This is a genomic window from Rhizobium sp. J15 (assembly GCF_002531825.1).
Taxonomy (GTDB): domain Bacteria; phylum Pseudomonadota; class Alphaproteobacteria; order Rhizobiales; family Rhizobiaceae; genus Rhizobium.
In genome coordinates, this window is sequence record NZ_NWSX01000010.1 from 57,672 (window position 1) to 114,893 (window position 57,222).

At 64.0% G+C, this 57,222-nt stretch carries 52 protein-coding genes (2 of these 52 running past the window's edge); 28 read left to right on the forward strand and 24 right to left on the reverse strand.

Going from position 1 to position 57,222, the window contains the following annotated elements; translation table 11 throughout:
- The 11 genes in view from tssC to CO670_RS11620 are tightly spaced (at most 20 nt apart) and all read left to right on the forward strand, a layout consistent with a single transcriptional unit that may run on beyond the window.
- Positions 1-1,000, forward strand: partial view of a type VI secretion system contractile sheath large subunit gene (gene tssC / locus CO670_RS11570; RefSeq protein ID WP_097590366.1) — the 3' portion only. 389 nt of this gene lie to the left of the window's left edge; only the last 1,000 of its 1,389 coding nucleotides appear in the window; the start codon falls outside the window, past its left edge; it ends in the stop codon at positions 998-1,000.
- A complete protein-coding gene (locus tag CO670_RS11575) occupies positions 997-1,827 on the forward strand; it encodes a type VI secretion system accessory protein TagJ (RefSeq protein WP_097590367.1) in 831 nt (276 codons plus the stop codon). Before tssC ends, CO670_RS11575 begins: the two co-directional genes overlap by 4 nt.
- On the forward strand, positions 1,820-2,329 hold the full coding sequence (tssE, locus tag CO670_RS11580; RefSeq protein ID WP_088675567.1) for a type VI secretion system baseplate subunit TssE: 510 nt from the start codon (positions 1,820-1,822) through the stop codon (positions 2,327-2,329). Before CO670_RS11575 ends, tssE begins: the two co-directional genes overlap by 8 nt.
- Complete coding sequence (gene tssF / locus CO670_RS11585) at positions 2,322-4,103, forward strand: type VI secretion system baseplate subunit TssF (protein ID WP_097590368.1); 1,782 nt, start codon at positions 2,322-2,324, stop codon at positions 4,101-4,103. The genes tssE and tssF overlap by 8 nt, the downstream gene beginning before the upstream one ends.
- A 20-nt stretch (positions 4,104-4,123) precedes the next feature.
- Positions 4,124-5,125, forward strand: a complete 1,002-nt coding sequence (gene tssG / locus CO670_RS11590; RefSeq protein ID WP_097590369.1) for a type VI secretion system baseplate subunit TssG — start codon at positions 4,124-4,126, stop codon at positions 5,123-5,125.
- Positions 5,126-5,136: 11 nt separating this feature from the next.
- On the forward strand, positions 5,137-6,321 hold the full coding sequence (locus tag CO670_RS11595; protein WP_097590370.1) for an FHA domain-containing protein: 1,185 nt from the start codon (positions 5,137-5,139) through the stop codon (positions 6,319-6,321).
- Entirely contained in the window at positions 6,311-7,651 is a 1,341-nt protein-coding gene (gene tssK, locus CO670_RS11600; RefSeq protein WP_097590371.1) for a type VI secretion system baseplate subunit TssK, read from the forward strand. Before CO670_RS11595 ends, tssK begins: the two co-directional genes overlap by 11 nt.
- Positions 7,648-9,183: a type VI secretion system protein TssL, long form gene (gene tssL / locus CO670_RS11605; protein WP_097590372.1), complete on the forward strand. Its 1,536-nt coding sequence runs from the start codon at positions 7,648-7,650 to the stop codon at positions 9,181-9,183. Before tssK ends, tssL begins: the two co-directional genes overlap by 4 nt.
- Entirely contained in the window at positions 9,180-12,656 is a 3,477-nt protein-coding gene (gene tssM, locus CO670_RS11610; protein WP_097590373.1) for a type VI secretion system membrane subunit TssM, read from the forward strand. Before tssL ends, tssM begins: the two co-directional genes overlap by 4 nt.
- 10 nt (positions 12,657-12,666) lie before the next feature.
- Positions 12,667-14,043, forward strand: coding sequence for a type VI secretion system-associated protein TagF (gene tagF / locus CO670_RS11615; protein WP_097590374.1), 1,377 nt, complete (start codon positions 12,667-12,669; stop codon positions 14,041-14,043).
- Positions 14,033-14,944 carry a serine/threonine-protein kinase gene (locus CO670_RS11620; protein ID WP_097590375.1) on the forward strand — a complete coding sequence of 304 codons (912 nt, stop codon included), beginning with the start codon at positions 14,033-14,035 and terminating at the stop codon, positions 14,942-14,944. Before tagF ends, CO670_RS11620 begins: the two co-directional genes overlap by 11 nt.
- Here CO670_RS11620 and CO670_RS11625 read toward each other — a convergent pair.
- Positions 14,941-16,080: a polysaccharide biosynthesis/export family protein gene (locus tag CO670_RS11625; RefSeq protein WP_097590376.1), complete on the reverse strand. Its 1,140-nt coding sequence runs from the start codon at positions 16,078-16,080 to the stop codon at positions 14,941-14,943. The genes CO670_RS11620 and CO670_RS11625 overlap by 4 nt on opposite strands.
- Before the next feature lie 205 nt (positions 16,081-16,285).
- Here CO670_RS11625 and CO670_RS11630 point away from each other — a divergent pair, with 205 nt between their 5' ends.
- The 4 genes from CO670_RS11630 to CO670_RS11645 all read left to right on the forward strand — a co-directional run bounded on the left by CO670_RS11630 (position 16,286) and on the right by CO670_RS11645 (position 18,354).
- Positions 16,286-16,633 (forward strand): DUF488 domain-containing protein, encoded by a 348-nt coding sequence (locus CO670_RS11630; RefSeq protein ID WP_097590377.1) that lies wholly within the window; start codon positions 16,286-16,288, stop codon positions 16,631-16,633.
- A 126-nt stretch (positions 16,634-16,759) separates the two neighbouring features.
- Positions 16,760-17,281, forward strand: coding sequence for a DUF4142 domain-containing protein (locus CO670_RS11635; protein ID WP_097590378.1), 522 nt, complete (start codon positions 16,760-16,762; stop codon positions 17,279-17,281).
- A gap of 7 nt (positions 17,282-17,288) precedes the next feature.
- The gene (locus tag CO670_RS11640; protein ID WP_097590379.1) at positions 17,289-17,603 is read left to right on the forward strand and encodes a cupredoxin family copper-binding protein; all 315 of its coding nucleotides are present in this window, start codon (positions 17,289-17,291) and stop codon (positions 17,601-17,603) included.
- Positions 17,604-17,646: 43 nt separating this feature from the next.
- Positions 17,647-18,354 carry an RNA polymerase sigma factor gene (locus CO670_RS11645; RefSeq protein WP_097590380.1) on the forward strand — a complete coding sequence of 236 codons (708 nt, stop codon included), beginning with the start codon at positions 17,647-17,649 and terminating at the stop codon, positions 18,352-18,354.
- Here CO670_RS11645 and acnA read toward each other — a convergent pair.
- The 6 genes from acnA to CO670_RS11675 all read right to left on the reverse strand — a co-directional run bounded on the left by acnA (position 18,329) and on the right by CO670_RS11675 (position 26,333).
- Positions 18,329-20,935, reverse strand: coding sequence for an aconitate hydratase AcnA (acnA, locus tag CO670_RS11650; protein ID WP_245425802.1), 2,607 nt, complete (start codon positions 20,933-20,935; stop codon positions 18,329-18,331). The genes CO670_RS11645 and acnA overlap by 26 nt on opposite strands.
- Before the next feature lie 113 nt (positions 20,936-21,048).
- Entirely contained in the window at positions 21,049-21,933 is an 885-nt protein-coding gene (locus tag CO670_RS11655; RefSeq protein ID WP_097590381.1) for a GntR family transcriptional regulator, read from the reverse strand.
- A 97-nt stretch (positions 21,934-22,030) separates the two neighbouring features.
- Positions 22,031-23,530: a tripartite tricarboxylate transporter permease gene (locus CO670_RS11660; protein WP_097590382.1), complete on the reverse strand. Its 1,500-nt coding sequence runs from the start codon at positions 23,528-23,530 to the stop codon at positions 22,031-22,033.
- A 10-nt stretch (positions 23,531-23,540) separates the two neighbouring features.
- On the reverse strand, positions 23,541-24,014 hold the full coding sequence (locus CO670_RS11665; RefSeq protein ID WP_097590383.1) for a tripartite tricarboxylate transporter TctB family protein: 474 nt from the start codon (positions 24,012-24,014) through the stop codon (positions 23,541-23,543).
- Positions 24,015-24,066: 52 nt separating this feature from the next.
- Entirely contained in the window at positions 24,067-25,038 is a 972-nt protein-coding gene (locus CO670_RS11670; protein ID WP_097590384.1) for a tripartite tricarboxylate transporter substrate-binding protein, read from the reverse strand.
- Between the two features lie 374 nt (positions 25,039-25,412).
- Positions 25,413-26,333, reverse strand: coding sequence for an iron-siderophore ABC transporter substrate-binding protein (locus CO670_RS11675; RefSeq protein WP_245309888.1), 921 nt, complete (start codon positions 26,331-26,333; stop codon positions 25,413-25,415).
- A 93-nt stretch (positions 26,334-26,426) separates the two neighbouring features.
- On the opposite strand from CO670_RS11675, the gene CO670_RS11680 reads away from it, so the two are divergent.
- The 3 genes from CO670_RS11680 to CO670_RS11690 are packed head-to-tail and all read left to right on the forward strand — an operon-like array spanning position 26,427 to position 29,273.
- The gene (locus CO670_RS11680) at positions 26,427-27,434 is read left to right on the forward strand and encodes an iron ABC transporter permease (protein ID WP_176538924.1); all 1,008 of its coding nucleotides are present in this window, start codon (positions 26,427-26,429) and stop codon (positions 27,432-27,434) included.
- Positions 27,431-28,462 carry an iron ABC transporter permease gene (locus tag CO670_RS11685; RefSeq protein ID WP_097590385.1) on the forward strand — a complete coding sequence of 344 codons (1,032 nt, stop codon included), beginning with the start codon at positions 27,431-27,433 and terminating at the stop codon, positions 28,460-28,462. The genes CO670_RS11680 and CO670_RS11685 overlap by 4 nt, the downstream gene beginning before the upstream one ends.
- A complete protein-coding gene (locus tag CO670_RS11690) occupies positions 28,455-29,273 on the forward strand; it encodes an ABC transporter ATP-binding protein (protein WP_097590386.1) in 819 nt (272 codons plus the stop codon). The genes CO670_RS11685 and CO670_RS11690 overlap by 8 nt, the downstream gene beginning before the upstream one ends.
- A gap of 49 nt (positions 29,274-29,322) precedes the next feature.
- Here CO670_RS11690 and CO670_RS11695 read toward each other — a convergent pair whose 3' ends face one another.
- Complete coding sequence (locus CO670_RS11695) at positions 29,323-29,529, reverse strand: hypothetical protein (protein ID WP_088675548.1); 207 nt, start codon at positions 29,527-29,529, stop codon at positions 29,323-29,325.
- Between the two features lie 309 nt (positions 29,530-29,838).
- The gene (locus CO670_RS11700) at positions 29,839-30,267 is read right to left on the reverse strand and encodes a DoxX family protein (RefSeq protein WP_097590387.1); all 429 of its coding nucleotides are present in this window, start codon (positions 30,265-30,267) and stop codon (positions 29,839-29,841) included.
- A 131-nt stretch (positions 30,268-30,398) separates the two neighbouring features.
- Here CO670_RS11700 and CO670_RS11705 point away from each other — a divergent pair, with 131 nt between their 5' ends.
- Positions 30,399-31,301, forward strand: coding sequence for a LysR family transcriptional regulator (locus tag CO670_RS11705; RefSeq protein WP_097590388.1), 903 nt, complete (start codon positions 30,399-30,401; stop codon positions 31,299-31,301).
- Between the two features lie 13 nt (positions 31,302-31,314).
- Here the strand turns inward: CO670_RS11705 and CO670_RS11710 are convergent, their stop codons facing one another.
- The gene (locus tag CO670_RS11710; protein ID WP_141502265.1) at positions 31,315-33,876 is read right to left on the reverse strand and encodes a bifunctional diguanylate cyclase/phosphodiesterase; all 2,562 of its coding nucleotides are present in this window, start codon (positions 33,874-33,876) and stop codon (positions 31,315-31,317) included.
- A gap of 1,034 nt (positions 33,877-34,910) precedes the next feature.
- Between CO670_RS11710 and CO670_RS11715 the strand changes: the two genes are divergently transcribed.
- The 6 genes from CO670_RS11715 to CO670_RS11740 all read left to right on the forward strand — a co-directional run bounded on the left by CO670_RS11715 (position 34,911) and on the right by CO670_RS11740 (position 41,606).
- Positions 34,911-37,001, forward strand: coding sequence for an EAL domain-containing protein (locus tag CO670_RS11715; RefSeq protein WP_176538927.1), 2,091 nt, complete (start codon positions 34,911-34,913; stop codon positions 36,999-37,001).
- A gap of 42 nt (positions 37,002-37,043) precedes the next feature.
- The gene (locus tag CO670_RS11720; RefSeq protein WP_097590390.1) at positions 37,044-38,294 is read left to right on the forward strand and encodes an ABC transporter substrate-binding protein; all 1,251 of its coding nucleotides are present in this window, start codon (positions 37,044-37,046) and stop codon (positions 38,292-38,294) included.
- 184 nt (positions 38,295-38,478) lie between these two features.
- Entirely contained in the window at positions 38,479-39,843 is a 1,365-nt protein-coding gene (locus tag CO670_RS11725; protein WP_097590391.1) for a TadE/TadG family type IV pilus assembly protein, read from the forward strand.
- Entirely contained in the window at positions 39,840-40,370 is a 531-nt protein-coding gene (locus CO670_RS11730) for a TadE/TadG family type IV pilus assembly protein (RefSeq protein WP_097590392.1), read from the forward strand. The genes CO670_RS11725 and CO670_RS11730 overlap by 4 nt, the downstream gene beginning before the upstream one ends.
- 1 nt (position 40,371) lies before the next feature.
- Positions 40,372-40,956, forward strand: coding sequence for a TadE/TadG family type IV pilus assembly protein (locus tag CO670_RS11735; protein ID WP_097590393.1), 585 nt, complete (start codon positions 40,372-40,374; stop codon positions 40,954-40,956).
- Between the two features lie 125 nt (positions 40,957-41,081).
- On the forward strand, positions 41,082-41,606 hold the full coding sequence (locus CO670_RS11740; protein WP_097590462.1) for a hypothetical protein: 525 nt from the start codon (positions 41,082-41,084) through the stop codon (positions 41,604-41,606).
- A gap of 63 nt (positions 41,607-41,669) precedes the next feature.
- Here the strand turns inward: CO670_RS11740 and CO670_RS11745 are convergent, their stop codons facing one another.
- Positions 41,670-42,521 carry a hypothetical protein gene (locus CO670_RS11745; RefSeq protein ID WP_097590394.1) on the reverse strand — a complete coding sequence of 284 codons (852 nt, stop codon included), beginning with the start codon at positions 42,519-42,521 and terminating at the stop codon, positions 41,670-41,672.
- A gap of 103 nt (positions 42,522-42,624) precedes the next feature.
- Positions 42,625-43,677: a proline racemase family protein gene (locus CO670_RS11750; protein WP_176538925.1), complete on the reverse strand. Its 1,053-nt coding sequence runs from the start codon at positions 43,675-43,677 to the stop codon at positions 42,625-42,627.
- Between the two features lie 203 nt (positions 43,678-43,880).
- On the opposite strand from CO670_RS11750, the gene CO670_RS11755 reads away from it, so the two are divergent.
- A complete protein-coding gene (locus tag CO670_RS11755; protein WP_097590396.1) occupies positions 43,881-44,882 on the forward strand; it encodes an Ldh family oxidoreductase in 1,002 nt (333 codons plus the stop codon).
- A gap of 4 nt (positions 44,883-44,886) precedes the next feature.
- Here the strand turns inward: CO670_RS11755 and CO670_RS11760 are convergent, their stop codons facing one another.
- The 11 genes from CO670_RS11760 to CO670_RS11810 form a co-directional block, all read right to left on the reverse strand.
- Positions 44,887-45,564: a GntR family transcriptional regulator gene (locus tag CO670_RS11760; protein ID WP_097590397.1), complete on the reverse strand. Its 678-nt coding sequence runs from the start codon at positions 45,562-45,564 to the stop codon at positions 44,887-44,889.
- 80 nt (positions 45,565-45,644) lie between these two features.
- Complete coding sequence (locus CO670_RS11765; RefSeq protein ID WP_097590398.1) at positions 45,645-46,400, reverse strand: SDR family NAD(P)-dependent oxidoreductase; 756 nt, start codon at positions 46,398-46,400, stop codon at positions 45,645-45,647.
- A gap of 63 nt (positions 46,401-46,463) precedes the next feature.
- Positions 46,464-47,228 carry an SDR family NAD(P)-dependent oxidoreductase gene (locus CO670_RS11770; protein WP_097590399.1) on the reverse strand — a complete coding sequence of 255 codons (765 nt, stop codon included), beginning with the start codon at positions 47,226-47,228 and terminating at the stop codon, positions 46,464-46,466.
- An 8-nt stretch (positions 47,229-47,236) separates the two neighbouring features.
- Complete coding sequence (locus CO670_RS11775) at positions 47,237-48,271, reverse strand: proline racemase family protein (RefSeq protein ID WP_097590400.1); 1,035 nt, start codon at positions 48,269-48,271, stop codon at positions 47,237-47,239.
- Positions 48,268-49,758 carry an aldehyde dehydrogenase family protein gene (locus CO670_RS11780; protein WP_097590401.1) on the reverse strand — a complete coding sequence of 497 codons (1,491 nt, stop codon included), beginning with the start codon at positions 49,756-49,758 and terminating at the stop codon, positions 48,268-48,270. The genes CO670_RS11775 and CO670_RS11780 overlap by 4 nt, the downstream gene beginning before the upstream one ends.
- 34 nt (positions 49,759-49,792) lie before the next feature.
- The gene (locus CO670_RS11785; RefSeq protein ID WP_097590402.1) at positions 49,793-51,031 is read right to left on the reverse strand and encodes an FAD-dependent oxidoreductase; all 1,239 of its coding nucleotides are present in this window, start codon (positions 51,029-51,031) and stop codon (positions 49,793-49,795) included.
- A 59-nt stretch (positions 51,032-51,090) separates the two neighbouring features.
- A complete protein-coding gene (gene dapA / locus CO670_RS11790) occupies positions 51,091-51,969 on the reverse strand; it encodes a 4-hydroxy-tetrahydrodipicolinate synthase (RefSeq protein WP_097590403.1) in 879 nt (292 codons plus the stop codon).
- A 28-nt stretch (positions 51,970-51,997) separates the two neighbouring features.
- On the reverse strand, positions 51,998-52,666 hold the full coding sequence (locus CO670_RS11795) for an amino acid ABC transporter permease (RefSeq protein ID WP_176538926.1): 669 nt from the start codon (positions 52,664-52,666) through the stop codon (positions 51,998-52,000).
- 9 nt (positions 52,667-52,675) lie between these two features.
- Positions 52,676-53,338, reverse strand: coding sequence for an amino acid ABC transporter permease (locus tag CO670_RS11800; protein ID WP_097590404.1), 663 nt, complete (start codon positions 53,336-53,338; stop codon positions 52,676-52,678).
- Positions 53,339-53,350: 12 nt separating this feature from the next.
- Positions 53,351-54,133, reverse strand: coding sequence for an amino acid ABC transporter ATP-binding protein (locus tag CO670_RS11805; RefSeq protein ID WP_097590405.1), 783 nt, complete (start codon positions 54,131-54,133; stop codon positions 53,351-53,353).
- 63 nt (positions 54,134-54,196) lie between these two features.
- Entirely contained in the window at positions 54,197-55,027 is an 831-nt protein-coding gene (locus tag CO670_RS11810) for a transporter substrate-binding domain-containing protein (RefSeq protein WP_097590406.1), read from the reverse strand.
- Positions 55,028-55,225: 198 nt separating this feature from the next.
- On the opposite strand from CO670_RS11810, the gene CO670_RS11815 reads away from it, so the two are divergent.
- Positions 55,226-55,945 (forward strand): GntR family transcriptional regulator, encoded by a 720-nt coding sequence (locus tag CO670_RS11815; protein ID WP_097590407.1) that lies wholly within the window; start codon positions 55,226-55,228, stop codon positions 55,943-55,945.
- Between the two features lie 4 nt (positions 55,946-55,949).
- A complete protein-coding gene (locus CO670_RS11820) occupies positions 55,950-56,729 on the forward strand; it encodes a pyrroline-5-carboxylate reductase (RefSeq protein WP_097590408.1) in 780 nt (259 codons plus the stop codon).
- A gap of 6 nt (positions 56,730-56,735) precedes the next feature.
- Here the strand turns inward: CO670_RS11820 and CO670_RS11825 are convergent, their stop codons facing one another.
- Positions 56,736-57,222, reverse strand: partial view of a cupin domain-containing protein gene (locus CO670_RS11825; RefSeq protein WP_064696882.1) — the 3' portion only. The gene runs 62 nt beyond the window's last position; 487 of the gene's 549 nt are visible here — the last part of the coding sequence; its start codon lies beyond the right edge, outside the window; its stop codon occupies positions 56,736-56,738.

The window sequence follows — 57,222 nt, forward strand, 5'->3', positions numbered from 1 at the left end:
GGTGGCGGCCGCCGCCTTCTGCCCCTTCGTCGCGGGTGCCGCGCCGCTCGCGGTCGGCCTTGAGGATTTTCACGAGCTGAACCGGGTCAACGACTTTTCCTGGCTTGCCACCGAGACGGCCCGCATCCGCTGGAACAGCCTGCGCGCCAGCGAGGATTCGCGTTTCCTCGGTCTCGCCGCGCCGCGCATTCTGATGCGTTCGCCGTTGACGCCGCATTCACGCCATCGCAATGACGGCTTTCCCTTCCGCGAAAGTATTGCCGCCGACGGCAGTTCGCTGCTCTGGGGCAATGCCGCCTTCGCCTTCGCGACCGTCGTCATCCGGAATTTCATCAATTCCGGCTGGTTCGCCGATATTCGCGGCGTCACCCAGGATGCCGTCGACGGCGGCCTGCTGAGCGGGGCCGAATTGCCGCCCTACGACTTCGGCACCGAAAGCAACGGGCTTTCCGCCCAGGCGCCGGTCGAAATCCACCTGACCAGCAGCCAGGAACAGCAGCTCTGCGAGCTCGGCATCATTCCCGCCGCGACCACCTATCTCTCCTCCTCGGCGATCTTCAATTCCAACCAGTCGCTGCATGCGCCGCCGCATTATTCCAACGAGCATGCGCGCCAGAACGCGCGGCTCGCCGCCATGCTGCAATATGTGCTCTGCGCCTCGCGTTTCTCGCATTATCTCAAGGTCATTATGCGCGACGAGATCGGCCAGCTTTCCGATGCGATCTCGATCGAACGGAAACTCGCGGACTGGCTGACCGCCTATACGCTCGGCAACGACGATGCCGACATTGCGCTGCGCACCCGCTTTCCGCTGCGCTCGGCCGGCATCAGCGTCGCCGAAATTCCGGGCAAGCCCGGCAGCTTCTCCTGCACCGTCCGCCTGCAGCCGCATTTCCAGCTCGATGACGTTGCCACGAGCTTCCACCTGATCGCCGAGACCGCGACCACCGGCCAGATCCTGAGCCGCCCCGTTGCCATGCCCGAGAGGATGTCCGCATGACGCTTTCCGCCAACATCGCCCAGTCGCTCAGCGACAACGCCCTCGACGAGGCGCTCGAAGAGGTCAAGGCGCATCTGAAGACCAGCCCTTCGGATCAGGAGGCGCGGCACCTCTATATCGATCTTCTCGTCCTATCCGGCGAATACGAGCGCGCCGACAATCAGTGCAGCCTCGCCGCCACTCTCTCCCCCGACGCGACAATGGGCTTTGCCCTGCTGCGCAACGAGCTTCGGGCGATGGCGGCACGCGATGCCTGGTTTGCAAGTGGCGCCGTGCCGGAATTTCCGCAGGGACCGAGCGAACTCGACAAGCTGGCGCTGCGCCTCGGCATCGCCCACCGTGAAGGCAATGCGCGTGAGGCGAGGACAACGCTCGAAGCACTCGAAACCTTGAGAGGCGAACGCCCGCTGATCTGGAACGGCAAGGCGATCTCGGATTTCCGCGATCTCGATGACCGCATCCCGCACGCCCTAGAGGTCATCATGACCGGCGGCGGCTATCTCTGGATCGATTTCGCCAAGATCGCTGCGGTCTCGATCGAGCCGATCGCCCGGCCGCGCGATCTCGCCTTCCGCCGCGCCGAACTGTCGCTGATCGATGGCGCGGCCGCATCGGTGCTTCTGCCGGCGGTCTATCACGGCACCGGCAAGGATGCGACGCTCAGGCTCGGCCGCGAAACAGAGTGGATCGAGGAAGCCACGGGCATCACCGCCGGCCGCGGCCAGCGCTGCTTCCTCGCCGGCGACGACCTTGTCTCCTTCCATGACACCCAAAGTCTGGAAATCGTCCCGGCAAGCTCTGCCGGCAGGCAGGCCGCGCATGGCTGATCCGCTCGAACGCTACCGGCAGCGCGACCGCGTCCTCGCCCGCTCGATCCTCGACAGGCTGATCGACGAGGCCCCGGATCGCGCCGCCGATCCGCCGGTGAACTTCGTCGACCAGGTGCGCGAGATGCGCGAGGCGATCCGCCGCGATCTCGAAGCGCTGCTCAACACGCGCCGCTGCCCGACCACGCCGCCGGCCGTTCTTGCCGAACTGAAGGATGCGCTGGTGAGCTACGGCGTCGATGGCGTCGTCTCGGCCAACCTGATGACCGACGAGGCGAAGCTCAGGCTGGCGGCCGCGATCGAGCGGCGGATCGCGCTCTTCGAAACGCGGCTTTCCGATGTCAGGGTGACGATCCTGAAAAGCCGGACGATGACCGAGCGGGCGCTGCGCCTGCGCATCCAGGCGACCTTCCGCCTGCATGAAGGCATGCCGCCGATCAGCTTCGAGTCGACCATCGATCCTTCCACCCAGCGTTTCCTGGTGGAGGCCGCGCATGGCTGAGGGCTTCCTCCACCGCTACAACGAGGAGCTGCTGGCGCTGCGCCGCCGCGCCGCGCGCTTTGCCGACGCTTTCCCGAAGATCGCCGGCCGCCTGCGCATGACCGGCGACGTCGCCGACGATCCGCATGTGGAGCGCCTGATCCAGAGCTTCGCCTATTCGGCGGCGCGCGTTCGCCAGAAGCTCGACGACGAATTTCCTGAGCTGACCGACAGCCTGCTCGAAACCCTCTATCCGCATTATCTCGCGCCCCTGCCATCGATGAGCATCGTGAAGTTCTGCCCGGGCGATACGCTGGCCTCGGTGCAGACCGTGCCGCGCCACACCGAGATCCTGGCCGAGCCGGTGCGCGGCGAAGCCTGCCGCTTCCGCACCACGCAGGACGTGGAGATGGCGCCGATCGAAATTACAGGCGCCACCCTTGCCGGCCAGCCGATCAATGCGCCGCTTTCGGCCTATGCGGGCGTTGCCGGCTGCCTCAGGCTCTCCATCCGTTCCCTCGATGCCCGCAAGCCCTTCGGGAGCCTCGGCGTGAACCGGCTGCGCCTGCACATTCCCTCCCCCTGGCAGCAGGCGGTGGCGATCTACGAGCTGCTGGCCAACCACACGCTCGGCATCGCGCTCGCCCGCCATGCCGACGACCGCTCGCCGGTCTTCCTGCCGGCCCGGAATCTCAAGCCTGTCGGTTTCGAGCCCGAAGAGGCGATGCTGCCCTATCCGGCGCCGAGCTTCACCGGCTACCGGCTGCTGACGGAATTTTTCGCCCTGCCCAGAAAGTTTCTGTTTCTCGACATCGAAGGGCTCGATGCCTGGCAAGGCGAAACGCTGGAGCTGTTCATCTATCTCAAGGAGAGCGACGCCAAGTTGGAGCGGGCGGTGTCGGTCCGCGACTTCGCGCTCAACGCCACGCCCGTCGTCAATCTCTTCCGCCAGGTCTGCGAGCCGATCGCCATCGACGGCACCCGCACCGAATATCGCCTCATGCCCGATGCGCGGCGCCAGAAGACCCGTGAAATCTATTCGATCGACCGCGTGCTGCTGACCGGATCGCGCGGCCAGGAGGAATTCTGCCAGCCCTTCTTCGGCCGGTCACAGCGGGCGGGCACGAGCGCAACCTATTGGCAGGCCTATCGCCGCTTCGACGAGGACGACCGGACCAGCGACATGGACATCGCCTTCGTCGATAGGCAACGCCGCTCCGCCGGTCCCGTCGATGCGGTGGCGAGCGTCGATACGCTCTGCCTCAACCGCGACCTACCGGAGCAGCTTCCCTTCGGCGGCGGCCATCCTTTCCTGCAGCTTGCCTCCGGTCATGAGGCGGTGGCGGGCGTCGAGGCGCTGATCCCGCCGACGCCCTCGGTGCGGATGAACGATCAGGAAGGGCGGAACTGGCGGCTGATCTCGCATCTCGTCCTCAACCATCTATCGCTCTTCGACAATGGCGGCGCGGCGCTGAAGGATATCCTGTCGCTCTACGCTTTCCGCGACAGCCCCGAAACCAAGCAGTTCGTCGATGCGCTGGTGCGGATCAAGGCCGCCAATTCGACCGCCCGCCTCGGTAGCGGCGGCATGGTGCCCGGCACCGAAATCACGCTGGAATTCGATCCGGCCGCCATCGACCGGCCCTCGGCCTTCCTGTTCGGCAGCCTGCTCGACCGCTTCTTCAGCCTCTACACCTCGGTCAACAGCTTCACCCGACTCACCGTCGGCATGAAGGGGCAGTCGAGGCCGATCGCCCAATGGCCGGCGCGCGCCGCCGAACGCCCGCTTCTCTAAGGAAGGATCGCCAGCCAATCATGGACATGCAAGCCGCCAGCAAGCCAGATGCGCTGACCGACCTGCTCGAACGCGACCCCGGCCGCTTCGAGCCGGTGACGGCTTTCCGCGTCGCGCAGGCGTCGGTCGGCGAAGGACGGCTTGACGTCGCCTCTCATGTCGGCGTCTCGCCGGCGCCGCTTGCGGTCAGCGGATACAAGCGCAAGGCCGGCCGAGCCACCGTGCGCAGCGCACTTGCCGGCCTTGTCGGCGCGCTCGGCTCGATGCCTTCGGCCTATAACGAACTCATCATGCGCGAGGAGCGCAACCGGTCGCGGGCGCTGGCGGGCTTCTTCGATCTCTTCGGCGCGCGCATGGCCGAACTCTTCGCCGATGCCAGCGAGAAATACCGCATCGCCCGGCGGCTGCGCTGGGGCGGGGTTTCAGCGAGCAATGCCTTCGTCACCACGCTGCTTTCGCTCACCGGCTTCGGCACCAAGCGGCTCGTCGAAAAGAGCGGTGTCGAGGAAGAGCTGATCCTGCGTTTTTCCGGCTTCTTCGCCGCGCGCAACCGCAATGCCGTCAATCTGCGCGCCATGCTCACCGAATTCAGCGGCCTGCCTATTGAAATCGAATTGTTCCGCGGCCGCTGGCTCACCATTCCGGTGGAGGAGCGCAGCCGCATGGGCCAGCCGCGGGGCGTCCAGCTCGGCGTCAATGCGACGGCGGGGGCTGCCATCCACGATTTCAGCGGCGGCTTCCGCATCGTCATCGGCCCGCTCGGCTACGCCGATTATCTCTCGCTGGCGCCGGGCGGCCGCGCCATCACCGAACTCTTCGCCCTGACGCGGCTTTATGTCGGCGCGGCGCTCGAATTCGACATTCAGGTCATCCTGAAGAAGGAGGACGTTCCCTTCTGCCGGCTCGGACAGGCGGGCGATCCGCCGCGCCTCGGCTGGAACAGCTGGGCGCGGATCGCCCCAGCGGCACAGGACAGCGGCGATGCAGTGATCGTCGAGCGTCTGCCGGCCGAGATGCGGTGAGGGAGGCAAGGATGCGGCTCGAACTGAGAGAGATCACCAGCGACGTGGCCATGCCGGCCGGCCGATCGAAATGGTTCTTCGAACGTGGCCGACGCACGCTCGGCCGGGCGCCCGACTGCGACTGGCGGCTGCCGGAGGACCGGCGTTCGATTTCGAAGCTGCATTGCATCATCGAGCGCGACCGCGACGGCTTCCTGCTGCGCGACCAGAGCGCCAACGGCTCCCGGGTCGATGGCGTCACCGTGCATGAAGGCGAGATCGCCAGGCTCTCCGACCGGTCGCGGCTGGAGATGGGCGGACTTGCCTTCTCGGTCCACATCTCAGGCAGCGGCGACCAGGAAATCGAAGATCCCGACGCGGGTCTCGTGCTCAGCGATGAACCGCTGACCATTTCCGCGATCCTCGCCGACATCGCCCCGGGCGGGCGGACCGCGAGCGGCATTCTCGGCGAGCGCATCGCCGATGACTGGACCCTGCCCGACCAAAGCGGCAGGAAAGGCGCGGCCTCCTCCCGCAATGTCGAGATCGGCTGGAGCGGCCCTCCGGAAACCCGCTCGGTCACTCAGCTTCTGCCGGAGGACTGGAATTCCGACGAGACGGAGTACGGTAGCCACCTCGAACATGGCGCCGCCACCCATGTCTCCGTGCCGATCGCGCAGCGCAGGCCTGCGGCGGTGGAGATCGTCAATGACAACGATCCGCAGCCCGAGGCCGAGGACTTTCCGAGCCTGACGATCGGCCGGCCGGAAACCTTTGCGGATCGTCTGGAGCCGCTGCTTGCCCGGCTCGAACAGGCAGTCGATGGTGCCTATGCCGTCTTCGACATGAACGCGCCGCCCTCCGGGCCGGAACCGGATTTCCTGGCCGGCCGGGAGGAGGCGCTCCTCACACGTATCGAGGCCGTGCTCGGCCAGCAGCTCACGCTCAATTCCGCGCTCGAGGCCCTTGTCCAGGCAGCCGGCCGGCTGGAACCGCGCATTGTCGAGGCGCAGGTCGAGACCGGCGTCTGGGGCCTGCCCTGGCGCCGCGACGGAAACTATTGGCAAGCCTACCGGGCAGAATTCGAAAAGGACGGCAAGAGCCGGTCGATCCAGGATGTTTTCCGCGACGCGATGTCCGATGCGGTGAGCAGCAGAGAGGCAGGGCCTCGTCCGCAAGACGGGCAGGAAGGAAAAGACGCGCATCATGAGGAATGAAAACCGGGTGGCCTGGAGCGAAGGCATGTTCCTTCGCGTGCAGCATTTCCAGCAGGCGGACCGCTGGACCGAGCGACTCGTGCGCACCGCCACGCACGGCCTAGCGCCCTATCCCTGGGGCATAACGGAGATCGGCATCGACCGCGGCGCGCTGGCGATCGGCCAGTTCGCGCTGTCGAACCTGCGCGGCGTATTGCCCGACGGCACGCCCTTCGAAGCCCCCGTCGATGCCGATCTGCCGCCGCCGCTCGATCTCGACGAGAACACCAAGAATTCGGTCGTCTATCTCGCACTTCCCGCCCGCCAGCCCGGCAAGGCTGACGTGGCGCTGAACGGCGGCGCGCAGCGCAACAGCGTCCGTCTCGTGGCCTCGCCCTATGAGGCGCCCGACGCCAATGTCGAGACCGACTTCATGGCGCCGATCGACGTCGGCCGCCTCAGCCTGCGTTATCTCAAGACCGGCGACGAGCTTGCCGGCTACGAGCTGATCGGCCTCGCCCGCATCATCGAGGTGCGCTCCGACAGGGCCGTCATTCTCGATCCCGACTACATCCTGCCAAGCCTCAACTGCACGGCCGCCGGCCGGCTGAACGAATTGATCACCGAGCTTCTCGGCATCGTGCGCCACCGTGCCGAAGCGATCGCCGAACGGATCGGCGATCCCACCATCCGCGGCACGGCGGAGGTCGGCGACTATCTGCTCCTGCAGATCCTCAACCGCGCCGATCCGATGCTGAAACATATTTCGGCCAATGCCACGCGCATCCACCCGATCGTCTTTTACGAGCACTGCATCCAGCTTGCCGGGGAGCTCGCCACCTTCACGACCGACCGCAAGCGCGCCAGCGATTTCGCGCCCTATCGGCATGACGACCTGAAGGCGACCTTCGCCGCCGTCTTCGATGATCTCAGAGCTTCGCTTTCCTCCGTGCTCGAACAGGCGGCGGTGGCGATCGAGCTTGCCGAGCGCCGGCATGGTGTCCGGATCGGCACGATCAACGACCGCACGCTGCTTCGCGATGCCGGTTTCGTGCTGGCGGTCCGCGCCGAAATGCCGGCCGAGGAGGTGCGCCGCAAGCTGCCGGCGCAGATCAAGGTCGGGCCGGTCGAGCGCATCGCCGACCTCGTCAACGTGGCGCTGCCGGGCATTCCCGTGCGGCCGCTGCCGGTGCTGCCGCGCCAGCTGCCCTATCGCTCCGGCACCATCTACTTCGAACTCGACACCAAGAATCCGCTCTGGAAACAACTCGATACCTCCGGCGCCATCGCCGTGCATCTCGCCGGCGATTTCCCCGGGCTCGAAATAGAATTGTGGGCCCTTAGAGAATGAAGAACGAACCCGCTTCCACCTGGCAAAGCCTGCCGACCATCGTCGAACTCACCGAGGATGGCGTGAAGAAAAAGCAATCCGCCCGCAAGATGGCGGAGATGCTGGACGACGTTCTCGATTTTCCCGAAGGCGAGAAGGGACCGGCACCGGCGGGGCCGTCCGCGACCGGCGGTGTCTCGGTCGAAACGCTCGTGCGGGATTTCCGCTTCGGTGCCGAAGACGTGCCGACCCTGGTGCGCTCGGCCGCACCACTGCTCAACCTCGCCCATGGCCTGCGCTACACGGAAGAGCAGCCTGATATCGATGAACTCAGAGCGGTGGCGATCGCAGCGGTCGGCCGCTACGAGCGGGATCTCGCCAGCGCGCGCATCAGCCCCGAACGGGCGCGCGCCGCCCATTATATCGTCTGCGCGACGGTCGACGACGTGGTGCTCAGCAAAGCCTGGGGCGTGCGTGCCGGCTGGGCCCGTTCGGGCCTCGTCTCCACCTTCCACATGGACGTGACCGGCGGCGAACGCGTGTTCGACCTGCTCGACCATTTCCACCAGAGCCCCGGCGCCAACAAGGACCTGCTGCTGCTCATCTATCTCTGCCTGTCGCTCGCCTTCGAGGGCCGCACCCGCGTTTCCGCGCGCGGCGGGCTGGAGCTCGCACGCATCCGCGACAGTCTCTATAAGACGCTGCTCGGCCAATACGGGGTCTTCGAGCGGGAGCTTTCCCCGCATTGGAAGGGCGTTTCCGCCCGGCACCAGCCGCTGCGCACCGCCGCCGCCCTTTGGACGCTTCTTTCCGTCCTGACGCTGATCCTAGCGCTCGGCTATCTCTTCTTCACGCTCTCGCTGAACCGCGCCTCCGACGGCACGTTCGAGCGCCTTGCCAAGCTGCCGCCGCGCGAGACACCCAGCGTGCTGGTCGAGATGCCGGAGCCACCGCGCGAAGTGCCGCCCGTCGTCGTCGCGGAAACGCCGCCGCCACCGCCTCCGCCGCCGCAAATCAAGCCGCCGAGCCGGCTCGACAATCTGCTCGCCTTCCTCCAGCCGGAGGTCGAGAAGAAGCTCGTCACGCTCTCGGATTCGAACGGCAGGCTCCTGGTGCGCATCAGCAACTCCGGCCTGTTTGCCACCGGCAGCGCCGAGGTCAGCGAGAAGTTCCACGATCTCCTGCAGCGGATCGGCGGAGCGCTCGCCGCGGAGAAATTCCGCGCCGTCGTCATGGGCTATACGGACAATGTGCCGATCCGCACCATCCAGTTCCCCTCCAACTGGCACCTGTCGGAAGCCCGCGCCAAGGCGGTCGGCGAAATCCTGGCGTCGTTCACCGGGCCGGGGGCGATCCTGACCGAGGGGCGCGCCGACAGCGATCCGATCGCCGGCAACGACACGCAGGAGGGCCGGGAGATGAACCGCCGCACCGAGATCCTGGTGCTGACCGATCCGAGCGAGCGGCTGAGCGACGCCGGCTTCAAGACGCCGCCGATCGAGGCCGAACGACCGACTGAACCGGCTGCCGCCGCAGGAGGCGCGTCGCGATGAATCCGCTTAGCTATTTCTATACGCTGCGTTCCTATGTGGAGGCCTATGCCGGCCTTCTCGGCCGCCGCTTCATCTCGGTCATCTGGGTGGCGGCGATCTGCATCGTCATCTGGTTCTACGGCTATCTCGCCGCCTATGGCGACTTCAAGCCGCTCGCCAGCGCTTCGGCGCGGCTGACGCTGATCGGCGTCGTCATCGCCGCCTGGCTCGCCTATCTCCTCTTCACCGTGATCCGCGACCGCCGCCGCGACAAGCAGCTGGTCGAAGGGATCGAGCGCGACGCCGAGGCCGAAGCGGCGGCCAGCCAGCAGGCCGAAGTCGGCGAGATCCATAGCCGGCTCAAGGAGGCCCTGCAGCTCCTGCGCCGCATCACCAAGCGACGCTTCGGCTATATTTACGAGCTGCCCTGGTACGTGATCTTCGGCGCGCCCGGCTCCGGCAAGACGACGGCGCTCAGCAATTCCGGCCTCAAATTCCCGCTCGGCGATGCGCTCGGCAGCAATTCGGTGCAGGGCATCGGCGGCACGCGCAACTGCAATTGGTGGTTCACCGACGAGGCGATCCTCATCGATACCGCCGGCCGCTACACCACGCAGGACGATCTGAACGGGACCGCCAAGGCCGGCTGGGAAGGCTTTCTCGGCCTCTTGCGCAAATACCGCCGGTCGCAGCCGATCAACGGCGCGCTGGTGACGCTGTCGATCGGCGATCTCTTGACGCGCGACCCCGAAGCCCAGCGCGAGGAAATCCGGGCGATCCGCCAGCGGCTTTCCGAACTCGACGAACTCCTGCATGCGCGCGTGCCGGTCTATCTGCTGCTGACCAAGGCCGATCTCCTGACCGGCTTCGTCGAATTCTTCGACGGCTTCAACAAGAGCGACCGCGAACAGGTGTGGGGCACGACCTTCGGGCTCGACGAGAGCTACAAGGCGGCAAACCTGCCGGAGCGTTTCGTCGAAGAATTCACCCTGCTGCAGCAGCGCGTCGACGCCATGCTGATCGAGCGCCTGCAGCAGGAGCCCAATCCGGAACTGCGCGGCCGCATCTTCCGCTTCCCGGCCGAGCTCGCCTCCCTGAAGGAGCGCCTGCATGACGTCATGACGGAGCTGTGCTCAGGTTCGAAACTGGTGGAGGCGCCGCTCCTGCGCGGCATCTATTTCGCCTCCGGCACCCAGCGGGAGGAAACGGTCGCCCTTCCCCGCCTGCGGCGCAGCTATTTCCTTTCGCGCCTCTTCAAGGAGGTGATCTTCGGCGAAGCATCGCTGGTTGCTCGCGACAAACGGCTTTCGAGCCGGCAGCTTCTCTTCCGCCGAGCCGCCTATGCGAGCGCGGTGCTCTTGCTTGCCGTAGTGCTGACGAGCTGGACGGCCACCTATTTCCAGAATACGTCAGCGCTCGCCGGCGCGGAAAGGCGCATCGACGCCTATGAGCAGTTGGTGCGCGGCGTGCCTGTTCGAGACGTCTCGGATGCGGATTTCCTGCGCATCCTGCCGGCGCTCGACAATCTCGCGGCCGTCACCACCGATTTCTCCAAGACCCGCGTCTGGCCGGTGAGCCTCGGCCTCGACCAAGAGAGCAAGGTCGCGAGCCGCCAGCGCGAGGCCTATCAGCGGGCGCTGAACACGCTGCTTCTGCCGCGCATGCTGGTGCAGCTTCAGAAGGACATGACCGAAACCACCGACGTCACCCGAACCTTCGACGCGCTGAAGCTCTACGGCATGCTCGGCGGGCTCGGCCCTGTGAATGCGGACTTCGCCTCGCTCGAGGCGGAAGACATGTTCACCAGGCTCTATCCCGACGAAGGCCGGGCCGCAGCCCGGCAGGCGCTGATCGCCCATGCCGAAGCCATGGCGCGCGGCGCGCTGCCGCCGATCGAACTCGACAAGACGCTGATCGCCAAGGCGCGCGAGATCATCCGCTCGCAGAATATCGCCAGCCGCGCCTATGATATCCTGGCGGAATACCGCGCATCCCGCGCCCTCCCCGGCTGGAGTCCGGCCGGCGCACTCGGGCCGCTCGGCGAACAGGCGTTCGAGCGCACCTCCAAAGCGCCGCTCAATGAAGCCATTCCCGGCCTCTTCTCCGCGACCGGCTATCGCACCGTCGTTCTGCCTGAAATCACCGACGCCGCGCGTGAAGCGCTCGACGAACAATGGGTCCGCGGCGATCCCAATCCCGCCGGCGTCACGGTCGACACCGTCGCCCAGGCCACGCTTCAGCTCTATTTCGACAATTTCGATCAGCGCTGGGCCACACTTCTCGCCGATCTCAGGGTCAAGCCCTCGCAGACGATCAGCGATGCGGCAGAAACCACCCGCATCCTGGCCGGCAAGCCCGGTCCGGTGGAGACGATCGCGAAGTCGATCGCCGCCGCAACCGACCTGCGCGCGCCCGGCGCCGAGATCGCCTCGGCCGCCGGCGACAACTTGGCCACATCGACCACGGCGCTCGCCAGCGCCGCGAATGCGCCCGATCCGTTCGGCCGTCTGCGCGACGCGCTGAAGGCGCCCTCCGGCCAGTCTTCGTCAACCGATCAGTCCAAGGATGCGCCGCGATCGGAGATCGGGCAGTTGGAGCCGATCCTGCAAAGAGTGCAGGAACAGCTTTCGCGCGCCACGACATCGACCGCCGAAGTCGCCAAGGTCTTCGACGTCGACAGCCAGCTCACCGACGCCAATCAGGATCTGTTGCAGCAGGCGCGCAAACTGCCCACCCCAGTTGACAGCTGGATGGCGGGGCTTGCCGCGGATGTCGGTTCGCTGGCGGTCAAATCCGCCCGTTCCCGTATCAGCGACGCCTGGGCGGCCGAAGGCTCCGGCTTCTGCTCGAACGTCGTGACCGGCCGTTATCCCTTCGACCGGAAATCCTCCCGCGACGTCGCGATGAGCGACTTCGTCAGGCTGTTCGGGCCGGAAGGCCTGTTCAAGACCTTCTTCAAGGAGAAGCTCGAAGCCTTCGTCGATACCAGCGCTTCGCCCTGGGGCTGGAAGGGCACTTTCGGCGCGGCGAGCATTCCGAGCGCGGCAATCGCCCAATTCGAGAATGCCGACAAGATCAACCGCGCCTTCTTCCCGGCCGGCAGCGAAAACCCGTCGATCACGATCAACGTCAAGCCGGTGTCGCTGAGCGATGCGGCCAGCGCCGTGATGCTGGAGATCGAGGGCGAACGCGTCGTCTATTTCCATGGCCCGATCCAATCGAAATCGATCACCTGGCCGTCGACGGAAGCCAGCAACGCCTCGCGCCTCGCTTTCCAGCCGGGCGGCTGGCAGCAGGCCCTGACGGAGAACGGCGACTGGTCGCCCTTCCGCCTGTTCGACGATGCCAACGTCACCATGCAGGGCGACGACCTTTTCCGGGCGAAATTCCAGCAGGACAACCAGGCGGCGGAGTTCGACGTGCAATTCGGCTCGGTGCTCAATCCCTTCCGGCTGGAGGCGCTCGGCGCCTTCTCGTGCCCGGCGCAATTCTGATCGGCAGATCATGAACGAGCGCGCCACCCTCGAGCGAAACCCGACCGAAGCTGACCGGATCGGCTTCTACGGCAAGCTGCCGAGCCATGGCGATTTCGTTTCGATGGGGCTCGGCCGCGGCCTGCAATCCGCGCTCGACGCCTGGCTGCAGGCCGGGATGCAGGCGGCGCAGCACGATCTCGGCGAGGAGTGGGAACGCCGTTTCCGCACGATGCCGGCATGGCGTTTCATCATCGAACGCGGCCTCTGGGGGCCGGCAACCGTTGCCGGCGTCCTGCTGCCCAGCCTCGACCGCGTCGGCCGCAGCTTTCCCCTCGTCATCGCCGCCCAGCTTCACGGCTTTTCCGAACATCCGCGCCAGCTCTATCTCGACGACGCGTGGTTCACGGCAGTGGAGGCGATCGCCGAAAGCTCAGCCAGGCGCGATTTCGACATCAACCAGTTCACGGCAAGCCTCAAGCGGCTGCGCACCCTGCGGCCGGCCGATCTCGCGGAAAACGAGACGCTGCAGGACCGAGCCTCCAGCCGAGGCACGATCTGGTGGCACATCGACCCGGAGGAACGGCGGGCCAAGGGTTTCGGCGTCAGCGGCGCGCCGGAGCCTGCGCATTTCGCGAAGCTGCTTCGCGAGAGTTCCGGCGCGGTCTCAGCACCGCCGCAGCCTGAGACAGTCGCGACACCGCGCCCTGTCATCGTCGAACCGCATCATCATTCCCCGGTTCTCCGGCACAGCCACGCCACGCATCCCGGCACGCGGCTCAGCGTCAATGCCGATGCGCTGCTCATTTCACAGACGCCCTCGCTGTTTGCCGTCGCCGATGGCGTCGGAGACGGCAATGCCGCTGCCGAAACCGGCAAGATCGCCGTTCATGTGCTGGCTGAAACGGCCCCGCAGCAGACGATCGAAGCTCTGATGCAGGAAATCAAAGGCAAGCTCGGCCGCGCCCACGGCCTGCTTCAGTCGGCCTATCTTTCCGAGGGGCGCGAACCATCGGCCGCCAGCATCGTCGTATTCGCAGCCCTTCAGGAGAGTTGTGCGCTGCTCTGGGTCGGCGATGCCCGCTGCTATCTCCTGCGCGACGGCATGATGCGCTGCCTGACCCGTGACCATGTGGAAGTCGGCCTGCGGCGCACGCTTTCGCGCGCCATCGGCATGCGCGGACATCTCGTTCCCGAAGTTCGCTCCGGCGGATTACAGGCCGGCGACCGGCTCCTGCTCTGCAGCGCGGCCCTTCCGAACGCCGTTCCCGAGCGCGGCATCGCCGAAATCCTGCTTTCGGCAGACATCGAAAAGGCCGCCGATATTCTCGTGCAGGAAGGGCTGATCGCCAATTGCCGCGAGAACCTCAGCGCCATCGTGATCGACGTGAAGACCGATGGCGGATGATCATCCCGCGGATTTCGAGGAAATCGCCCGGCGCTTTTCGCATCTCTGGCAGGCGCTGAACAGCCATGCCCATTCGCCTGATATCAGGAAGATGCTGATAGACAGGGTCCGGGACGCGCTCGACCGGGGCGAGGCTCGCTTCGGCGAGGCCGATCCCGCGATCATCGCCAACAGCTTCGTCTTGGAGGCGATGGTTCATGACGGCGCGGCGACCCAGGTCTATCGCGCCCGCCATCGCGATCTCGGAACGCTTCACGCCATCAAGATGCCGCGCCCCGACCATGCCGACGACCCCGTGCTCAGGAAACTCATCCTGCGCGAGGCCGAGATCGGCACGGCGCTCCGCCATCCCCATATCGCGGGAACGCAGACCGTCCTGCGGCTTGCCGACGGACGCCCTGCGCTCATCATGGAATGGCTCGGAAACCGGCTTGCGGATCTTTTGCAGGAAAGGCCGCTAACCCCGCGCGAAATCACTGATGTGATGACTTCGGTGCTTTCCGGCCTCAAGGCCATCCACGCCGCCGGCCTCGTACATTGCGACCTGTCGCCGCTCAACCTTCTGTTCGATGGCGACCTCCCGCATCTGAAGATCGCCGATTTCGGCATCGCGCTGAAAGCCGGATGCCGGCACGAAGAGTTCGATCTCGCCTTTGCCGGCCAGCCGGATTTCGCATCCCCGGAACAGACGGCCGGCGGCCCGCTCGACGGACGATCCGATCTCTACGCGGCCGGGCGTCTGCTGGCCCTGCTGCTCAGCCATTGCAGCGCGGAGCGCGACGAAAAGTTGGAGGCTTTGGCGATCCGTCTGTCCCAGCCGAACCCGCAAGACAGGCCAGAAAATGCAGAGGCCGCCTTGCATCTGCTCGGCAGCCCCTGGAAATCTGGTGTTGTTTTTTAGTTGCCGCTCGAGCCGGGGATCGGCGCTGCGGCCGTCGGCACGCTCTTCTGGTAGACGTTGAAGAACTTCGCGAAGTCCACCAGGCCGGCATTGCTGGCGTAGATGATATCGCCGTCCATCATCTGGAACCGCTGCATCAGCGCTAGATTGGAAACGTCCTTCATATTGACGCGGTAGATCGCCGGCTTGCTGCTGACCACGACCGGCGCTGCCGTCTTGGCATTCGCCGCCGCGACCTGGGTATAGACCGGCTGGTTGCGCAGCACATAGAAATTGCTCGCATCGGCCCGGTCGTCGAGCAGGCCGCCGGCGCGGCCGAGCGCCTGGGCCAGCGTCAGCCTGCCCGGTTCGAATTCGAACTCGCCGACGCTCTTGAAGGCGCCGAAGGCGGTGAAGGTCGGCGAATCCTTGTCGACGTAGATCTGATCATCCGGCAGCAGGTAGACATTCTGCTTGCTGTCGTCGATGACGCGCTGCAGCGGCACGGTGGCGCGCTGCTTGCCGCGCATCAGCGTAACGGTGGCCGAGCCCGGCGCGGAAGATGCGCCGCCGGCAAGCGCGACCGCATCGAGCACACGCTCCTTGCGGGCGGTGAGCGGGAAACGCCCGGCGGAGCGCACGTCGCCATTGACGGTGACGCCGCTGGAGGGCCTGTCGACCACGGTGACGACGGCCTGCGGATTGACGGCCGAACCCTTGAGGCCGGTGACGATGCGCGTCTGCAGCGCCTCGGTCGAGGAATCCACCACCCGCTGCTTGCCGACGAAGGGAAGCGTCACATTGCCTGTCGAATCGACGGTGAAGCGGCCGAGATTGAGGGTCTTGCTCTCAGTCGAAGAGAAAAGCCCGTCCTCGCCGGGATCGAGGAGCGTCACCTCGATGACGTCGCCGCGCCTGAGGCGCGTATCGGCAAATCCGCTCGAGCGCATGGCGCTGAGCCCGGCATCGGTGGAGGCATAGGCGAGCGGCGTGGCGGAAACCGGGCCCATCGGGGCTTCCGAAAGCCGTACAACCGGAATTCGTTCGTTGGTTTGCGGCGACGTGGCGTTGTAAAAACCACCAGCAGTTGGGCCATCCGATGGCCGGGCGCAGGCACTGAGAACCGCGACAAGGACGAACGGCGCCAACTTTCGCATCACGTATCCTTTTGGCAATGTTGAGAGAATCGGAAAATATCAGCGGTGAATGACCGAGCAATACCAGTTGCACGCGAAAAATCAATTGTGACAGTTCAGAGGCGCACTGCTGTGGCTAATTGGCAACCATTGTCCGGCGGCGGAACCAAATCCTCAGCCGAGCTTTTCGTCGGGAACGAGCTTTCCGAACATGGCGGACGATCGAATGGCCTTGCACATCAAACGGATCTACGAGCCGAAGGACGACAAGGACGGCACGCGCATCCTGATCGACAGGCTTTGGCCGCGCGGGCTGAGCAAGCAAGATGCGGCGGTCGATATCTGGCTGAAGGATATCGCCCCGAGCCCGGCGCTGCGGCGATGGTTCGGCCACGACCCGGCCAAATGGACCGAGTTCCAGCGCCGCTACCGCGACGAACTCGAAAAGAAGTCATCGGCCGTGGAAGACCTTAAACGCCATATCGGGAAATCGACGGCAACGCTTCTCTATGCGGCGAAAGACGCTGACCACAACCACGCGATCGTGCTTCGGCATTTCATCGGCAAGCGCTGACAAGCCATTTTGCCGGGACCAAAAAATCCGGGAACCTTTTGATCCGATCTGCATCCAATGCTCGCTTCCCAAGCGCACCACCGCTGCTGGGAGACGTTCCGTCCTATGACATAAGGGAGACAGATCATGTTGAAACGAATTCTCGGCGCAGCCCTGCTTACGGCCTCGCTCGGCACGGCTTCGCTTGCCGCCGATGCCAAGCCGACCGACCCGCAAATCGCCCATATCGCCTACACGGCCGGCCAGATCGACGTCACCGCCGCGGAACAGGCGTTGAAGAAGAGCAAGAATGCCGACGTCATCGAATTCGCCAAGACCATGGAGCGCGACCACAAGGCGGTCAACGATCAGGCGCTCGCCCTCGTCAAGACGCTGAAGGTAACGCCTGAGGACAATGCCATCAGCCAGTCGCTGTCGACCCAGGCCAGCAAGGAATTGACGAGGCTCGACACGCTCGACGGCGCGGCATTCGACAAGGCCTATGTCGAAAACGAAGTCGCCTATCACAAGTCGGTCAATGATGCGCTTGCCAAGGTGCTGATCCCTTCGGCTCAAAACAAGGAGCTGAAGTCGCTTCTGGAAACGGGCCTGACCCTGTTCAAACAGCACCAGATGCATGCCGAACATCTCGCTTCGACGATAAAGTAGGCCGGCGATGGGCTCGCTGATGAAATCGCTGCCGCTGCTCTCCGCCCTGCTTTGGGCGGGCGCTGCCCCGGCGGCGGACTATCACATCACCATATCAGGCATGAAATTCGGCCCGCCGCCTGCCGGGCTTAAGGTCGGCGATGTGATCGTCTGGCGAAACGATGATATATTCCGGCACACGGCAACGGCCCGCGACAAAAGCTTCGATATCGACCTGCCGCCGAAATCGGAGGGCCGCATGACGGTCAGCCGAGCGGGAGCGGTGGATTTCTATTGCCGCTTTCATCCCGCCATGACGGGCAAGCTGGAGGTCCGGCCATAGGCCGGACTCCGAAGGAACGACACAGCAAGCAGGCGCAGTTTCCATGACAGCCATTCCGGTTCCGGCCCCGCAACACCGGCCTGACATATCGACGCTTTCCGATGTCGATCTCGTCTCGCTTGCAAAGACGGGCGATGAGTCCGCCATCCGCGCCTTGGTCCAGCGCCACAATCGTCGCCTGTTCCGCACCGCGCGCGCCGTCATTCGCAACGATGCGGAGGCGGAGGATGTCGTGCAGGCCGCCTACGTCAAAGCTTTTACCAATCTGGCTGCGTTCCGGGGCGAGGCCGAGCTTTCGACATGGCTGACCCGGATTGCGCTCAACGAGGCGCTCGGCCGGGTGCGAGCGCGGAAAAACACCACCGGGCTTGAGGAAATCGACATGCAGACGACGTCGCCGGGCGGCCAGCTATTGCAGTTTCCATCCTCCCTGCCGGCGGCCGATCCGGAAACCGAGCTGTCGCGAAGCCAGGCGCGGCATCTCCTGGAAAACGCGGTCGACGAACTGCCGGATGATTTCCGCGCTGTCTTCGTGCTGCGGGATGTCGAGGGCATGAGCACCGAAGAGGCCGCATCCTATCTCGGCATAAGGCCCGAAACCGCCAAGACCCGGCTGCACCGGGCGCGCAGGCTGATGCGCCAGTCGATCGAAAAACGTCTCTCGGGCGCATTCTCGGCGCTGTTTCCCTTCGATGGCGCCCGCTGCGCTTTCATGGCCGACCGCGTCATCGCCGCTCTTCGGCAGTCGTGATGATATCCCGTAATATCAGCGGCAGAATTCCTCCGGCTTTGAGCGTTTCGACCTCGGCCATCGTCTCGATGGCGGCCGCCGCCGCAAACGAGATCCGATCGCCGCCGACCCGCCGGATGGTCACGCGGACAGGAGAGCGCGGCGCGACGAGGTGATCTTCCGCCGCGATCTCGATGACGTCGCCGGCCGCGAGCTTCAGGGAAGCGGGCTCATATCCAGACGGCAGCCGCAGCGGCAATATTCCCATGCCGATGAGATTGGAGCGATGAATCCGCTCGAAGCTTTGCGCCAGCACGGCACGCACGCCGAGCAGCGACGCGCCTTTCGCCGCCCAGTCGCGCGACGAGCCCATGCCGTATCTTTCACCGGCGACGATCACCACGGGCTGCTGCTCGGCCGCATATCGCTCCGCCGCCTTCCACAGGGGCAGGATTTCTTGCGACGGCCAATGGATGGTGGAACCGGCGGGGATCTCGCTCCCCAGCATGTTGCGAACCGTCCGGTTGGTGAAGAGGCCGCGAACCATGGCCTCCCAATTGCCGCGCCGGGAGGCATAGACATTCAGATCCATCGGGCTGTCGCCCATGCCGATCAGGTACCGGCCCGTTTCGCTCGCGGCGGGAATGGCGCCGGCCGGCGAAATATGGTCGGTGGTGATGTCGTCGCCGAGCACGAGCAGGGGCCGCGCCGCATAGGTTCCGAGCAGGCTTCCCTTGCCGACACCGGCGAAGGGGGGCCTGCGAATATAGGTCGAAGCCTCGTCCCAAGGAAAGATCGTGGTTTCAGGGGCTTCGAGCTCCCGCCAGATCCGGCTGGCTTCCGCCTCGTCATAGGCCGGCGTGAAGTCATCAGGGTCCGACGCCGAAAGGAGGGCATCGTCGATCTCGGAACTCTCAGGCCAGAGCATCGACAATGTGACCGGCTCGCCGGCCCCGGAATGGCCGATGATATCCTTCATGATGTCGAGTTCGACCGTGCCGGCGAGCGCGAAAGCGATCACCATCGGCGGCGAGGCCAGAAAGCCCGCCTCGAGCTGCGGATGGACCCGGCCGGGGAAATTCCGGTTTCCCGAGAGAACCGCGACCGGCAGGATGCCGCGCTCGGCCATTGCCGTGGAGATCGGCTCGGTCAGCGGCCCCGAATTGCCGATGCATGTCGTGCAGCCATAGCCGACGATCCCGAAACCGACCGCCTCCAGATCGTCGAGCAGCCCCGAGCGCCGGAGATAGCGTTCGGCCGTCGGCGAGCCCGGAGCGAGGGAGGTCTTCACCCAATGCGGCGGGCGCAGCCCGTAGGCCCTCGCCTTGCGGGCAAGCAGGCCGGCGGCGACGACCAGCCTCGGATCGGATGTGTTGGTGCAGCTGGTGATCGCGGCGATGGCGACCGCGCCGTCGTTCGGCCCGCCGGCAGCGGGCGCCGAGGCCTTTTTCATCGGGGCGATCGCCGCTTTGGTCGCGTTCGCGGCCAGCCGGTCCTGCGGCCGGGTCGGGCCCGCGAGGCTGGGCTCGACGAGCGACAGGTCGATCTCGACGATGCTCGTGTAGCGCGGCGCAGTGTCCGGATCGAACCAGAGGCCGGCACGGCGACAGTAGGTCTCGACCAGGCGGATCTGCGCCTCTGTCCGGCCGGTGGCGCGGAGATAGGCGAGCGTGTTGCGGTCGATGGGGAAATAGCCGCTATTGCCGCCGAATTCCGGCGTCATATTCGCGACAACAGCCCGGTCGCCCGCCGTCAGCGCCGACACGCCCGGCCCGAAGAATTCGACATATTTGTCCTGAAGATCGATCTTGCGAAGGATGTTGGTGACGACGAGCGCAAGGTCGGTCGCCAGCACGCCATCCTTCAATGCGCCCGACAGCCGCACGCCGACCACATCGGGCACGCGAAGCGCGACCGGCATGCCGAAGAAAACGCTTTCGGCCTCCAATCCGCCCACGCCCCAGGCCAGCACCCCGATGCCGTTGATCATCGGCGTGTGGCTGTCGGTGCCGATCAGCGTATCCGGCGCAATCCAATTCCTGCCGTCCCGGGACATGACGCTCACCACCGTCGCCAGCCTTTCGAGGTTCAGCGTGTGCATGATGCCGGTGCCGGGCGGATGGACGTGGAAATCCGCGAGCGTATTCGTCGCCCATTTCATGAATCGGTAACGCTCGGCGTTGCGTTCGAATTCGCGCGCCATGTTGCGGGAGAGCGAACCGGCGCCGCCGAAGAAATCGACCGCCACCGAATGGTCGGTGGAGACGTCGACGCGCACGACCGGATTGAGCCGCGCCGGATCGGCGCCGGCTTCGGCCAGGGCCGAACGCATGCCGGCAATATCGACGAGAGCCGGGCCGCAGGTGGTGTCATGCATCAGAACGCGGTTGGGCAGGAACGGGATTTCCAGATCGCTGGTGCCGGTGTCGAGCCACCCGAGGATCGCGGCCCGCGCCCTTTCGGCATCCTGCCCCGCCGCACGCAGCACGTTTTCCAGCAGGATGCGATGGATGTAGGGAAGCCGTTCGAGATCGCCGCCGGCCGCCTTGGGCAGGTCGATGAAATCATATTCCCTCTCGTCGATCGTCATTTTGGAGATCATAGTCACTTCCCGCATCCATCTGCACATGTTTACATTATATGATTATAAAATGCAATTTGATATCACCATCGCCTCACCTCGTTCCGTAATCGAATTACCGAGAACCTCGTGAACTAGACCTTGGGCGCCTTGATCCGCCCGGCGCCCATGATGTGGGTGTAGAGAAATGCCGCCGCTTCGCTGCGCCTATCGCTTTCGAGCAGGTCGAGGATATGCAGATGTTCCGCCGTCTGCCTCGGCAGGCGGCTTCTGTCGATGGTGATGTGGTATTCGACCAGCCGCCGCAGCCTGTTGATGCGCTTCAGGGAATCCAGGAAGAACTCGTTTTTCGAGCAGGCGACGAGCATTTCATGGAAATCGTTGTTGGCTTTGAATATCTCGGCGCGCGACCAGGTTTCGTATCCGCCGTCGCGCAACGCCGTCTGCGTCTCCCGCGCCTTGCGGAAGCCCTCCTCGTCGGGCTCGAATGTCGGCAGCAGCATCGCCTGCTGTTCGATCACCGCACGGAAGACATAGCCTTCCTCGTAACTTTGCCTCGATGTCAGCGTCTGACGGAACGACCATCCGTTGCCGGGAAGGCGTTCTATCCATCCTTCGTCGGCGATGCGATGCAGGACTTTCAAGAGCTTGGTGCGCGGCAGATCGTAGATCCGCATGAGTTCGTTTTCACTGACCCGCTCGGGCAGGGCACCGGAGAGCCGGTCCTCGGCGATTTTGAAATAGACCGCTTCGTCGCCATCCGGCCGCTCGTCGCCATCCGCCTTCGCCACCTCGATCTCGTTGCCATCCATGCCGAGGAAATATCCGCGATTGGGCTCGGCCCGGACGATGCCGCGCTCCTCCAGCTTGCGCAGCGCGCTCATGATCGGCGCACGAGAGACGCGGAACGTATCGGCGAGCATCTGCAGCGGCAGATGTTCACCCTTGCGCATCCCGTTGCTCTTCACGAATTCGATAATGCTCGTGCTGATCTGCGGTGAGAGGCTATTCCTTGCCATGTAAGTCCGGAGCCACTTCTTCTCTTCGACAACAGGAACGAGGCGTCCCGGCTGCCCGACATCATCCACAGCATGTCGCGCAACCGGCGCCACGACGTCAATCCTCATCCTGCCGGAAGCGCGACAAGCCACGGAAGATGAAGGGCGCGATCAGGGCAATCGCCGCAATGGCGATCATGACCGCCGAGCTCGCATGCTGGAGCAATATCATCGGATCGCCGAGGCTCATCTGCAGGGAGCGGCGCAGCGCATTGTCGGCAAGCGGCCCGAGGATCAGCCCGACGACCGCAGGCGCAATGGGATAATCATACCGTCGCATCAGAAACCCGACGATGCCGAAGCCCGTCAACAGCAGCAATTCGACGACCGAGGGATTGGCGGCGATCGTTCCCATCGAGGCGAAGACCAGAATGCCGGCATAGAGCCACGGCAGCGGGATCGCCAGAAGCCGCACCCACATGCCGACCAGGGGAAGGTTGAGCACGAGCAGCATGACATTGGCGATGAACAGGCTTGCCACCAGCCCCCAGACGAGATCGGCATGCTGGGTGAACAGCAATGGGCCGGGCTGGATATTGTACTGCTGGAAGCCCGCGAGCATCACCGCTGCTGTGGCCGAGGTCGGCAGCCCGAGCGTCAGCAGCGGCACGAGCGTGCCTGCGGCCGAGGCATTGTTGGCGGCCTCCGGCCCGGCGACGCCTTCGATCGCGCCCTGGCCGAATTCTTCGGGCTTGCGGCTCAGCTGCCGCTCGATATTGTAGCTGAGGAAGGTCGGAATTTCCGCCCCGCCGGCCGGCAGCGCGCCGATAGGAAAGCCGATGAAGGTTCCGCGCAGCCAGGGTTTCCAGGAGCGTTTCCAGTCCTCCCTCGTCATCCAGATCGATCCCTTCACGGGGATAGGTTTCTCCGGCTTGTGGAGATGGCGCGAAGCGACGAAAAACGCCTCGCCGATCGCAAACAGGCCGACGGCGAGCGTCGTCACTTCCACACCGTCGAGCAGTTCGGGAACGCCGAAGGTCAGCCGGGCCTGGCCGGTGAGCTGATCTATTCCCATCAGGCCGAGCCAGAGACCGAAGGCGAGGCTGGTCAGGCCCCGCATCGGCGAGGAGCCGAATGTGGCCGAGACCGTGACGAAAGCAATCAGCATCAGACCGAAATAGTCCCAGGGACCGAACTTCACGGCGATCTTGACCAGCAGCGGCGCCAGAAAGGCGAGCCCGAGCGTGGCGATCAGCGCCGCGACGAAGGAGCCTATGGCGGCGGTCGCCAGCGCCGGGCCGCCCCGGCCCGAGCGGGCCATCTTGTTGCCTTCGAGCGCGGTCACGACGGACGCGCTTTCGCCCGGCGTATTCAGCAGGATCGCCGTGGTCGAGCCGCCATACATGCCGCCATAATAAATGCCGGCGAACATGATGATCGAGCCGCCGGGATCGAGCTTGAAGGTCACAGGCAAGAGCAGTGCGACCGTCAACGCCGGGCCGATGCCGGGCAACACGCCGACGGCGGTGCCGATCATCACGCCGATCGCGGCATAGATCAGGTTTGCAGGCTGGATCGCGAGCGCGAAGCCGTCGATGAGAAAGGAAATGGATTCCATCGGGCGTCCCTCAGAAAAGCCGCTCGAGCGGGCCTTGCGGCAAGGCGAGTGTCAGAAGCTTGTTGAACAGCAGGAAGACGACGAGCCCGATTCCAGCCCCGAGACAGAGATCCGCCAGAAAGGCCCTGCGGCCGAAGGCACGGGCGGTCAGGGCAAAAAGCAAGGTCGAACCGATGATGAAACCTGCCCCGAGCCAAATGGAACCGATCAGGCCGCAGAGCGCCAGGCCGACCCAGGCGACAGCCTTCCAGTCGGCGGTCTCGACCTCGACGTCAGAGGGCTTGAAGGCTGACAACAGATGCCCGATGCCGAGAACGGCGAAGAGGAGAGCGACGAAATAAGACGCAGCGCTGGCGCTCATCCCGTAGGCCGCACGGGCGGTCATATGGCTGGCGTCCCAATAGGTGATGGCCGCGATCGCAAACAGGACGACGGCGATCACCACCGGAGGACGGTTCGGAGAGTGGATTGTCTTGGGGGTCATGGTTTCCTCGCCGCGAAAGGGAGGAGCCAGGCCCCTCCCCGTCGCCGTCACGTCAGTCGGCAAGCCCGATCGAGGTCAGGATCGTCCTGACACGGTCGGTCTCGGAGGCGATGAAGCTCTTGAACTCGTCGGAGGGAGCGTAATAGTCGGACCAGCCGCGCGCCTTCAGGATCGCCTTCCACTGCTCCGACTTGACCGTCTTGTCGACGGCAGCCTTCAGCGCGTCGAGATCAGCGCCTTCGACACCCGGGCCGGCGAAGATGCCGCGCCAGTTCACCAGCTCGATATCGAGGCCCTGCGCCTTGAGCGGCTTGGCTTCAATGCCTTCGATCGGCTCAGGATAGGAGATGGCCAGCGCTCTGAGATCGCCAGACTTGATTTGGCCTTCCCATTCGCCATAGCCCGACACACCGGCCGTCGCCTGGCCGCCCAGCATGGCCGCAAGGGATTCGCCGCCGCCGGAATAGGCGACATAGTTGATCTTGGCCGGATCCGCGCCGGCCGCCTTGGTGACGAGCGCCGCCAGGATGTGGTCGGCGCCGCCCGCCGATCCGCCGACCCAGATGGTCTTGGCGACATCGGCCTTGATGGCGGCCAGCAGATCGTCGATCGACTTGATCGGCGAATCCTTCGGGACGACGATCACGAGCGGATCGCCGGTCAGCCGCGCAAGCGGCGTCACCTGCGTCAGATCGACCGGCGACTTGTTGGAAATGCTGGCGCCGACGAGGGTGATGCCGGCGACGAGAAGCTGGTTGGGCGAACCCTTGGCCGTTCCGATGAACTGGGCAAGGCCGACCGTGCCTCCGGCGCCGGGAACATTGACCACCTGCACGCTCTTCGCATTGCCGCTCGCCATCATGGCTTCCTGCAGCGAGCGGGAGGCGGAATCCCAGCCGCCGCCTGCGCCGGCAGGCGCCGTGATGGTCAGTTCGAGATCCTGGGCGGCCGCGGAGATGCTTCCGACGCTCAGCGCGGTGCCGATCATCGCAGCCATCAAACCGTATTTCATGAAATTGCGCATCGCGATTTTCCTCCTCGCATCGCGGGGCTCACCTCTGAGCCGGACGGAAGGAATTTGCATTATATAATTATAAAAGTAAATACTGGAAATTCGACGGCAGGACGAAGACCTGCCATGCGACAGGGAATCCGCTGGGAAACAGCGGTGCGCGGGCGCTTGCCGCCACCCAAACTGCGCTACGCCATCATTCGTTTCATGAAGTGCTGGATCGAAGGCCGAAGCCCGGACGGACCAAGATCCGACGTTTTCTCAGGCGAGCGCCAGGTGGCGCTCGCCGCCATCATTCGGCGATATTTTCGGCAATGTCTGCAGCACCACAGGCCTCGCTGGCCTGCGGTGCTTGAGCGGGATGATGCGATCCGTGGCTTGGCGGCTTAACGCGAGGCAGGCAGCCCGTAGAGCTTCTCGATATCGTCGAGCATCAGATTTGCCGCGAGGATGCCGCCGGCCGTATTCCAGACGGCATCGCTGACGGCGTCGACCTTGCCCGCCTTGACGACGGCGAGGTTCTTCCACAGCGGATCGGAAGTCCAGTCGGCGGCGGCAGCGGCCGTCTTGCCGTCGCCCGTGTCGTAGACGAGGTAGAAGAGCCGGTCGCCGTCGAATTCCGGCGTGCGCTCCTTCGTCACCTCGTCGGCGAATTCCATCCGGTCCTGGTTTGCCGGCCGCGCAAAGCCGATCTGGCTCAGTATGTTGCCGGCAAAAGTATCCTTCAGCAGGATCCGGGTGCGCCCGGGCATGAAGCGCACCAGCGAAATCTTCTCGGCCTTCTTGTCCCCGAGCGCCTTGCTGATCGCCGCAACGCGATCGTCATAGGCCTTGAAGGCCGCATCCGCCTCCGCCAGCTTGCCGACGGCGGTGGCATAGAGCTTCATATTGCCCTTCCAATCGCTCCTGATCCGCTCGGAAAGCACGGTGGGCGCGATGGCCGACAGCTGGGAATAGATCTTCTCCTGCCGGAACTTGGTGCCGAGGATGAGATCGGGCTCGAGCGAGGCGATCAGTTCGAGATTGACGGCCGATTCGTCGCCGACCACCGTCACACCGTCCATCTGCTTTGCGATGTGATCGTACCAGGGCTTGCCCAGCCAGGAACGCACGGCGCCGACCGGCTTGATGCCGACCGCAAGCAGCGCTTCCGTTCCCTCGTTGGTCAGGACGACGATCCTCTTCGGCGCATCCGGCACTTCGGTCACGCCCATGGCATGGGTCACTTCGCGCGCGCTGGCCGCATTGACCACGATGAGGGAGAGGAAGGCCGTGAAGACCGCAAGCAGAATGGATTTCGTACGCACAGACGCCTCGAACTTGACAATCGGATGATTTTCCGACCAATCGGTCGGGCCATAAGATGAGATACATTGTCCACTTAAAGTCAAGCTGAAACCGTGCGCCCGATTGCCGTCTCCACCTCTTCCCGACCCGGGATATCGCTGACGATCCTGCTGTGGGCGGTGCTGATAGCGGCCGTCGTCGCCAGCGTGGCGCTCGGATACCGGCAATATTCGCCGGCCGCGATGTGGAACGCGATTTTCTCCTTCGATGGATCGGAAAGCGCCGTCGTCATCACCACGCTGCGCATTCCCCGCGCCCTTCTCGCGCCGCTCGTCGGCGCCGCGCTCGGTGTCGCGGGCGTCCTGACCCAGACGCTGGCGCGCAATCGCATCGCTTCTCCCGATACGCTCGGCATCAATGGCGGCGCGGCGCTCGCGGTCGTCGCGTCGAGCGTCTGGTTCGGCGTCGGCTCGATCGCCGGAATGTCGCTGGCGGCCATATCAGGCGCGCTCGCCACCAGCCTGCTCGTCTTCGGCGTCGCCGCCAGTTCCGGAGGCTTCTCGCCGATCCGCATCGTGCTGGTTGGCGTCACCGTCGGAGGCCTCGGCTATTCGATCGTCCAGATTATCCTGACCACCAACGAAGCCCAGCTGAAGGAGCTGCTGTTCTGGCTGACGGGCTCGTTTGCAGACCGCCCCATCGCTTTTGCCCTCGGCGGCGCGCCCGTGGTGCTGGCCGGGCTCGCGGTCGCCTGGATGCTGGCGCAGCCGCTCGATGCGCTGCAGGCCGACGATACGACGGCGGCAAACCTCGGCGTACCGCTTGCCGTCGTGCGCTGGGCCGGCTTCCTGACCATCTCGCTCCTGACCGGCGCCGGCGTCTGCATGGCAGGCCCGGTCGGCTTCGTCGGTTTCGTCGTGCCGCATCTTGCCCGACGCTTCGTCGGCCTCAGCCATCGCCGCCTCATCGTCGCCTCGGCGCTGATCGGCGCGATCTACGCGACGGCGGCCGATATCCTCGCGCGCTTCATCATCTACCCGGCCGAAGCGCCGGTCGGCGCGATCACCTCGACCGTCGGCGGCATCGTCCTGCTGGTCCTGCTGAAGCGGAGAGCGGCATGATTTCCCCTGCCCGCCCGCTCGCAGCCTCCAGAGCGCCGCTGACGCTCGCCGCGATCATCCTTCTCTTCGCGGTCCTCGCCTTGACGGGGATCGCGTTCGGCTCGACCTGGATCCCGCTCGCGCAGGTATGGGACGTGCTTCTCGGCGCCGACATCCGCGGCAAGACCGTCATCATCCTGCAATTCCGCCTGCCCCGCGTGGTGATCGCGGCTCTCGCCGGAGGCGGCTTTGCGATCGCCGGCTATCTTCTTCAGCGCGTCACCCGCAACGAACTCGCCTCGCCCGGCATATTGGGCGTCGTCGATGGCGCCGCACTCGCGGTCGTCTGCTTCCTCGCCGCGCTCTCCAACGAGTCCAACGCCCTCGCCACCTCGGTCGCCTATCAGCCGGTCGCCGCCGTCGCCGGGTCGATTGCAGCGATCTTCGTCGTCTTCTCCTTCGCGGGCCGGCAGGCGGCGTCGGCGATCCGCCTGCTTCTTTTCGGCACCGCCGTCGCCGCGGTTTTGAAATCGCTGACGGTGATCGCCATGCTCGTCGGCCCGGTCTATCAGGCGGGACAGGCGGCGCGCTGGATCGCCGGCGCGGTCAACGAGATCAACTGGAATGAAATCCGCATCACCGCGATCGGCATGCTGCCGCTCGTGCTTCTCGTGCTGATCGTCGCGCGCAGGCTGCCGCCGGCCGATCTCGACGAGACCTCGGCCAGAAGCGTCGGCCTCAACCTGCCGAGCTTCCGCATCCAGATCTTCATCCTTGCCGCCGCCATTACCGCCCTTTCCGCCGCCTTCGTCGGCGGCATCGGCTTCATCGGCCTGATGGCGCCGCATCTTGCGCGCCGGCTGATCGGGCGGACCGTCCATTTCGGCCTGATCGGCAGCTTCTTCATCGGCGCATCGATGCTGGTTGGCGCGGACCTTCTCGTCCGGGTGCTCTTTTCGCCGACCGAAGTGCCCGCCGGCACGGTCCCGGCCGTCATCGGCGCTCCCTACTTCCTCTATCTCCTGATGAGAAACCAGCGCCATGACTAGTGCGACCGCCATCGACAGCGTGATTTCGATCGAGGAGCTCAGCCTCGACTACGGCAAGCTCAACGTCCTCCACTCCCTGTCGCTCGCCATTCCCCGAGGCAAGATCACTGTGCTCGCAGGCGCGAACGGCTGCGGCAAGTCCACCTTGCTGCGCGCAATCCGCCGGCTTCACAAGCCGAGCAAGGGGCATATCCTCCTCGAGGAGCTCAATCTGCACAGTCTCGGTGAAAAGGCGCTTGCCAGGAAGATCGGGCTGCTGACGCAGAGCCCGTCGGCGCCTGAAGACATGACGGTGCAGGAACTCGTCCGCCTCGGCCGCTATCCGCATCAGACGCTGCTGCAGCCCTGGAGTGCCGGCGATGCGGAGGCCATCGAACAGGCGATGGCCGGCACCGGCGTCGGGCATCTGCGCGAGCGCAGGCTGGGCTCCCTCTCGGGCGGGCAGTTGCAGCGTGCATGGATTGCGATGGTGCTGGCGCAGGAAACCGACATCATCTGCCTGGACGAGCCGGTCAACCATCTCGATCTCGCCCACCAGCTCGAATGCCTCGAACTGGTCTACCGTCTCAAGCAGCAATTCGGCAGAACTGTCGTGCTCGTCCTGCACGACCTCAATCTCGCGGCGCGCTACGGCGACATGCTGGTCTTCCTCAGGGGCGGCGAGATCGTCGCCACCGGCGCGCCGGCCGATCTCGTCACCGAAGAGAGGGTGGCAGACGTCTTCGGCGTACAGGCGAAAATCATCACCGATCCCGTTCACGGCCGGCCGCTTTGCATCCCGCTCCGCCTTGCGGAAAAATCGCCTCAGTGAAGTCAGTCGGCGGGACCGGTGAAGATCCCGCCGACGATCGTCTGCTCTATCAACCTTCGACGATCAATTGGCTCAACTCACCGTTCAGCCTGTCGAGTTCGTCCAGAACCTTGCGGATCCGGGCGCGCGCCTGAAGCATCTGATCAATATCGGTATCCGTGACGGCGGACGGCCCGCCCACGGCCTGCGGCTCGCAAGCGTCTACCGGGATGTTGGAAAGCTGATGGGGAAAGGGAATGATTTCGGCAATGTGCATTTCATTATTTCGTATTCTGGAGGACAGGAAACGCTCATGTCTCCAGGTCCGATTGCGCATGGGCTGCGGCGTGCTTCATCGCCGGACAACCGGAACAGTTCGCTATTCATTTCAATGAGTTGCTCTGTGTTCGTATGACAGTAAACGCCGGATCAGCCTTAACAAAATCCTACTTTAGGGCGCCGCGCAGCTCACTTTGCGGCTTTGCTGCGCCAAGTGGACAGAGCTGCGACAATCGGATAGCGCAATCGAAGGCTGCAGGACTGTCGGCGCCGATCCTTCACCAAGCGCTGGCCCGCTCGTCATCCCTCATCCGCGCGGCGCGATCGGCGCCCGCTTGCCTCGCCCCCACAGGATGAATGCCGAAAGAGCAAGCAGAATGACGTTGAGCGGCAGGGCCGCCGCTTCGCCGCGGGACAGATGAAAGATCATGGCAGCGATTTGCAGAAGCACGCAACCGAGTGCGGCGAGCACGGTCAGGCGCGGCTGGATACGGGTCAATGCCGGCAGCAGAACGCCCACTCCGCCGGCAAAATCGATGATACCCATGAGACGCAGGAACCATACGGGAACTTGGCCCGGCCATACCCACATCGCCGCCAACTGATCGACCGGCATGAAGAATTTCATGCAGCCGAACAGGGTGAAGCCGGCAAAGATAAGCACTTGCGCGGCCCATAGACCGGCCCGGAGCAATTTTCCGGCAGGCGGGGCGGAAGCAGTGGCAACATCAGACATTCGAATCTCCTAAAACAGCAGCGCTACGCCGGACCGGCATGCGATCACGGCCGAGCCGAACAGATAAAGCTGGAGACCCATCGCGAAAACCGGTATATTTTCGAAATAATTTATCGATTGGATCGATGAGAATGCAGCCTCACCCGACGCTCGATCAGCTTCATGTGTTTCTCACCGTGGTGGAGAAAGGCAGTTTCTCAGCTGCCTCCCGCGCGCTCAACCGCACGCAATCGGTCGTTAGCTATACAATCGCCAATCTCGAGGCGCAGCTCAGGGTCTCGCTGTTCAGCCGCTCCGGCACCAAACGGCCGCAGTTGACGGAAGCCGGCCGATCGGTTCTCGAGGATGCCCGCCGGCTGCTCGGCGATCTCGACCTGATGCGGGCTCGGGTCCAGGCCTTGAGCGACGGGCTGGAGGCAGAGCTCAACGTGGCGATGAGCGGCATCGTGCCGTCGCACATCGTCGTCGACGTGCTGCGCGCCTTCCGCAGTCACTATCCCACCGTCTCCCTGAATGTGACGGTGGGCACACTTGGGATCGTCATGGACGCGGTCATCAATGGTAAAGCGGTCGTCGGCTTTGGCGGCGCCATGGCGACGAGAAGCGATCAGATCGTTTTCGAACGGATCGGCCAATCGGCCATGATCCCCGTCGCAACCCCCGATCATCCCCTCGGCATGCTGCGCCGACCCATAAGTCTTGCCGACGTGCGGGACGAGACCCAGCTCGTCGTCTACGACGCCTCGGGATTGACGAAGGGCCGCGATTTCAATGTCTTCTCACTCAAGACCTGGCGGGTCAGCGACAACGCGACGAAGCACCTTTTCATTCGCGGCGGCCTCGGCTGGGGCGGGCTACCGGCCTACCTGGTCGAGGACGACCTTGCCGACGGCCGCCTCGTCCAACTCCAGTTTCCCGCCTTCGACCAGGGCGCATACCCGATCCATGCGATATGCAACGTCGCCAACCCGCTGGGACCTGCGGCGCGGTGGCTCACCGGGGAGCTGCAGGCGAGGCTTGCCGGCGCGAAGTGACGCTCGGGCGCGCTCACCCGCGAGGCCACACCTCGCCCGAACTGGAGCCGCCAGCCGGAGAGCGCAGCCGCAGGGCGATGATCTCCGCTTTCGGCACGGCTCTGCTGTAGAGGAAGCCTTGCGCGGAGCCGCATCCGTTGGCGGCAAGAAAGGCCGCCTGCTCGGCGGTTTCGACGCCTTCCGCCACGACATTCTGCCCGAGACAGCGCGCGATGGAGAGGATCGCCTTGACGAGCTCCTCGTTGCGCCGGTCGGCGCTGTTGATGAATGATCGGTCGATCTTCAGCGTGTCGATCGGAAAGCGCGCCAGGTAGTTCAGCGCCGAATAGCCGGTGCCGAAATCGTCGATGGCGATCGAAAATCCCATGCCGCGAAGTTCGGAGAGCGTCTGCAGCGTCTCGTCCTTCTGATCCAGAAGAAGGCTTTCGGTGATTTCGATTTCGATCCATTCGGCGCGGCAGCCGGTCGCGTCGAGAATCTCGGCGATCGACTTCACCAGCCCGATGGACTGGAATTGTTTGACCGACAGGTTGACCGCCACCTTGTGCGGCGCCTGGCTGCCGGCGTTCAATTCGACCGCGGTCTGGCAGGCCTCGCGCAGCACCCATCGCCCGAGTTCGACGATCAGCCCGGTGTCTTCGGCGACGGGAATGAACCGGTCGGGAGGGATCATGCCCATCTCGGCGTGACGCCATCTCAGCAGCGCTTCGGAGCCGACCATTGCGCCGCTGTCCAGGAGCACCTTCGGCTGGTAGTGCAGTTGCAGCTCTTCGCGTTCGATGGCGCGGCGCAACTCCGATTCCAGCCGCATGCGCTCCTCGGCACTCGCCGTCAGGTCCTTGGAATAGAAGCGAAAATTGTTTCGTCCCGAGCGCTTGGCGAGATACATCGCCGAGTCCGCATATTTCACCAGATCGTTGGCGTCGGCGCTGTCGCCGGGATAGAGGGCGATGCCGACGCTGCAGGAAATGAAGACCTCCTTGCCGTCGAGCAGGAAGCCGCCCTTGAACTTTTCGAGAATGCTGCTGGCGATGCGGCCGAGATCATCGCCTTGCCTGAGATCCGGCAGCAGGATGGCGAACTCGTCGCCGCCGAGACGGGCGACGGTATCGTAATCGCGGACGCTGGCATTGAGACGGGCGGCCGCCTGACAGAGCAATTCGTCGCCGACGGGATGGCCCATCGTATCGTTGACCACCTTGAAGTGGTCGATGTCGATCAGCATCACGCCGGCCCGCTGGCCGCGCGACCCTGCCGAGGTGATCATCTGCCGCAGCCGATCGTTGAACAGCGAGCGGTTCGGCAGCGCGGTCAGCGGATCGTAGAAGGCCATCTGGTGGATTTTCTGGCGCGAGGCGTTCAGCTCGGTCACATCGCGCGCGACGCCGAGAACGCCGACGATTTCTCCCGCCGCATCCGTGACCGGCACCTTGCGTGTTTCCAGCAGAATGGATTGGCCGCTCTCCTGCGAAACGACCCATTCCTCGTCGCTGAGGATGCATTCGCCCGCCTTGATCGCCGCCTTGTCCGACTCCTGAAAGAACCGGGCCCTTTCTATATCGAACAGCTCGAAATCCGTCTTTCCGACGACCTCGGCTTCCGTCAGCCCGGTCAACCGTTCGAAAGTGTGGTTGCACAGCAGGTAGACGCCATTCATGTCCTTGACCCAGATCATGTCGGGCATGGTCTGGAGCACGCTCAGCAACTGCGTCCGCACCGAATTGATGGCGTCTTCGGCTTGTTTTCGCTCGGTGATATCTCGCGAGAATGCCAGCAGCGTGGTGGCGGCAGGATCGGCGCTCGGCCGCCTGGCCACGGACAGCTCGAACCATCGCGTTTCGCCATTCGGCAAAGCGATGCGGATGCATCGGCCGTAGGCTACTCCGTCCCGGCCAGCCGTGCGAAGAGCCTCCATCGCGATGGCTGCCTGATCGGCTGCAAGAACGTCGTTGACCGTCTTGCCGAGCAGCATCTCCTTCTGCTGGGCGAGCAGTTCGGGATTTCTCGTCCAGACCTGGAGATAACGGCCCTCCTCATCCGCTTCGAACAGAACATCCGGTATGGCGGTGAGAATACCTTCTGCGAATTCGAGCGCCTTCTTCAGCTCGCGCTCGGCCTGCTTGCGTTCGGTAATGTCGACGACGGCGCCGATCAGGCCGGCCGGAGTGCCGTTTTCGCCCGAGAGCACCGCCTTGTTCCAGACGACATCGCGCACCGTACCGTCCGCAGCGATCATCTTCCTTTCAGAATACTGGGCTCCGCCTCTTTCGAGGAGGGCCTCGTTCTCGATCAGATAGAGTTCAGCCAGATGCTTCGAGTTGAGATCGAAATCCGTTTTCCCAATGATCTCTTCGCGTTCATGGCCGCAGAAATCTTCGAAAGCCTTGTTGCAGCCAACGTAGCGGCCATGCGGGCTCTTATAGAAGACAGGAAGGGGAAACGGCCCGAGCAGCGCATCGAGAAGCGCTTCCCGGTCGATCGCGGCGTCCTGATGCTCAGCGCCTTTTCCCTCGCCGCCATGCTTTTCCGTAAAGCGGGCAGGCGGCCGAGACGATTGGGACGACGGCTTCGTCATGCGTTTACTCACCATGAGCAACAACCGGATATGTCATCCACCGGCCGATTATTCTTCCAAGAAGCCGCCCAAGTCATTTGAGAGGCGCGGGTCCGCTGCAATCGAGCACGTCGCTCGGCCCAAAATACTGCGGTCAGAAAATTAAGAGATCGCTCTGTCTGCGGCGGCGCTGCTATTTCCGGCGCGCGATACGGATCGCCCGCGCGCAAAGTGGATAGTCCCGCCGGCAAAAACCGCCGGCCACCGCCCGGTTTCGTCGCGGCAATCGCCTGTGGGGCATCGGCCGGACGGCTCGAACGCGCGCCCGACGCGGACGTTTCGAAGCGGGACGGATTTTTATCCGAAATCCGAACCCTATAGCCAAATCACGACGCTTTCATATCCGATTTCCTGCAAGAAGCTGGTTTCATTGCCTTTTTGACACAAGCATTTACGCTTCTGAAACCAGACCTTCCGCAGTTTGACCCCAATGAGGTGCCGCTTGAACTTCTCCGCCATGACGACGGATCGCGGGACGAGCCAGAATCCGCGCCGTGCGTCAGGGAAGACGGCATAGGCCGAAGGGGGAGGAACATGGTCGATAATTCAGGATCCGCATGACGGCAGCTCTTAACGGCGCGACGCGACGGCGCCGGCCCTGAAAAACGGAACATTCCCGTCGTTTGACATTCGTAAGGCGCAGACCTGCGCCGGCATTTGCTCGCGGCAAGCGCCGCAAGCGAAGGCGCGCGCTGCCGCGGTTTCAAGAGCTCCCGCGGCAGCGCTGCAGCCGGCGGCGATCGCCAGTAACGGCGCCCATCGGCGGCGCGGTTTCATATTCCCGGCGTGCCAGTGCCCGGCGCGCGGACCAGGGCCATGACGGCCGATCTCTAGGTAAATCATCGTGACGCAACCGTCCGGCGCCAAAACGTGTGGCTCGAAGCCTGCCTGTTGGAAACAGAATAATCTCAAGAACGAGTTCACCGGCGCTGAGGCCGAAAGCAGCTCGGCCGGCTATCTTTCCTGATGGAGCGCGAACGGTGATTGGATCGGATATCGAAGATACGGCGCCGTCAGGCGAGTCCCATTCTTCCGTGGCGAAATATATTCGCTCCATCGGGCGGCACTACGTCGCCGCCGTCGTCGTCATGACGGTTCTGATCGGCGCGACCTTCCTCACGGTCAAGGTGGCCCTCGATCGCCATTCGCTGCAACAGGACATCAGCTATCTCACCGGGCGCCAGTTCATCCGCTTCCAGCAGCTCGCCAACCAGACGCGGGCGGTCATGCGGGCCTCGACCGATCCGAATATGCCGGAATATATCATCCGGCCGATGGTCGAGGACGTTCAAAAGGCGATCGGCGAGATCCGCGCCATGAGCGTCGAGCTGAACGACCTCAACGACAGGGTCGAGGCGAACTTCCTCCAGCGGCTCAACGGGCCGGACCCGGCGGCCGAGAAATTGCGGCTCGAACTCGACGGGCGGCTGGAGGATTTTCTTCATCGCGCCGAACGCGTCGTCTCGGCGAAATTGCAGGAGCGGCGGGAGCGTTACAGCTTCTGGGGGCCGATCGATTTCGCGGTTTCGTCCGACAGCATGCTGATGCGCCAGTTCAGCGCCCTGATCGACAGCGCGCATGACAGGAGCGACGTGAGCATCGATCATACCCGCCTCATCAGCGCCGTGCTTCTCAGCCTGACCGCGGCCACGCTCATTCTGGCAACCCTCATCCTCTTCATACCGCTGCTGGTAAAGCTGCGCACAGAGCACCGCCGGACGCTCGATTTCGAGATCAAGCTCACCCATCTCGCGCACACGGACACGCTGACGGGCCTCGGCAACCGCTCCTCGTTCAACGACGCCTTGAACGGGCTGTTTGCTTCCCTCGAACGGACGGGCGCAGGCTTTTCGATGCTGCTGGTCGATCTCGATTACTTCAAGGCCACCAACGACAGTTTCGGCCATCCGGCAGGCGATGCCGTTTTGAGCCACGTCGCAAAGGCGCTGCAGAAGACCTTCCGCGCCGGCGACGTGGTCTCCCGGCTCGGCGGCGACGAGTTTGCCGCGCTCCTTCCCGGCATTTCGGACGCCGCGACGCTGGAAGGCATTGCCGCGCGCGCCGTTGCCGCCATTGCGGCGGAGTGTCATTTCGAGGGCCGGCTGCTGCCGGTTTCGGCAAGCATCGGCGGCGCCGTCGTTCCCGGCCACGCCGCCGACGAGGCGACCCTCATGCGCATCGCCGACGTGGCGCTCTATGCCGCCAAGGCCAAGCGCAACACGGCCGTCATCTTCGACGAAGCGTCCCTCGCCCAGCGCCTGGAACAGAACCAGCTTGCCGCAGCCCTCGCCTTCGCCGCCGACCGTGACGAGTTCGTCGTCTACTATCAGCAGAAGGTCGACCTGCAGACGGGCAGGCATCTCGGCTTCGAGGCGCTGGTGCGCTGGCGCCACCCGCAGCTCGGCATCCTGCCGCCCGGCCGTTTCCTGCCGCTGATGGAAGGGCACCTGATCCAAAGCATGACGCGCTGCATCGTCAATACGGTCGCGCGCGATCTCAGGGCATGGAAGGCGGCGGGGCTCGCCGCCGGTTCGGTCGCCATCAACCTGCCGGAGGCCCTGCTTGTCAGCCATGACGGCTATGATCTCATCGCTGCGGCGGTCAAGGCGAACCGGCTCGACTGGCGCAATTTTGCGATCGAGGTCACGGAAGACGTGTTTCTCAACCGCGGCGCCAACCAGATCGCCGAAACCATCTCGCGGTTCCGCGAGCATGGGGTCTCCGTCTCGCTCGACGATTTCGGCACCGGCTTTGCCTCGCTTGTGCATCTGCGCGACTTCCCCTTCGACGAGCTCAAGATCGACCGCAGCTTCGTTGCCGAAATCGGCAAGGACGTTCGCTCGGAGCAGATCATCAGGGCGATCATCGACCTCGCCCGCAACCTCGGAAAACGCTGCGTCGCGGAAGGCATCGAAGACGAGGTGCAGCGTGGCTTCCTTCTGAATGCCGGCTGCGAAACCGGCCAGGGTTATCTGTTCGCCAAGCCGGAACCGGCTTCGGTGGCGACCGAACGATTGCTGCGCCGTCCGGCGGCGCGGGACGTATCGGGGCGGCCGCGCAAGTTGCGGGCCGGAGCTGTCTCCTGAGCGGAAGCGCGCGGGATCAATCAATCAAAAAGGGGACAAGACATGAAACGGGAAATCAAACTTGCATGGTTTGCCGCGGCTTTGGCGGCCACGGCTCCTGCGGCACCAGCTTTTGCGGAACAAGGCATGGCGGTCGACGTCGCGCATTTCTGGATATCGAAAAGCGAATCCGCCGCGCTCGACGTCTACCGCAAGGCCTGGGCGGCGGCCGGCAACCAGTGGGCCGACATGCCGGCGGAAAACAAGGTCGCCGTCCAGCGCGCGGTGAGCGATCGCATCGCCAACGGATATGCGCCGGCGGTCATGCAATGGAATGCGAACGAGGGATCGCGCGAACTGCCGGAAATGGGCATCGTGCAGGATATCGACGATGTCGCCGAAGCGGATCACTGGCGGGACGTCATTCCCGCGACGGTTCTCGACCGCATCTCCTACAAGGGAAAGGTCTACTTCGCCCCGACCAACATCCACGCCGAAAACTGGCTCTGGACGAACAAGGCGGCATTTGCCGAAGCGGGCGTGAAGACGCCGCAATCCTGGGACGAGATCTTTGAGGCGGCCGAAAAGATCAAGGCGACGGGACGCGTGCCGATCGCGCTCGGCGGCAAACGATGGGAGGTGTCGCTCATGTTCAACGACATCATCTATCACAAGTTCGGTCCGGAAGGTTACGCCCGTATCATAAGCGGCGATGCCGCGCTGGTGCAGGATCCGCGCATGATCGAAGCCCTGGATCTGCTGTTGCGTCTGTCCGACTATGTCGAACCTTTCGAGAAGCGCAAGGACAAGACCTGGGCCGATGCCACGGCGGCAGTCGGCCAGGGCGCGGCCGGCATGCAGTTCATGGGCGACTGGGCCAAGGGCGAGCTTGCGGCGCGCGGCTACAGCCCCGACAAGGACTTCGACTGCAACCTCGTTCCCGGCACCTCGATCGCCTATTTCATGGTGGTCGATGCCTTTGCCTTCCCGCTTACCAATCGCGACGGCGCGACTCAGGCGCAGCAGGCTTTCGCCCGCATGGTGCTCGATCGCGACAATCAGGTCGCGTTCAGCCGGATCAAGGGATCGCTGCCGGTGCGCACCGACGTCGATCCAGCCGGGCTCGATCGCTGCGGCCAGCTCGGCCTGGAGATGATCAAGGCCAGGAAGGGTGAAGTCAGCGCCCAGTCGCAGGCCATGCCGACCCAGATGTCGGAGGGCTGGATTGCCGTGGTGGGCGACTTTTTCAACGACCGGACCATGTCTTCGCAAGATGCTCAAAGACGCCTGCACGACCTGCTGATGCAGCGCTGAGGGGAAGCTCGGCGCGCACGCGCCGCGATGCGCGAATATCCAGAAGTCGCAGACATGTCCAAAACGCGCAGCAAACAATGGCCCGGCAGCCTGGTTTCCCAGGGAGCCGGGGAAATTAACAAACCCTCAAGTTTTCCGGATACATCTTGCTTTTGCTATTTTTTGTTTTGCACAACGGTGTTTTTTGAAGTCGGCTCTTTCATCCTCACGTGATCGAATTGCAAGCGCCCTTCGCGGTCTCGGAAGGGAAAAGGGCGGCAACGTCGCGATCGTCGTCGCCCTCAGCCTCGTGCCGATGCTCGTCGCGGTCGGCGCGAGCTTCGACTACATTCGCAGCTACAATGTCCGGCAGCGAATGCAGAGCGACCTTGACGCGGCCCTGATCGCCGCGGTCAAGCAGATCAACAACGCCGAGGACACCGACGCTCTCAAGACGAAGGTTTCCGACTGGTTCCACTCACAGGTGGACAACAGCTACACGCTTGGTGAAATCGACATCGATACCGCCAACCACAACATCACGGCGACGGCAAGCGGCACCGTTCCCACAACCTTCATGAAGATCGCCAACATCGATACCGTCGATGTCAGCGTGGCGAGCGCCGTCAAGGGGCCGGCCACCTCCTATCTCAACGTCTATATCGTCATCGACACCTCGCCCTCGATGCTGCTGGCGGCGACGACCTCGGGCCAGGCGACCATGTATTCCGGCATCGGATGCCAGTTCGCCTGCCACACCGGCGACGCCCACACGATCGGCAAGAAGACATATGCCAACAACTATGAATACAGCTCGGAAAAGAAGATAAAGCTGCGCGCCGACGTCGCCGGCGACGCCGTGCGCGAAGTGCTCGACATGATCGACGAATCCGACGCCAATCATGAACGGATCAAGGTCGGACTCTATAGCCTGGGAGACACGCTCACCGAAGTTCTGACCCCGACGCTGAGCACCGATACGGCACGCACCCGCCTGGCGGATGCGAGCTACGGCCTCACCAGCGCGACCTCGAAGGCCGCCACCTATTTCGACGTATCGCTTGCGACGCTCAAGCAGAAGGTCGGCGCCGGAGGGGACGGAACCACCTCAGGCTCGCCGCTCAAGCTGGTTCTGCTGTTGACGGACGGCGTGCAGTCGCAGCGCGAATGGGTGACCGACGCAGTGGTATGGAGCAAGGGAAAGGCGGTATCCGGGGCATACTGGAACAAGGTGGCGCCGCTCAATCCCGAATGGTGCGGCTATCTCAAGAACCAGTCCAATACGATGGCGGTGCTCTACACCGAATATCTGCCGCTCACCTCCGACTGGGGCTATAACGCGACCGTCGGCTCGACCATGGCCAGCGCCAACTGGAAGAACACCTGGGGCGGCACCATGGACAGCGGCGTTTCGAGCAGCATTACGAGACGGGATTACATCCCCTATGCGCTTGCCGGCTGCGCCTCGTCGAAGAGCCTGTTCATCTCGGCATCGTCGTCGTCGGAGATCACGGCCGGCCTGTCGACGCTCTTTACCCAGTATCTCTCTTCCGTCCGGCTGACCCAATGACCTCAAGAAAACGCTTTGCCCTGTTTCGCGGCCTGCTCGGCGATCGCAACGGGGTGGCCGCGATCGAGTTCGCGATCCTGGCCCTGCCGCTCTTCATCATGATATTCGGCATCATCGAAGTGTCGCTGATGTTCTTCGTCAACTCCTCGCTGGATGCTTCGGTCCACAAGATCTCCCGGATGATCCGCACCGGCGAGGTCGCGTCGTCAAAGATCACATTGAACAGCTTCAAAGCCAAGATCTGCGACGACATGATTCTGGCTTTCAGCTGTTCCAGCGGTCTCGTCGTCAAGGTCAGCGTGCTTTCCGACCTGTCGTCCGCCGCCAGCACCGATCCCATCGACAACAGCGGCAAGCTCGCCGTCACCGAGACCTACGATATCGGCAAGGGCAGCGACTACATCCTGGTGCAGGCATTCCTGCCCTGGGAAGCCACCGTCAATTTCTTCAGCCTGTCGAGCGCCAAGCTTTCCGACGGCCGCTATCTCCTCGGATCGTCCGCTCTGTTCCGCAACGAGCCCTTCTGACATGATCATGAAACCGAGCCTCGCTCTTCTTACCTTCGTCAGGTCACGAATCCGCCGGCTCGCATGCGACCGTACGGCCGCCTCGGGCGTCGAATTCGCACTGGTGCTGCCGATCCTGATCATGCTGCTGTTCGGCACCGTCGATCTCGGCCATGCCCTCACCGTCAGCCGCAAGATAGACGAGATCGCATCCAGCACAGGCGATATGATCGCCCAGCAGAGCACCTGGACGAAGACCGACGTCACCAAGCTTCTCTCCGGCGCGAGCTTCATCCTGCAGCCCTATGACACCACCGGGCTGACGATCACGGTCACGGTCAACGATGTCGACAACAGCGGCAAGGCGACCGTCAACTGGTCGGCCGCGTTCAACACCGCGTCGCTCGCTTCCGGCACGGCAAGCGCCATCGACATACCGAAAAAGATACAGGAGACCGGCGTGCAGGTAGTGCTGACCCGTGTGGAATACACGCTGACGACACCGGTCTCGGCGTTTTTCTCGAATTTCACCGGACAGAACGGCTACAGCTTCGACCATCATTTCTTCAATCGCCCCAGGGTCAGCGACACGATCACCTACAATTGAGCCGCAGGCTCAGTGACATTCTGACCGTTGTCGCCGGCGCGACAATGGTGCATTGCTTCGGCCGTTCGGCGGACCGGCCTTTCCAGGGAATCGCAATGCATCACGGTGAAAATGAAGGACATGAAATGACGGCAGGAAAAGCTTGCCGCGCCATGCGGAAACTGCCTGCCATGGCGCCGATCGCGTTGGCCGCGATCATGAGTTCTCATGCGCCCTCGACGGCCGCCGCTCAAGCCGATCTTCACTGGTCGCAGGACCCGGCCAGCCATTGCAGCTTCGTGGCGCCGGCCTCCCTGACGACGGGACCGACCTTCTGGATCGGCGCATGCGTCGACGGAAAGGCGTCGGGGGAAGGCATGCTGCGCCGCCGCGACGGCGACAAGGCGGGGGCGGCCTTCTTCGGCCGGATGGAGGATGGGGTTCCCCAGATCGGCGTCGTCGATCTGACCGATGGATACAGGGCCGGCAGTTTCAGCGACGGCGATATCGGCGGGCAAACCGATCCCGACCCGCAGGACAGGATAGACGCCTTTCGCATCGCAGCCGAGGCGGCGCGGATGGTCGGCGCCAAATATGCCGCCGAGAAGAATGCGGGATCTGCCCGCCATTACGAAGAGCTCGCCAAGACCTTGGAGCAGCAGAACGATTGAGCGGCGGCAGATGAGCGAGACATTGCGGCGACGAATATCACCAGCCTTTACTGGGCGGTCGGCTCACCCGGCGAGCTTGACGATGCCGTAGGGATTGAACTTGAACTCGTCCACCTCATAGGTGGACTCGAAGGAGAGGCTTGCCCCGCGCGCTTTTAGAGTGGCTTCGAGGCCTTCCCTCGCGATCTCGTCGGCAACCGCGTCCATGATGGCGACGATCTGTCTTTCGCTGCCTGCCGTGTCAGGCACATAGACCTCCGGCAGCCCGACGAGATGGAAGCCGACGCTTTCCAGATATCCGCGCGCCGAGAGCGGCCGCTTGGCGAAAGCCAGACGGCCGATGCGCTGCTCGGCGAGAGTGTCGCCCGCCTTTTGCGCATCGGCGCCTTGCCTGATCAGCGCTCTCCAGCGATCGAGCCCATGCGCGATGCCGGCGCTTTCGCCTTTTACGGCAACCGCGCCCGCATCGATCATCCGTTCGATGAGGCGGAGCGCCGCCATCGAAACCTTCACCGTCTCCGCCTGCTCCATGCTCGGCCCGAGGACGTAGAGAACGGATTGATGATCGGCGACGGCCTGCTCGTCGGCCGCGCTCCACGCATCGGGTTCGACCCGATCCCAGCATACGTCGAAGGACCGGCTCATTCTGTCGTCCGGCTCGCCCTGAGAATATTCCTCATCGACGCTGAAGCCGGCGGCGAAATCGCCGATCGCCTGCGACGCCGCCTCGGACAAGCGGCTGAGATCGCTATCCCTGCCGAGGAAACAGAAGACATGCCTTGGCTTCACCGACGACGCCTCCTCCTGCGTCGTCGTTTCCTCCTTGGTATCAGGGCTGGATTCCGTGGCGAGGGACGGCTTCCAGCCGATCATCGCCCACAGGGAGCCGAGGAGTGTGCGACGCATGAGCTTCATGAAGCCTTCCGTTCGGTCGAATGTTCATGGCTCAGCCTTATAAACATTCGAATTCCGAAACGGAAGCAGGATCGTCGCCACAGGCGATGCCGCCTGCCCTTCGTCAGGCCCAGATATCGCCCGGCATGAAGCCTTCGGTGAAAGGATCGTCATTGTCCAGAACGAGCGTGTTCAGGCCGGAGATCCAGCTGGTGCCGGTCAGTGTGGGAACGACGGCGGCCTTGTCGCCGATCCTTGCCTCCTCGACCAGTCTGCCGGTGTAGACATTGCCGAGAATCCCCTGATGCCGGAAATCCTGATTGAGCGGCAGTTCGCCCTTGGCATGCAGAACGGCCATCTTCGCGCAGGTGCCGGTGCCGCAGGGGCAGCGGTCGAGCGCGCCCGTCCAGGTCGCCGGATCGTCCCAGGAGAGATCGCCGGTCGCCATCGTCACCGTGTTCTTCCAGTCGGCCTTCGGATCGTCGGTCGGACCGGAGAGCTGCGAGATCGTAATGCCGACGCCGGGATAATGCGGATGGGCAACCGGCAATTGCTCGATGGCCGCCTGCCGGATCATCGCGGACACGCGCGCGATCTCCCGCCCATGCGCCGGGATCAGTTCAAGGCCCTTGAACTGACGGACGTCGGCGATGACATAGAACATGCCGCCCCAGCCGACATCGACGGTGACCTTGCCGAGATGCGGCACATCGATGACGGCGTCGAGATGGGCGGCGAATGCCGGCACGTTCTTGAAGGTCACGCTCTTGACCTTGCCGTTGCTGCACTCCGCCTTCACGCGGATGAGACCGGCCGGCGCCTCGAGAACCAGCTCGGTGACCGGCTCCTTCATCGGCAGCATGCCCATTTCCAAAAGGACCGTCACCACCGAGATGGTATTGCCGCCGGACATCATCGGATATTCGACCTGCTCCATGATGACATAGCCGGCATCGGCCTCCGAATGACAGGGCGGCACGATGATGTTGCAGCAATGGGCGGGATAACCGCGCGGCTCGCGCAGCATCAGCTTGCGCAGCTGGTCGTCATTGGTCTCCAGCCATTTCATCTTCTCATAGACGGAGTTGCCGGGAATATGCGGCACGCCGCCCGTGATCACGCGCATCGGCGTGCCTGCGTGAGTATCGACCGCGTGGATCGTTCTTTTGAATCCCATGACCATTCTCCTCTGAGGTTCGGCTGCGCCATTGTGTGCAAATTTCGTATACGATATCATTTATACGAAGTCACAGACTTGTCAATCATGAGAGTCATGTTTATGAACATAGATGTACATTTCTCGCCGGAAGCGTCTTGGGAATAGCCGGCCGAAGGCTCAAAGGCGCGGCGGCCAAGGAAACACAGGATTGGAGATTTGCGATGACCGATGAGGTCCTACTCGAGCAGGCGCAAGCCGAGTCTTTGGCGATGCGGGCCTGCCTGGCAGCGGGTGCCGGGGAAGCCACCGCCCGCTCGCTCGTCGACGCAACCTTGTCCGCCATGCTCTATGGTCCTGCGGCGCTCGGCTTTCCGCATATGGTCGATTACCTCGACAGCTTCCGCGAAGGCCGCATCAATTGCGATCCTGCGCCGAGCTGCGAACGCCCCTACCCCGCCTTCTTCGTCGCCGATGCCGACCGGGGCATTGCCCAGCTCGGCTTCGACCTTGCCTTCGACCAGTTGGTCGAAGCGGCGCGCACCTTCGGCGTTGCGATCTTCACGCAGACCAACAGCTATACGGCCGGCGAACTCGGTTACTACGTCCGCAGGCTTGCCGGCGAAGGCATCGTCGGCCTCGCCGCCACCAATGCCAATGCCATGGTGGTCGCCAAGGCGGGCGGGCCCGCCGTCTACAGCACCAACCCGATGGCCTTTGGCTTTCCGCTGGGGGAAGGCTCGCTGCCTGTTGTCATCGACCAGGCGTCGAGCGCGACGGCTTACGTCAACATCGTTGCAGCCGCGGCTGAAGGGCGCAGCATCCCGGAGGGATGGGCCGTCGACGAAGCCGGCAAGGACACCCAGGATGCGGCGAAAGCACTTGGCGGAGCGCTTCTCCCCTTCGGCGGGCGCAAGGGCGCCAATGTGGCGCTGATGGTGGAAATGCTGTCGGCGGGCCTTTCGGGCGGCCCCTGGTCCCTGGACACGCCGTCTTTCAGGGAGGGGAGCGTCAGCCCCGCCGTGGGATTGACCGTCGTCGCGATGATGCCGGGGCGCACTGATGATGGCCTGATCGAACGCGCCCGCTGCCAGGCCGGCCGCCTTCAGGAGAAGGGTGTCTTCGTGCCGGGGGTCAGCGGCATCGACTATCCGCGGCCGGCCTCGGAAAGGCTGAAAGTGCCGCGCTCTGTCTTCGAGGCCGTCACCAGGATCGCGGGCCCCTGACGGCTCAGCCGGGCTTCTGCGCGGGGAGATGCTGGAGAAGCGACTGGCAGGCGCTCATGATGTGGGCATAAAGCAACTCTGCGGCCGCTTCCTCGTCCCGCTTGCGGCACGCTTCGAGAATTTGCCGATGCTCGCGATCGGCGGTCTGCTGGCCGTGCGACAGCGTCAGCTGCACCCGGAGATATCGTTCCAGCCGGTCGTTTACCGAACGGATCGTATTGACGAGGAACGGCCGGCGGGCGTCCTCATAAAGACGGCTATGAAAGCGCCAGTTCAATTCCGACCACCGGGCGACATCCGTTTCATCCGCGAATGCGTCGCAATAGCCCAGCGCCTCCTTGAAGGTCTCTTCCGTCATGTGGGGGATCGAGAGCTTTATCGCATTGGTTTCCAGGATCGCCCGCACCTCGAAGATCTGGGCGATCTCCGGCTCGGAGAGGCTGGTGACGATCGCGCCCTTGTTGCGATGGAATTCCACCAGGCCTTCGGCCTCGAGCCGCTTCAGCGCCTCCCGGACCGGAATCTTGCTGACGTTGAACAGCCGGGCGACATCGTCCTGGCGGATCGGCTCGCCTTCGTCGAGCGATCCATCCGCGATGGAATCGCGGATGAATTTCAGGATCACATCCGAGGCCGTGGGCGCCTTCCCGAGATTTGTCACCTGCGCGGTGTTGAAAGGCATTCCCCAGGCTCCTTCTTTTCGGGATGAAGATCCTGCCTGGGATATCGTAGACGATCTCTTAGCTCAAGGCCGGTCGCGCATCAGGCGACGGCTTGCGCCCCGGTGATTTCCACCAGCGAGCCGCACATGAAGGCCGCCTCATCCGATGCGAGGAAGGCGACGAGAGCCGCCACTTCCTCCGGCTTGCCGATGCGGCCATAGGGAACGAGCTTGTCGAGATCGGCGATCGTCCGGCCGGAACGCTTGACGCCAGCTTCGAGCATCGGCGTGTGGATTTCACCGGGGCAGACGGCGTTGACGCGCACCTTGTCGGGCGCATAGTCGCGGGCGAGGTTCTGGGTGAAGGCGGCGACGGCCGCCTTGGTGGTGTTGTAGGCGATGTGGTTCGGCGCGGGGTAAAGCCCCCATTGCGAAGCCGTGTTGACGATCGCGCCGCCGCCGGCTTCGATCATATGCGGAAGAGCCGCGCGGCAGAGATGGAACATCGAATCCAGATTGACCGCGAAGCTCAGCTGCCAGTCTTCATCCGAAAGCGACAGCAGGTTGCCGCGCCGGTTGATGCCGGCATTGTTGACGAGCACGTCGAGCCGCCCCTTGATGGCAAAGGCCTTCCCGATGAGCTCGACACAATCTTCCTTGCGGGAGATGTCGGCCGCAATCGCGACTGCCAAGCCGCCCGCCGCCTCTATGAGCGAAGCGACTTCGTCTGCCGCCTGCGCATTGGCGTCGGTCACCACCACCAGCGCACCCTCATCGGCCAACCGCTTCGATATGGCCGAGCCGATGCCGCCGCCCCCACCCGTGACCACTGCGACCTTGCCGTGGAATCTCTTCATGTCGAATCTCCTTTTGGCGCAATTTTGAACGCAGAACCGCTGCACATTTTTGCTGGAATTGCTCTACCTGATATAGCTGCCGCCATTGACGTCGAACGTCGCCCCATTCACCGATGCCTGCGAAGGGCGGAGCAGGAAGGCGACAAGCTCTGCGATCTCGGCCGGCTCGGCCATCTCGCCGATCGGGATGTCGCCGACAGCGGCATCCTTTCCGTGCCTCGTCACGAACTCCTCGGTCATCTCGGTGCGCACCCAGCCCGGCGCGATGGAGACGGCGACGACCCCGTCGCGGCCGAAGCTCCTCGCAATCGACTTCGTGAGATTGACGAGCGCCGCCTTCGTCGCGCCGTAAGGCATGGCGTCGGCAGCATAGCCGCGCTGCCCGGCGCGGCTGGCGATATTGACGATCCGCCCGCCGCCATGCTGCTTGAAATGCACGAGCGCTTCCTTGCAGAGATCCGCCGCGGCGAAGAAATTCACGTGGAATTCCTTCTGCCAGGCGGCCCGCCAGTCGGAAGGATCGGCATCGATCGAAATCTCGGTGCGGATGCCGGCATTGTTGACCACGGCATGGATGCGCCCCGCCGCCGCGAGCGCGTCGCGCCAGAGCGCGAAGGCGCCGTCCGGACTGGAGAGGTCGGCCTGGACGATCAGCCCGTTGCCGCCGAGCTTGTGAAGCAAGGCTTCCGCGCGCTGCCTGTCGCGGCCGTAGTGGATGATCGGACGCGCACCTTCGGCGGACAGGCGCTCGACGATCGCCGCGCCGATCCCGCCCGATGCTCCGGTGACGAGGACGGTCTGGCCGGTCAGAGGTTGAAGGTGAGACATGGCGGCTCCTACCTGAGTAAACCGACCTGGGGTCCCCAGGTATCGGACAGCGCAAAACCGGTGGCGAAAGGATCGTCTTCGGAGATGCGAAGCTGTTCGCGGCCGTAGATGAAGGCCCGGCCTGATATTCTCGGCAGCACGGCGCGGCGACCGCCGACCTCAGTTTCGCCGATCGCTTCGGCCAAAAACTCGCCGCCGATGATCGACCGCGACGTCCTCAGGTCGCCGATGGAAACCTCGCCGCGGGCAAAAAGCGTCGCAAGGTTCGCCGAACTGCCGGTGCCGCAGGGCGAGCGATCGACACGGCCGGGCTGCAGCGTCGTGCAGGTCCTGACAGCGCCATCGGCATCGCGGCTGCGGAACATCACATAGGCGATCTCATTCACGCCGCTCAAGACGGGATGGGCGACCGAGACCTGACCTGCGAGCAGCGACTTGAGCTCGATCCCGGCCTCCGCCAGCAGCCGGGCATTGGCAGGCGCGATATCGAGGCCGAGCTGATCGACGTCGACGAGCGCATAGTAAACGCCGCCGAAGGCGACGTCGATCCTGATGCACCCCCATTTCGGCGTCTCGACCTCTTTATCCAGCGCTTCGGCGAAGCTCGGCACATTGTCAAGGCTGACGGAGAGGCAGCGACCGTCGCGGCAGGCGGCGCGCGCGACGATCAGGCCCGCAGGCGTATCCAGGCGGACGACCGTCTCCGGCTCGGACATCGGCACCCGCCCGCTTTCGACCAGCGCCGTCACCACGCAGATGCAATTGCTGCCGGACATCGGATGGGCGCGGTCGGCCTGCAGCACGATGAAGCCGGCATCGGCATCCGCACGCGTCGGCGCGACCAGCAGGTTCACCGACATGGCGACGTTGGCGCGCGGCTCGAAGGTGACGAAACGGCGCAGGCTGTCGTCGACCGTGTTGATGTGGTTCATCTTGTCGAGCATGGTCGCGCCCGGTATTTCGGGCGCGCCTGCGACGATGACCTTGCCGATCTCGCCCTGGCAGTGGACCTGCAGCAGGTCGAGGCTGCGCTCCCAGTTCATTCGGCCGCCTCCGGCTTGATGTACCAGCCCCAGGGCTCCTCGCTGACGAAGCGGGTGATCTGCTTGGTCTCGAGATAGTTGTCGAGGCCCCAGCGGCCGAGTTCGCGGCCGATGCCGGATTCCTTGTAGCCGCCCCAGGGCGCTTCGGTGAAGGTCGGCTGCGAGCAGTTGATCCAGACGATGCCGGCGCGGAAGGCCGCCGCGACGCGTTCGGCCCTGGCATCGTCCTTCGACATCACGGCGGCCGCAAGGCCGAAGCGGGAATCATTAGCGAGCGCGATCGCCTCCTCTTCGGTGGCAAACGGCCGGATGCAGACGACGGGCCCGAAGATCTCCTCGACCCAGGCGGCGCTGTCGAGCGGAACATCCGTCAGAACGGTCGGCTGGAGGTAGTAACCCTTGTCGAACCCTTCGGGCCGCGCGCCGCCGCAGGCGACCGTGGCGCCGGCCTGCCGCGCGGCATCGATCGCCGCGACGACCTGCTCGTGCTGGCGCTTGGAAACCAGCGGCCCGAGGAGCACGCCCTCGTCCAGACCATTGCCGATCTTGATCTTCTTCGTTTCCTCGACGAGCCGCGCAAGCAGCCGTTCGTAGATCGTCTCCTGCACGAGGACCCTTGAGGTCGCCGAGCAGACTTGGCCCTGGTTCCAGAAGATGCCGAACATGATCCATTCGACGGCCTTGTCGATATCGGCGTCCTCGAAGACGACAAAGGGCGACTTGCCGCCGAGCTCGAGGCTGACGCGCTTGATGTCGCGGGCGGCGGCGGCCATGATCTTCGAGCCGACCGGTCCGGAGCCGGTAAAGGCGAGCTTGTCCACTTGCTTGTGATCGATGATCGCCTGGCCGGCGACCGAGCCGGCGCCGGTCAGAATATTGAGCACGCCGGGCGGCAGCCCGGCTTCGTCCGCGACAGCAGCCAGTTCGAGCGCCGTCAGTGATGTCAGCTCGGCGGGCTTCAGCACCACGGTGCAGCCGGCGGCCAAGGCCGGGGCGACCTTCCAGGCCGCCATCAGCAGCGGATAGTTCCAGGGGATGATCGCGCCGGCCACGCCGAGCGGCTCGCGCACCGCCTTGGAGCTGAAACGCTGATCGGGAAGCACGATCGCCTCCTCGGGATTGTTGTCGAGCTGTTCGGCAAGCCCCGCATAAAAGTCGAAGCAGCCCGCCGCATCCGCGACGTCCCAGTCGGCTTCGGGAAACGGCTTGCCGTTGTCGAGAACTTCGAGGCGGGCGATCTCGGCCTGGCGGGCGCGGATGCCTTCGGCGATGGCGCGAAGATATCTGGCGCGCTGGGCGCCCGTCAGCTTCGGCCAGCCATCCTTGTCGAAGGCGCGGCGCGCTGCCTTGACGGCGAGATCGACATCCTCGGCCGTTGCCGCTCCAATTGTCTGGATCACCTCTTCCGTTGCCGGGTTCGTCACCGTGCAGGTGCCGCCCTTGACCGGTTTCACCCATTGTCCGTCGATATAGAGTTCGCTTCGCATGTTCACTCCCTTTCGCCTTGCGCCGGCGCCGCTTTCAGAAGCGGTCGACGCGATAGGGTTTCATGTCCACGGGCGGTTCTACGCCCGTGATGAGATCGGCCATCAAGCGGCCGGTGGTGGCCGCATAGGTGAGGCCGAGATGTCCGTGACCCGTCGCGTACCAGACGTTGCGGCGCCTGGCGGATGGTCCCATGACCGGCACGGTGTCGGGCAGCGCCGGGCGATGCCCCATCCACTCCGTCGCTCCCTCGGCTTTCAGTTCCGGCAATGCCTCCCGAGCCCGCTTCACCAGGATCTTTGCGCGCCGATAATCCGGCGGAGCGTCGAGACCGGCCATCTCCACCGTGCCGCCGACGCGGATACCGCCCGCCGTCGGCGTCACCATGAAGGCGCGCGCCGGCCAGATCACCGAATGGCGCATCGAAATGCCTGCTTGCATGATCTGCGTGTGGTATCCGCGCTCGGTTTCGAGCGGGATGTGTTCGCCGAGCAGCTTGGAAAGCCGGGCGGTGAAGGCGCCGGCCGCAAGCACCACCTTGTCGGCCGCAAGGCTGCGCCCGTCCGCCAGCCGCAGAGCCGAGACGCCGGCCTCGCTCCGTTCGAAACCGACGACGTCACCTTGGACGATCCGTCCGCCGAGCGCCTGGAACTTTTCGGCAAGCGCGGTCACAAGCCTGTACGGATCGGTGATCGAGCGGTTGTCGGGAAAGAGCACCGCCTTGCCGATCTTCGTCGTCAAGGCCGGTTCGAGATCGCGGATGGCGTTTCTGCCGAGGATTTCATGCCGGAAGCCGAAGCGCTCCAGGATTTCTATATGTTCCCGATCCGCCCGGAACTCGGCGTCGTCGGTATAGAGACTGAGGCACCCCTCGGCCGTCAGCATATGCGTCAGGCCGGTCTGCTTGAGCAGGGCGTCCAGATCTTCGTAGACACGGCCGCAGAGCGCAGCGCCGGCCGCCTCCAACTCCCTCAATTTTGAGGGGCGACTGGCGGCGAGGAACCTCAGGAACCAGGGCACCAGTTTCGGCAGGTAACCGGGCCGGATGCGCACTGGCCCTTCCGGATCGAGCAGCCATTTCGGCATCTGCGCCCAGATGCCGGGGCGCGAGGCCGGCATGAATTCGGTGACGGCAATGCTCGCCATGTTGCCATAGGAGGCGCCCGTGCCGGGCGCGGCCTTGTCGAACAAGGCGACGCTGTTGCCCCGGCGCTGGAGTTCATAGGCGATGGTGGTGCCGATGATACCGGCGCCGACGACCACGATGGATGACACGGAAACCTCGCAATGTCAGAGATTTCGAGGCGGCTTGGCCGCCCCGGATCTGTTATCGGTTACCAGTTGAGGATCGGCTCCATCGCCGCCCTGAACTCGGCCTTTTCCTCCGGCGTCAACTCGCCGAGCGGGGCGCGGCACTGCCCAACGGGCAGTCCCTGAAGTTCGCAGCCATATTTGATCTTCTGCACGAACTTGCCGCTTTCGAGGATGTTCATCGCCCTATAGAGGGTCTTCATCATCTCGCGCGCCTTGCCGAGGTCTCCCGACTTGTAGGTTCGGTCGAGATCGCAGCAGGCCTTGGCCATGCAGTTGGACGGGCCGCAGATCCAGCTTTCCGCGCCCCAGAACATGAAATCGAGCGCGATATCGTCGGAGCCGCTGACGAGCTGGATCTTGCCCTCATAGCGGCTGGCGATGTCGATCGCCCGCTGCAGCACGCCCGAGCTTTCCTTGATGCCGATCACGCGCGGATTGTCGGCAAAATGATCCATCAGCTCGAAGCTGATGTCCGAGCCATCCTTGGCCGGATAGGAATAGAGGACGAGGTTCACGTCGACGGCGCCGAGCACGGCTTCATAATGCCTGATGAGTTCGGCCTGCGTCGGGCGGGTATAAAACGGCGGCGCCAGCAGCACCGTGTCGTAGCCGATGTCGCTCGCCATCGCCGTCTGCTCGATCACCTCGCGGGTGGCGGGCGCGTTGGTGCCGGCGATCAGGATTTCGCCCGGCCTGGCAAATTCCTTGACGAACTGCAGCACGTCACGGCGCTCTTCCCTGGACTGGCTGAAATACTCGCCGGTCGAGCCGTTCGGCACCCAGCCGCTGACGCCTGCCTCGCGCAGATGCGCCAGAAGCTTTTCGAACGCCTTGAAGTCGATCCTGTTGTTCGCGTCGAAGGGAGTGATGAGCGCGGGCATGACGCCGGAAAGTTTCATGAGATGTCTCCTGTCCTGGGAACGGCTGTTAGATTGCGAGCTTCTTGAGAATGCGTCCCTCGATCAGGGAGACCGCCCGCGTGAGGGGGAAGGCGATGACGAAGTAGATGAGGGCGACCACCGTCAGCACTTCGACGGGACGGGCCGTATTGTTGGAGATGTTCTGGCCGACGAACATCAGGTCCGCCATGCCGACGGCGGAGACCAGCGCGCTCTCCTTGAACAGGCTGACGCAGTTCGACAGCAGCGTCGGGATTGCCCGCAGCACAGCCTGCGGCAGCACGACATTGACGACCTGGACCCTGTTCGGCAGGCCGAGCGCGACGCAGGCGTCCAGCTGTTCGCGGCCGATGGATTTGAGGCTCGCCCGGAAGGTCTCGCTGGTGATCGCGCCCATATAGAGCGTCAGCGCGATGACGCCGGAAGCCAGGTTCGAAAGTTCGACGCCGAGGAGGAGCGGCAGGCAGAAGAAGATCCAGAAGAGCTGGATCAGCACCGGCGTGCCACGGAAGAATTCGACATAGGCGCCGGCAATGGCGCGTAGCGCCAGATTTCGCGACGACCTCGCGAGGCCGACGAGGAAACCGAGAGAACATCCGAGCACGATGCAGATCAGCGTCAGCTTGATCGTCATCCAGAGGCCGAGCAGCAGCGCGTTTTCGAAGCGCAGCAGGATTGAGAAATCGAGCGTCATCATGCTGGCCTCCTAGCTGACGAGGATCTGGCGGCGGCGTTCGAGCAGGCCGACGATCTGGGTGATTGGGAAGGACACAGCGAAATAGATCAGCGCCACGACGGTGAAGGTCTCGATCGGCCGGTAAGTCTCCGTTGCCAGCGTCTTGCCCTGGTACATCAGGTCCTGGATCGCCACGATCGCGACCAGCGCGCTCTGCTGGAAGATGACGATGCCGTTGGTCAGCAGCACCGGGATCGAGGCGCGGAACGCCGTCGGGAAGACGATGTAGAGCACCCGCTGCAGCGGATTGAGGCCGAGCGCGATGCCGGCATCGAGCTGCTCGCGCGGCACCGCCTGGATCGCGGCGCGATAGGCTTCGGCGTTGAATGCCATCAGATTGAGCCCGAGCGCCATGATGCCCATCGTCATCGGATCGAGGAAGACGTCGAACAGCATCGGCACGCAGTAGAAGATCCAGACGATCTGAACGATGGCAGGCGTGCAGCGGAAGAATTCGACGAACAGCATGAAGGGCAGCCGCACGAGCCGGTAGGGGCTCATGATCAGAAGCGCGAGCGCGAAGCCGAAGACGATGCCGATGACATTGGCCGCCGCCGTCAGCTGCAGCGAAACCCACAGGCCCTGCAAGAGCGGCGCAAGCGTCACCGCGTGAAAGTCGAACGTGTAGTTCATGGCCTGCCCCTCCTACTGCTTGATGTGGAAGACGCGGTCGATGAATTCCTTGGTCCGCTCTTCGCGCGGAGCGGCGAGCACCTGTTCGGGAGGGCCGTCCTCGACGACCACGCCGCCGGCGCAGAAGATGACGCGCGAGGCGATGTTCTTGGCGAACCACATATCGTGGGTGACAATCATCATCGGCATGTCCTGGGCGGCGAGCTGCAGGATGACCTGCTCGACCTCGCTGACGAGTTCCGGATCGAGCGCCGAGGTGACTTCGTCGAACAGCATCAGCTTCGGGTCGAGCATCAGCGCGCGGGCGATGGCGACGCGCTGCTTCTGGCCGCCGGAAAGCTGGGCCGGATAGGCATTGGCCTTGGCGCCGAGCCCGAAGCGTTCGAGCAGCGCCTGGGCGCGGGCCGTCGCCTTCGCCTTGGCTTCTCCGCGCACCTTGCAGGGCGCGAGAATCAGGTTCTGGGTGACGTTCAGATGCGGAAACAGCGTGTAGTGCTGAAAGACCATGCCGATCGAGCGACGGACATTGGTGTCGATCTGCGTCTCCGCCGCCGCGCCATCGGAGGAAATATAGGGCTTGCCATCGAAGCTGATCGAGCCGCTGTCGATCTGTTCCAGCCCCATCATCACGCGCAGCAGCGTGCTCTTGCCGCCGCCGCTCGGACCGATGACGACGACGCGCTCGCCGGGTTTCATTTCGATGTCGATGCCTTTCAGCACCTGGACGGCGCCGCTGCCATAGCTTTTGTGCAGCGCCTGCATTTTCACGAGGGGAAGGCTGAAGGACGTGGTCATGGCCAATCTCCGGTGATCGAAACTGGAGGGGGCCGGCGCGATGCCCGCACCGGCCCGGCGAGGTTACTTCGCGCCCTTGAGCACGTCGTCGACGGCCTTCTTGATCAGCTCGTCGACATGGCCGGTGGCGACCCTCTCTTCGAGGAAGATGTCGACCACCTCGACATCGGCGGCAGAAAGCTGATGCGGCAGGCCGAAGGAGACGCCCTGCTTGGCAAGTGCCGGCGTCGGATTGAGCGCCACCGCCCAGTCCGGATTCGACTGCGTGAAGAGCTGGTTGGTGTCGGAGGCGTCGACCAGGATGTCGGCGCGCTTCGAGGTGACCGCCAGGCGGGTCTCGTCATTGCCGGGAAGGCGCATGATCGTGGCGTTCTTCACCGCCGCCGAGATCGCCTTGTCCTGCGCCGTGCCCGACATGACGGCGAGCGTCACGCCAGCCTTGTCGATATCGGCGACGGAAGCGGCGCCGGCCGCGATCTTCGGGTTGTTTTTGTTATAGGCGAGCGAAATCTGGTACTCCATCGCCGGGATCGAGAACTGCACGGCCATGGCGCGTGCCGGCGTACGGTTGAGCGCCAGCGACACGTCCCATTTGCCGGCTTGCAGACCGGCGACGATATTGTCCCAGGTCGTATCGACGAATTCGGGCTTCACCTTCAGGACTTCGGCGAATTCCTTGCAGAGATCGGCGAAGAAGCCGGAATATTCGCCCGTCGCCGGATCGCGCATGACATAGGGCGGCGCAACGGCCGCGCCGCAGCGCAGAACGCCCGCCTTCTGCACGCCTTGCCAATATCCCTCGGCGGTCTGGGCCTCAACGGCGGTTGCGGAAAGACCTCCCATCAGGGCGAGCGCGGGCAGCGCCCGCAGGGCGGACGTTATCAAAGAAAGCATCGGGCATTCCTCTTTGTTGTGCGCGAAACGCGCGGTTCCACTCGTCGGCTCACGCCGTTTCTATTGTTTTCTTGTCGGCTGCGTGTCGACTGACCAAAATATGTCAACAGCGTGTCGACAAAGTCAAGCGGAAAAATTACATTGCCGACACGCTGTTTTTCTGGCCCAATGGACCCGCGTCTGGAGAAAGGGACTTAAGTGTCTGAAGAATCGGAAGTGAAACGCATCCGCGGGACCGGCTGGAAGAGCGTCTATGAAACGCTGCGCAACGAGATCCTGTCGCTCGCCCTGCCGCCGGGTCAGCTTCTCGACGAGATGACGCTTGCCGAACGCTTCGACATGTCGCGCTCGCCGGTGCGCGAAGCCCTGATCCGGCTCGGCGCCGACGAGCTGGTGGTGACGCTTTCGAACCGCAGCACGATCGTCGCGCCCATCGAAGTCGCGACCTTTCCCAAATATGTCGAGGCGCTCGACATCGCGCAGCGCATGAACACGCGGCTAGCCGCGGCGCTCCGGACCGAAGCCGACCTGAAGATCATCGCCAAGCGTCTGAAGTCGTTCGAAACGGCGGTCAAGACGGGCAATCATCTCGCCATGTCGGAAGCCAACAAGGAATTCCACATGGCGATCGCCCATGCCGGCAAGAACCAGTATCTCGCCTCCTTCTACGAGAAGCTCCTGTCGCAGGGCCAGCGCATGCTCCACCTGCATTTCGAATATCTGGAGCGGACCCATGAGGGCTATCTCTTGACCGACGAGCACACGCTGATGCTCGATGCCATCCGGGAGAAGAACGTCGATCTGGCCGACGAACTCGCTCACGCCCATACGCGCCAGTTCCAGGACAATTTCATCAACTTCATGCGCGAGAACTACACCACGGATGTCGCGCTGGGCCCGCTGCGGGCGGCGGAGTAATCGGATGAAGATCGACAGCATAGGATTCGTCGGCACCGGCGCCATCACCGAAGCCATGGTTCGCGGCCTTCTGGCCGAACCGGCCTATGCCTCGGAGATCCATGTCTCGCCGCGAAGCGCTCACATCGCCGCGACGCTGGCAGCCGAATTCGCCTCGGTCAGAATTGCCGGGAACAATCAGACTGTCGTCGATCGCAGCGACATGGTGTTCCTGGCGATAAGGCCGCAGATCGCCGAGGAGGTCGTGCGGGCGCTGTCGTTCCGGACCGGCCAGACGGTCGTCAGCCTCGTCGCGGCGACGGAGCGCCAGGCCCTGCTCGATTGGATCGGCGCCGATGTCAAACTCGGCCAGGCCATCCCCCTGCCCTTCGTCGCGCAGCGCCACGGCGTCACCGCCATCTATCCCGCCAATGCCGCCATCGCGGCGCTGTTCGACACGCTCGGCACGGCCGTGCAATGTCAGTCGCGGAAGGAGTACGATCTCCTCGCAGCCGCAAGCGCCGTCATGTCGACCTATTTCGGCGTCATGGAATCGATCACCGGCTGGCTGGAGAAAAGCGGTCTCGAAAGGGCAAAGAGCCAAGCCTACATCGCCCCGCTCTTCGCAAGCCTGGCGCAGAAGGCCAACAATCCCGGCAACGAACCCTTCAGCGCGCTGAGCCGCGAATTCGCCACCAAGGGCGGCCTCAACGAACAGGTGTTTTCCGACTTCGAGAGCAAGGGCGGCCTTGCCGCGCTGAGTGCTGCGCTCGACGGCGTGCTTGCCCGCATCGAGGGCCGCTGACATCACTCAGAACGTCGGCGGCGTGCAGGCGCTGATGACTTCGCAGGGCACCGGACCGACACAGCGGAACCGGTGCGGGCGCCGGCTTTCGAAATAATAGGCATCTCCCGGCCCGAGGATGCGCCGCTCGTCATCGACAGTCACTTCGAGCCTTCCCGAAAGCACGATCCCGCCCTCTTCCCCTTCATGGACGAGAGGCACCTTGCCGGTGTCCGCTCCGGGCTGGTAGCACTCCTTGAGGATCTGCAGGCTGCGGCCGAACAGGTTTTCGCCCACCTGCCTGAAGGAAATGGCGCCCTTGCCGATCTCCACCAGTTCCTCGGCCGCATAGAAGGCCTTCCGTGGGCGGTCGGGCTCGAAGGCGAAGAATTCGGCGAGCCCGATCGGAATGCCGTCGAGAATGCGTTTCAAGGCCCCGACCGAAGGGTTGGAGGCGTTCGATTCTATGAGCGAGATCGTCGAATTCGGCACGCCGGTGCGCTTGGCGAGTTCG

Excerpts from the sequence above, each read along its gene's own strand:
- CO670_RS11575 (WP_097590367.1), top strand. The coding sequence starts at position 997 with ATGACGCTTTCCGCCAACATCGCCCAGTCGCTCAGCGACAACGCCCTC.
- tssE (WP_088675567.1), top strand. The coding sequence starts at position 1,820 with ATGGCTGATCCGCTCGAACGCTACCGGCAGCGCGACCGCGTCCTCGCC.
- tssF (WP_097590368.1), top strand. The coding sequence starts at position 2,322 with ATGGCTGAGGGCTTCCTCCACCGCTACAACGAGGAGCTGCTGGCGCTG.
- tssG (WP_097590369.1), top strand. The coding sequence starts at position 4,124 with ATGGACATGCAAGCCGCCAGCAAGCCAGATGCGCTGACCGACCTGCTC.
- CO670_RS11595 (WP_097590370.1), top strand. The coding sequence starts at position 5,137 with ATGCGGCTCGAACTGAGAGAGATCACCAGCGACGTGGCCATGCCGGCC.
- tssK (WP_097590371.1), top strand. The coding sequence starts at position 6,311 with ATGAGGAATGAAAACCGGGTGGCCTGGAGCGAAGGCATGTTCCTTCGC.
- tssL (WP_097590372.1), top strand. The coding sequence starts at position 7,648 with ATGAAGAACGAACCCGCTTCCACCTGGCAAAGCCTGCCGACCATCGTC.
- tssM (WP_097590373.1), top strand. The coding sequence starts at position 9,180 with ATGAATCCGCTTAGCTATTTCTATACGCTGCGTTCCTATGTGGAGGCC.
- tagF (WP_097590374.1), top strand. The coding sequence starts at position 12,667 with ATGAACGAGCGCGCCACCCTCGAGCGAAACCCGACCGAAGCTGACCGG.
- CO670_RS11620 (WP_097590375.1), top strand. The coding sequence starts at position 14,033 with ATGGCGGATGATCATCCCGCGGATTTCGAGGAAATCGCCCGGCGCTTT.
- CO670_RS11625 (WP_097590376.1), bottom strand. The coding sequence starts at position 16,080 with ATGCGAAAGTTGGCGCCGTTCGTCCTTGTCGCGGTTCTCAGTGCCTGC.
- CO670_RS11630 (WP_097590377.1), top strand. The coding sequence starts at position 16,286 with ATGGCCTTGCACATCAAACGGATCTACGAGCCGAAGGACGACAAGGAC.
- CO670_RS11635 (WP_097590378.1), top strand. The coding sequence starts at position 16,760 with ATGTTGAAACGAATTCTCGGCGCAGCCCTGCTTACGGCCTCGCTCGGC.
- CO670_RS11640 (WP_097590379.1), top strand. The coding sequence starts at position 17,289 with ATGGGCTCGCTGATGAAATCGCTGCCGCTGCTCTCCGCCCTGCTTTGG.
- CO670_RS11645 (WP_097590380.1), top strand. The coding sequence starts at position 17,647 with ATGACAGCCATTCCGGTTCCGGCCCCGCAACACCGGCCTGACATATCG.
- acnA (WP_245425802.1), bottom strand. The coding sequence starts at position 20,935 with ATGATCTCCAAAATGACGATCGACGAGAGGGAATATGATTTCATCGAC.
- CO670_RS11655 (WP_097590381.1), bottom strand. The coding sequence starts at position 21,933 with ATGGCAAGGAATAGCCTCTCACCGCAGATCAGCACGAGCATTATCGAA.
- CO670_RS11660 (WP_097590382.1), bottom strand. The coding sequence starts at position 23,530 with ATGGAATCCATTTCCTTTCTCATCGACGGCTTCGCGCTCGCGATCCAG.
- CO670_RS11665 (WP_097590383.1), bottom strand. The coding sequence starts at position 24,014 with ATGACCCCCAAGACAATCCACTCTCCGAACCGTCCTCCGGTGGTGATC.
- CO670_RS11670 (WP_097590384.1), bottom strand. The coding sequence starts at position 25,038 with ATGCGCAATTTCATGAAATACGGTTTGATGGCTGCGATGATCGGCACC.
- CO670_RS11685 (WP_097590385.1), top strand. The coding sequence starts at position 27,431 with ATGATTTCCCCTGCCCGCCCGCTCGCAGCCTCCAGAGCGCCGCTGACG.
- CO670_RS11690 (WP_097590386.1), top strand. The coding sequence starts at position 28,455 with ATGACTAGTGCGACCGCCATCGACAGCGTGATTTCGATCGAGGAGCTC.
- CO670_RS11695 (WP_088675548.1), bottom strand. The coding sequence starts at position 29,529 with ATGCACATTGCCGAAATCATTCCCTTTCCCCATCAGCTTTCCAACATC.
- CO670_RS11700 (WP_097590387.1), bottom strand. The coding sequence starts at position 30,267 with ATGTCTGATGTTGCCACTGCTTCCGCCCCGCCTGCCGGAAAATTGCTC.
- CO670_RS11705 (WP_097590388.1), top strand. The coding sequence starts at position 30,399 with ATGCAGCCTCACCCGACGCTCGATCAGCTTCATGTGTTTCTCACCGTG.
- CO670_RS11710 (WP_141502265.1), bottom strand. The coding sequence starts at position 33,876 with ATGACGAAGCCGTCGTCCCAATCGTCTCGGCCGCCTGCCCGCTTTACG.
- CO670_RS11720 (WP_097590390.1), top strand. The coding sequence starts at position 37,044 with ATGAAACGGGAAATCAAACTTGCATGGTTTGCCGCGGCTTTGGCGGCC.
- CO670_RS11730 (WP_097590392.1), top strand. The coding sequence starts at position 39,840 with ATGACCTCAAGAAAACGCTTTGCCCTGTTTCGCGGCCTGCTCGGCGAT.
- CO670_RS11735 (WP_097590393.1), top strand. The coding sequence starts at position 40,372 with ATGATCATGAAACCGAGCCTCGCTCTTCTTACCTTCGTCAGGTCACGA.
- CO670_RS11740 (WP_097590462.1), top strand. The coding sequence starts at position 41,082 with ATGACGGCAGGAAAAGCTTGCCGCGCCATGCGGAAACTGCCTGCCATG.
- CO670_RS11745 (WP_097590394.1), bottom strand. The coding sequence starts at position 42,521 with ATGAAGCTCATGCGTCGCACACTCCTCGGCTCCCTGTGGGCGATGATC.
- CO670_RS11750 (WP_176538925.1), bottom strand. The coding sequence starts at position 43,677 with ATGGGATTCAAAAGAACGATCCACGCGGTCGATACTCACGCAGGCACG.
- CO670_RS11755 (WP_097590396.1), top strand. The coding sequence starts at position 43,881 with ATGACCGATGAGGTCCTACTCGAGCAGGCGCAAGCCGAGTCTTTGGCG.
- CO670_RS11760 (WP_097590397.1), bottom strand. The coding sequence starts at position 45,564 with ATGCCTTTCAACACCGCGCAGGTGACAAATCTCGGGAAGGCGCCCACG.
- CO670_RS11765 (WP_097590398.1), bottom strand. The coding sequence starts at position 46,400 with ATGAAGAGATTCCACGGCAAGGTCGCAGTGGTCACGGGTGGGGGCGGC.
- CO670_RS11770 (WP_097590399.1), bottom strand. The coding sequence starts at position 47,228 with ATGTCTCACCTTCAACCTCTGACCGGCCAGACCGTCCTCGTCACCGGA.
- CO670_RS11775 (WP_097590400.1), bottom strand. The coding sequence starts at position 48,271 with ATGAACTGGGAGCGCAGCCTCGACCTGCTGCAGGTCCACTGCCAGGGC.
- CO670_RS11780 (WP_097590401.1), bottom strand. The coding sequence starts at position 49,758 with ATGCGAAGCGAACTCTATATCGACGGACAATGGGTGAAACCGGTCAAG.
- dapA (WP_097590403.1), bottom strand. The coding sequence starts at position 51,969 with ATGAAACTTTCCGGCGTCATGCCCGCGCTCATCACTCCCTTCGACGCG.
- CO670_RS11795 (WP_176538926.1), bottom strand. The coding sequence starts at position 52,666 with ATGATGACGCTCGATTTCTCAATCCTGCTGCGCTTCGAAAACGCGCTG.
- CO670_RS11800 (WP_097590404.1), bottom strand. The coding sequence starts at position 53,338 with ATGAACTACACGTTCGACTTTCACGCGGTGACGCTTGCGCCGCTCTTG.
- CO670_RS11805 (WP_097590405.1), bottom strand. The coding sequence starts at position 54,133 with ATGACCACGTCCTTCAGCCTTCCCCTCGTGAAAATGCAGGCGCTGCAC.
- CO670_RS11810 (WP_097590406.1), bottom strand. The coding sequence starts at position 55,027 with ATGCTTTCTTTGATAACGTCCGCCCTGCGGGCGCTGCCCGCGCTCGCC.
- CO670_RS11820 (WP_097590408.1), top strand. The coding sequence starts at position 55,950 with ATGAAGATCGACAGCATAGGATTCGTCGGCACCGGCGCCATCACCGAA.